The organism is Bacillus sp. RB3 (assembly GCF_030164735.1).
Taxonomy (GTDB): Bacteria; Bacillota; Bacilli; order Bacillales; family Bacillaceae_G; genus Bacillus_A; species Bacillus_A cereus.
In genome coordinates, this window is sequence record NZ_JASNGE010000021.1 from 1 (window position 1) to 57,671 (window position 57,671).

The following is a 57,671-nucleotide window of genomic DNA, read 5'->3' on the forward strand; positions in this document are numbered from 1 at the left end:
TAATTTTCCCCATAAAAAATCCCCTCCATAATAAACAGTAAAGTAACTTTCTTTCAACTGTCTACTATAAGGGGATCATATCAGGATACAGAAATCATCTTCTTGATGTTGCCTAACTTTTTTCAAAATGTCCTTTACAAAGGGTACAGATTAACCCGCGTCCTCTTTTTTATTGGTGATTTTGTTGAAATTGACTCAATAAAATAATACCAAATATTATTTTACTTTTAAATAGCGTTATATTAAAATTTAAAAATAAAATACATTCGTCTTATTCTTTTAATATATTTTTTACAAATATCCATATAGTATTGAAAAAACAGAGAAGGGGAAACTTCTCTGTTTACTTTTGTATGTTTTTTTCGACTTGTTCTCGAACTGTTTGAATGTAATTCATTTTATGATCCCAGCACTCTTGGCTTAAATCGACAGGGTATTCTTCAGGATTTAAAGTTCGCATATATTCTTCCCAAAATAGAGAGAGACTCTGTTCATTATATTTTTGAATATCTAATATACTTGGTAGTTCATATGTTCTTTCACCGTTAACGAAAATATCTTTATGCAGTTCACGGGCTTCAAAGTTTGTTACGAATTTACTTATATATGTGTGAACTGGATGGAACATTTTTAAGCGCTCTTCTTTTCCAGGTTCTTCAGAATCTAATGCAATATAATCGCCTTCTGCATGATCGTTTACCCGATTGATAATACGATAAATTCGTTTCAGTCCTGGAGTGGTAATTTTTTCAGGGTTAGATGAAATTTTAATCGTATCATTTAATTTTCCGTCAGTATCTTCAATCGCAACTAGTTTGTAAACAGCCCCCAATGCAGGTTGCTCAAAGGACGTAATTAATTTTGTCCCAACGCCCCATACGTCAATTTTTGCTCCTTGAGATTTAAGGTGCATAATTGTATATTCATCTAAATCGCTAGAAGCGATAATTTTTGTATTTGTAAACCCTGCTTCATCTAATAGTTTTCGTGCCTTTTTCGATAAATAAGCCATATCACCACTATCAAGACGTATGCCATAGAAATCAATACGATCCCCAAATTCTTTTGCAACACGAATCGCATTTGGAACACCAGATTTCAATGTGTCATATGTATCAACGAGAAAGACGCACTTTTTATGAGTTTCAGCGTATTTTTTAAACGCGACGTATTCATCGCGATATGCTTGAACGAAAGAGTGAGCGTGTGTGCCAGCTACAGGAATCCCAAAGCGTTTCCCAGCACGAACGTTGCTTGTAGAGGAGAAACCACCAATAAAGGCAGCACGCGTCCCCCAAAGGGCAGCATCGAACTCATGGGCACGTCTTGTGCCGAACTCTAAAAGCTCATCATTACTTGCAGCATGTTTCATACGTGCTGCTTTTGTGGCAATTAATGTTTGGTAATTCACAATATTTAAGAGGGCAGTCTCAATAATTTGTGCTTCACCAAGTGGTGCATCAACACGTAATAAAGGTTCGTTATTAAATACAACTTCGCCTTCTTGCATACTGCGAATCGTCCCAGTGAATTTCATATTTTGTAAATAATGAAGGAATTCTTCTTCAAATTGTAATTCTGCTAAATAAGCGATATCGCTTTCAGTAAAACTGAAATTTTCTATGTACTCTACAATTTTCTCAAGGCCAGCAAAAACAGCGTAGCCGTTCTCAAATGGAAGCTTTCGAAAATATAAATCAAAAACAGAACGGCGATTATGAATACCATCTTTCCAATATGTATAAGCCATGTTGATTTGATATAGGTCTGTATGTAAGGCATAACTATCGTCTTTATAATGAGTCATCGCGAGAACACCTCCATAATTTGGTTATAGTATACCAATTTTTCACCATTCGTAGCAAAGAAGAGATATTGATGTGAAGTCAAGAGAGAAAAAAATGAAATTATGCATATTTTTTAGAAAATTTATATTTATCAATTTATATTTCTCCAGATTTTATGTATTATTAGAGTAATGGGGGTAATGAGAATGGAGGAGGACAATGCAACAAACATTAGAAAAAATAGGCAAACAAGTCTTTTATAAACGGCTACAGCAAAAAATGACACAAGAAGAATTATGTCAGGGCATTTGTTCTGTCTCATACTTAAGTAAGATTGAAAATGGAAAGATTGAAGCATCAGAAGAAATTCTACAATTGCTCTGCGCAAGATTAGAAATTGCCGTGACGGATTTGAGGGATGTAGAAGAAGATGTGAAGGGGAAGCTGGATGAATGGTTGAATGCACTAGTTCATTTAGACAAGCAACAAGTAGAACGTATATATGAAGAGTTGCAAGGTGAAATGAAGCATGTGTTGGATTTTGAAATTATAAATTATTATAAACTGCTGTATACACGTTATTTAATTATGAAAAGGGATATTTCTGCACTCGAAGAAGAATTAGATAAGTTGAAGAAGGTATATAAAAAATATTCTCCATTTCAGAAGTTGTTATATATGTACAGTAGAGGATTATTGTGCTGTTTACAGTATAGATGGAAGGATGGGCTAGATTACTTATTAAAAACAGAAGTAATGGCCAAAGAACAAGGGTATCATGAAACAGGCTTGTATTATAATATAGCGCTTGCATATACTCATTTAGATATTCATCATCTTGCAATTCATTTTGTAAATATGGCATTAGAAGGATTTCGTAGTGAATATAAGTTTAGAAACATAATTAATTGCCAAATCCTTATTGCGGTAAGTTATACAGAAAAAGGTCAGTATGAAGAAGCTTTAAAAATGTATGAGAGTATATTGAGAGAGGCCACATCTTTTGCTGATAAGGATGTACTATTAGCTATTACTTTAAGTAATATGGGAAGTATCTATTATAAAAAAGGCAAATATCAGCAAGCGAAAAAATATTATTTAGATAGTCTACAACTTCAAAAACAAATAGATTTAAACTATTTAGATACAATATACGAAATGGCATTAGTATGCATTAAATTAGAAGAGTTGGAAGAGGCAAGAACATTAATTGATAAGGGAATTGATGCAGCAAAACAGGAAGAGAGATTTAATGCAAAATTATATTTGCTTTTAATGCTTAGATATAAATATTTTGAAGAAGCAAAAGATTATAAAGCATTTTTGGAAAATGAGGCTATCCCGTTGTATAAATCCGCAGGAAATAAAATAGAATTAAAGAAAGTATACGTTGAACTAGCAGAACATTTTTCCAGTTTATCGAGATTTGAAGAAAGTAATCGATACTATAGGTTAGTTATTGATTTAATGAATGATAATAAGGAGGAATAAAAATGAAAAAGATGGTATTTGGAGTATTGGCGTTTATAGTGACTCTTACAGTTGTTGGAGGAATACATCAATATAGCAGTAAACCTGATATTGTTGGTCAACAAGCTAAAACTGTTGAACAAGTTAATTTATAATCTCCCCCCCTTTCCAACAGGAAAGGGGTTTTTCAATATTTGTTCCTCAAAATTCTACAAAACTTGAGAAAAAAATTATTTGAATTTTTAGTATATTAATAGTGGAAACATAATGCTAATATGAAACTACTCTTTTTCAAAAAAATTTTTATTAGGGGGAAGGTTCATGAAAAAGAAAAGTTTAGCGTTAGTGTTAGCGACAGGAATGGCAGTTACAACGTTTGGAGGGACAGGCTCTGCATTTGCGGATTCTAAAAATGTGCTCTCTACGAAGAAGTACAATGAGACGGTGCAGTCACCTGAGTTTATTTCTGGTGATCTAACTGAAGCAACTGGCAAGAAAGCAGAATCTGTTGTGTTTGATTACTTAAACGCAGCAAAAGGTGATTACAAGCTAGGGGAAAAGAGTGCACAAGATTCTTTCAAAGTGAAACAAGTGAAGAAAGATGCTGTAACTGATTCAACAGTAGTACGTATGCAACAAGTTTACGAAGGAGTGCCTGTATGGGGTTCTACTCAAGTAGCTCACGTAAGTAAAGACGGTTCTTTAAAAGTATTGTCTGGAACAGTTGCACCTGATTTAGACAAAAAGGAAAAGTTGAAAAATAAAAATAAGATTGAAGGCGCAAAAGCAATTGAAATCGCGCAGCAAGATTTAGGGGTAACACCGAAATATGAAGTAGAACCAAAAGCGGACTTATATGTATATCAAAACGGTGAGGAAACAACATATGCATATGTTGTAAATCTAAACTTCTTAGATCCAAGCCCAGGAAACTACTACTATTTCATTGAGGCAGACAGCGGTAAAGTATTAAATAAGTTTAATACAATTGATCATGTGACGAATGATGATAAGTCACCAGTTAAGCAAGAGGCTCCTAAACAGGATGCGAAAGCTGTTGTAAAGCCTGTAACAGGAACGAATAAAGTAGGAACTGGTAAAGGTGTATTAGGAGATACGAAGTCGCTTAATACAACGTTATCTGGATCATCTTACTACTTACAAGATAATACACGCGGGGCAACGATTTTCACATATGATGCGAAAAACCGTTCAACATTACCAGGAACATTATGGGCAGATGCAGATAATGTTTTCAATGCAGCGTATGATGCAGCAGCAGTAGATGCTCATTACTATGCAGGTAAAACATATGATTACTATAAAGCTACGTTTAATAGAAATTCTATTAATGATGCAGGAGCACCGTTAAAATCGACAGTTCATTACGGAAGTAATTATAACAATGCATTCTGGAACGGATCACAGATGGTATACGGAGATGGTGATGGTGTAACGTTTACTTCATTATCTGGTGGAATTGATGTAATTGGTCACGAGTTAACGCATGCTGTTACGGAAAATAGTTCAAATCTAATTTATCAAAATGAATCTGGGGCTTTAAATGAAGCGATTTCTGATATCTTTGGTACTTTAGTAGAATTCTATGATAACCGTAACCCGGATTGGGAGATTGGTGAAGATATTTACACACCTGGTAAAGCAGGAGACGCACTTCGCTCTATGAGTGATCCTACGAAGTATGGTGATCCAGACCATTATTCTAAGCGTTACACTGGTTCAAGTGATAACGGTGGTGTTCATACAAACAGCGGCATTATTAATAAACAAGCTTATTTATTAGCAAATGGTGGTACGCATTATGGTGTAACTGTAACTGGTATCGGTAAAGATAAATTAGGTGCGATTTACTACCGTGCAAATACACAGTATTTCACGCAATCTACTACATTTAGTCAAGCTCGTGCTGGTGCAGTACAAGCTGCTGCAGACTTATATGGTGCAAATTCTGCTGAAGTAGCAGCAGTTAAGCAATCATTTAGTGCTGTTGGTGTAAACTAAGGCTTTAAGGAAGAGCTAGTAATAAAATACCTCAAAAATAAAGAAGGAGCATAGGCTCCTTCTTTATTTTTTTCTCCATTTTTTCCACAAATAAAACAATCCAATAACGCCTGCGATTGTTACAACCCACTTCGCTTCATTTGTTCCGTTCATGACTTGGTATGCCGAATATACTTCAATCAATAAGGCCGGTATTTTACCTATTGTACTGGCAATACTGAAGGAGAGTAATGACATTTTCCCTAGAGCTGCAAATAAAGTCACGATACTTGATGGGATGAAAGGTATCAATCGAAACGATAGAACGAGTAGAAAGGCCTCTCTACCTTCTACATAAAGAAGACGCTCTACCTTTGGGTACTTATTTACTTTATCGTGAGTGAACTTTTGAAGGCCCAGGCGGTAAATATAAAACGAGATAATAGCCCCTAAGGCCTCACCTGCGATCGAAATGATTGTGCCATTTGTTACACCGAAGAGCTGTATATTAATGGCGGTTAAAAAGATGCTAGGAATAACACCTAAAAGACTAATGATGATGTTAATTAAGATACTAAGTGGAATTGCGATTGAATAGTATTCTGTTAAGAAATTTTGAATCGTTTCAGCCATTGTTTAAAATCCTTTATCTTTTTTTGCATTACACCATATTTCGATTGTATAGGCAAGGGAAAATTTACATAATGTAGAAAAACGTTGATAAGAAGGGGTCCTGATACCTTATATAGGTATTAGGTATATAAAAATAGGGGTATTTTAAATTGTTTTGAAAAATAGTATAAAACCCTTTTTATAAAAGGGTTTTATAATTATATTATTGGTGATTTTATTTGGGAAATAATTATAAAATATAGGGGGTATATATTATAAAAGGCGAAAAATAGAGGGTTGATGAAATTGCGCAGGTAAATATGGAAAAATAGATGAAAAAAATGAAAACTGATAGATTTTTTCGTTGTGAAATTGACTTTTAGTGAAGTTGCGATAATAATCATGGAAGAGGTGATATGATGAAACGAATAAGTAGTCTTTTCTTCAGTAGTTTATTGGCATTAATGCTGATCTTAAGTGGATGTGCAGGAAAAGAACAAAAAACAGAGAAACAGACAGGTAATCAAGCTACATCGGTAGAAAAAATTAGTGATAATATTTTAGATGAAATGGAAGGACCACCTAAAAATGGTCATACGATTGAAAGACATGTAGGCAAGTCAGAAGAGGATTTGAAGAATCGCTTGAAGACAGATAAAGTGTCAGCCGCAAGTACATACTATGATAAAGAAACAGCGACGAAAGCTGTAAAAGATAGCTTGAAGCAACATGACAAGGAAATTCAAGATTGGTTAAAAAATTCTAAAGAGGCTCGTCTCGTAGTAAATACAACTCATTCATTCCCTGTTGGAAAAACGGTAATAAAGAAAAATATGAGTGTAAAAGACAAGTTGGTAAAAACTGTTACTGTTTTAGCAAGAGATAAGTCAGGGGAATTAGGGTTTAAGATTATTACTTCTTATCCATCTGATAAATAAGAAGGGGGAGTACATTATGTATATGACATTACAATACTTTCTTAAATCGTACTGTACGTTAAGTATTCATGAGGATGAAATAGTAAGCGTGATGGAAGAGTTTATTGAACAAGAAGACGAAGAAATTGTTTTGAAATTACGTGATGAATTAATAAATATGAAGAAAAAGAACGCGTGGGAAGAGGCGTGTGTATTAGCTGCGAAGCAAGGAAATCGTATGTGGTCTTTAGAAGAAACGAAAGACCATCTTGAAACTTTTTTACTATTACTGCAAAAGAAAAAGGCGTGATTTAATCACGCCTTTTTCTTTATGTTATTCGGTTGATATTATCTATTCTTTTGGGGCGCTTTTATATACACTTTTTGAAATTTGTCCATTTGATATTACTTCCCCGTTTTGTGTTACTTTTTTATACGTAACCGCTGTGATTTTATCACTAGTCCTACTAATTACTTGAGAAGAAACTTCAACATTTTTACCAGTATTTGTACCGAAAATGCGTGTAGTAATACTACCTCCATTTGAAAATGCTTGAATATAAATATGATTGCCTGTATTATTTTTAAATTTTAAATCTGGACCATAATCTGCTACTGCTGCATCTTGCCCAAGTGGTAAATAATTTACTGGCATAGAATGATTGCTTCGAGAAACAATTCCTAAATCAGCCCTTAAAGCTGCGCTGTATAAAGTACTACTGACTTGGCAAACTCCTCCGCCTGCACTTTGTATTACTTTACCTTGTGAATATACTGCTGCAGATTTGTAACCATGTGCAGCATCAGTTACACCAACGCGGCCGTTAAAACTAAATGTTTCATCAGGTGCGACAATAACCCCACTTAAAGTATTAGCTGACTTATTTACGTTAAATGATTGATTTCCGTTACGGCCAGCCATTGGAGTAGAATATTCAGCAATGACTTCTTTAATACCCATTTTCTGTATATCTTCTGTAGAACGTTCTGGTTTTATGAATGTAACTGGTAATGTAACATCTGATTTACCAGTAGTAATAGCTTCGTTTGTTAAACCGCTTAGTTTCCCTTTATCAATTTTTTCTCCGTTTTGGCTTTGACTAACATTTACTGTTGAGCCTTCAATACTTAATTCTGCGTTAACAGGATTTTTTAATGTTTCATTATATTTATCTTTTATAAAGGTTTCATAAGCTGTTGCATTTAATTGTGGTGTTAATTTATAGTCACGTTTTAATTCACCGTTTTCAGCTTGCTTACGCATTTTGTAACGATTCATTACGTTTCCTTCTTGTTCTTTGAAGAGTTTGTCAATAATATCTTTCTCTTTATAATTTACCCCTAAATCTTTCCATGTGTAAGTTTGTTTATCGTTTTGGAATATGTAGGTAAGGGATTTTTGATCTAATTCAGTTACCCTTTGATTAATAATTGCTTGAATATCTTTCTTATTTTTTCCATCGAGAGAAATACCTTCAAATGTAGTATTTGGTAATGCAGTAGTATCTAATTGATTATTTAATTTGGATACATATTGATATCCCCCAACACCGCCTACACAAAGTAATATGCCCCCAGCAATTGCAGAACCAATCAGTATTTTACTTAGCTTCATTTATTTCCCCCCAGAAATTTATGTATAAATATATGTATTACATTTTTTGTATAAAAATGATGAAAATAACATTATGTACGTACTAGTATACTATTATTTTCACTGTGTGTGTAATGTTTTCATAAAAAATGTTACATCGCTGTAATAATTGTCACTTCTTGTCACAATGTGTATGAAAAATATGTTGAAAAATATAATAAAAAGGCTGTCTAGAATGATCTAGCAGCCTTTTTATTATAATTTTTTATGTTCATTTTTATTCGTAACACCGAGATGTTTTTGAAGGGTAGTTGAAATAGTATCGACGCTTTTTTCATTTGGCACGTAATAATAAATACCACCTATATATTTATCTGTACCTTCTACTTGCATTTTTTCCATCTTTAAATTTGAATCCATTGAATTTTTAGTAATTGTCATCATATCATCAAAAGTTAAATTGGTTTTTAAGTCTTTATCGACAGCGTCTAGTAGGCCACCGATTTTATTAATGGAATTAAGAGATAGTGCCTTTTCAGCAATGGCCTCTAATACAAGCTGTTGTCGTTGGCCACGCATATAATCACTATCGATGTGACGAGTTCTAGCTAGTGCCAGTGCCTCTTCTCCATTTAAATGTTGACGTCCTTTTTTTAGATGAATTGCATCTGCTTCATCTTTACTATTTTGCTCTGTGAATTCAACTGGAACGTCCACAGTAATGCCACCAAGAGAATCAACAATTTTAATAAAGGATTTAAAATTGAATTTTACATAATAATCAACTGGAACATCTAAAAAGTTCTCTACCGTATCAATTGTGCTGTCTACACCACCGAATACGTGCGCATGTGTGATTTTATCGTATTTATCACGTGATTTAATGTAGACGCGTGAGTCACGTGGAATGCTTACAAGTTTAACGGATTTATCGTTTTTATTAATTGTTGCAAGTAATAACGCATCTGTTCGAGTTGCTTTTCCATAATCTTTTTCCCTAATATCACTTTCATCAACACCCATAATTAGTACGGAAATGTTGTCGGTCATAGGTTTAACAGCTTTTTCACGTTTACTGGACTTTTCTCCTCGACCTAGTTCAGCATAAGCATTATTTAAGACGGACTTTGCTTTACTGTATATATGGAAGGAGTAGCCTCCTGCTCCAAGTGCTACAATTAGTAATGGAATAAGAAGGAACCAAAGTAGGCGTTTTTTCTTTGAGCGTCCTTTTTTGGCTCGCGTATCGTTGTTCGTGTCGGATTTCATCATTTTTTCTCCTTTAAAACTATCAAAGTGTATACATTTAGAAGTGTATTCAAACACATAAAAAATATTTTACGCTAAATAAAAGCGATTGTACATGTATAAAAAATAGATGTCTTGATTATTTATCCGGTATTAACGAGCAGTAAAACGCCCACCTCAAAGTCCAGTGAATACAATGAAGTTAGGTGGGAGATAACTGCCCGTAAATACCCGATTGATGAAGGATAATAATCAGAGTGGGGATAGCCCCACTCTGATTAAAGTTTCACTTTATAAGACACCTATTCGTTATTGTATACAAAAGATAGGGATAAGAAAATGATAAAATTTTACCTAATTACAACATAATGCTTACGATAATTGCAGATAAAATACTAACGAGAGTAGCTCCATATAGTAATTTAAGGCCAAACCTCGCAACAACGTTTCCTTGTTCTTCGTTTAGTCCTTTTACCGCACCTGAAATAATACCAATGGAAGAAAAATTGGCAAAAGATACAAGGAAAACGGAAATAATACCAACTGTACGGGGAGAAAGGCTATTAGAAATTTTACTAAGGTCCATCATTGCGACAAATTCATTCGTTACAAGCTTCGTTGCCATAATGCTACCAGCTGCTACAATTTCAGAGCTTGGTACACCGATAAGGAATGCGATAGGTGCAAATACGTAGCCAATTAATTGTTGGAACGTAATACCGAATATAATGAGGAACAAGTCATTAATACAACTAATTAATGCGACAAATCCGATGAGCATAGCGCCGACAACAATGGCTACACGAAAACCATCAAGAATATATTCTCCAAGCATTTCAAAAAAGCTTTGTTTTTCACCTTTGATTTCTAAAATATCTTCGTCATCTTTAACGTCGTAAGGGTTAATGATAAGTACGATAATAAAACCGCTAAATAAATTGAGAACGAGTGCAGTTACTACATACTTAGGTTCAATCATTGTCATATAGGCACCTACGATAGACATAGATACGGTTGACATAGCGGAGGCACAAAGTGTATAAAGACGGTGTTTTGGAATTTGAGCTAATTGCTTTTTCACTGTAATAAAAACTTCTGATTGGCCGACAATGGCAGAAGCGATAGCGTTGTAAGATTCTAATTTCCCAAGACCATTTATTTTACTAAGAAAGTACCCAATCCAACGAATGAAAAATGGTAGTATTTTGAAATGTTGTAATATACCAATTAAAACAGAAATAAAGACGATTGGTAATAATACAGTAAGGAAAAATGGCATTTCACCTTTATTTGCAAGACCACCAAATACGAAATTTATTCCATTAGCAGCATACTCGAGTAGCTTTGTAAACAAACTGGAAATGATTCTAATAAGTATGAGGCCGATTTCTGTATTTAATAGTAAATAGGTTAAAATTAACTGTATAATAAGCATGATAAAAATTGGTTTAAATTTAATATGCTTCTTATTATTGCTAGCAATATAAGCGAGCAAGAAAACAACAATTAATCCGACGAAAAAAGTAATGAATTTCATGGTAAGCCCCCTAAAAGAGATATTCTGCTATATATGTTTTTCATTTCAAGGGAGAATATGCATCTTTGGTAAAGAAAGGAATAGAGAGAGTATGAATATATGTAGAGTGCATCACGTTGCAATTATTTGTTCGAATTATGAGACGTCAAAGTATTTTTATACTAGAATATTAGGGTTTAAAGAAATGAATGAAGTATATAGAAAGGAACGAGATTCTTATAAATTAGATTTATGTGTAGGAGAAGAGTATCAAATAGAATTATTTTCATTTCCAAATCCGCCTGAGCGCAAAAGTTTTCCAGAAGCAGCCGGTCTTAGACATTTAGCATTTGCTGTTACAAATATAGAAGAAGCTGTGAAGCGTTTAAATCAATGTGGTGTTGAGATCGAACCGATCCGTATTGATGAAATAACGGGGAAGAAATTCGTCTTTTTCCAAGACCCTGATGGTTTACCTTTAGAATTGTATGAGGTTTGAAAATTGGTGGATTTTATATAGAGTTGCTTTCCAATAATTGAAGAAACTAAAGTGAAACTTCTTTTTAAAAGGAGGTGTAACTTTAGCTAAGAAAGCTAAAGAGCATATGTGGATATTTTAAAATTATTGATGGTAGTCATTCTTATTGGGTTAACAGCATTTTTTGTGGCTGTTGAATTTGCAATTATTAAGGTACGTAGCAGTCGTATTGATCAACTCGTTAGCGAAAAAAGACGAGGTGCACTGGCCGCTAAAAAGGTAACTACAAATTTAGATGAATATTTATCGGCCTGTCAGCTAGGTATTACAATTACTGCTTTAGGGCTCGGGTGGTTAGGGGAACCAACCATTAAACATTTACTCGAGCCGTTGTTTTTAAAATTGCAATTCTCACCTGCAATTTCCAGTACAGTTTCATTTATTATTGCCTTTGCAGTAATTACATTTTTACATGTTGTCATTGGGGAACTTGCTCCAAAGACATTTGCTATACAAAAAGCAGAACAAGTTAGCTTATTGTTATCGAAACCACTTATTTATTTTTACCGAGTTATGTATCCGTTTATTTGGGCTTTGAATGGTTCAGCGAGGGTTGTAACTGGTTTATTCGGATTACATCCAGCTTCTGAACATGAAGTAGCTCATTCAGAAGAAGAATTAAGGTTAATCTTATCTGAGAGCTATGAGAGCGGAGAGATTAACCAAAGGGAATTTAAATATGTAAATAATATTTTTGAATTTGATAATAGAGTAGCAAAAGAAATTATGGTACCTCGTACGGAAGTTGTAGGCTTATATGAGGACGAACCATTTGAAACACATATTAAAGTAATCGCGCAAGAAAAGTACACGAGATATCCTGTATTTGGTGAAGATAAAGATGAAATTATTGGGATGGTTAATGTAAAAGATTTATTTATTCGTTATATGGATGGTAATCGGGACGAGGAGTGCTCGATTATGCCATATACAAGGCCAGTTATTGAAGTGCTAGAAAATATTCCAATTCATGATTTACTATTACAAATGCAAAGAAAACACATTCCATTAGCTGTATTGTATGATGAATATGGTGGTACAGCAGGGATTGTTACACTAGAAGATATTTTAGAAGAAATTGTTGGAGAAATTCGAGATGAATACGATGAAGATGAGAATCCACCTATAGAGCATGTAAGTGAAGGCTATAAAATCGTAGAGGGAAAAGTGCTTATTAGTGAAGTAAATGATTTGCTTGGCATACATTTAATTGCTGATGATGTAGATACAATTGGTGGCTGGATTATGGTACAAAAACAAATCGTTGCTGAAGGAGATATTATTGAGAAACACGGTTTTTATTTTAAAGTCCTTGAAAAGGATATGCATCAAATTAAACGAGTGGAAATAAGGAAAGTAGGAGAATGATTTTCTATAAACTTTAATAAAAAGGATATACAGAAAAATAAATGTTTGCGCTTTCAAAAAAGGTACTATATAGTGAAGGTGGATACTGAAAAATTCTTCTGAATGATACTCGTGTTTTTCGAGGGCGGATTTTTTGGATAAGGATTTAGAATGAAAAAGTATAGGTGATAAAAATGATAGCAACGAAGGATATACGTATAGAAAAAGATTTTTTAGGTGAAAAAGAAGTACCAAGTGCAGCTTATTATGGTGTACAAACATTACGTGCCGTAGAAAACTTCCCAATTACAGGATATCGCATTCATCCATCACTCATTACAGCAATGGCAATTGTGAAAAAAGCGGCGGCGCTTGCGAATATAGATACTGGTTACTTAGCTAAAGACATTGGACATGAAATTGCAGAAGCAGCGCAAGAAATTGTTGATGGAAAGTTTCATGATCAATTTATCGTAGACCCTATTCAAGGCGGAGCCGGAACTTCTATTAATATGAATACAAATGAAGTAATTGCGAATAGAGCGTTAGAACGTATGGGATATGAAAAAGGGGCGTATGCGAAAATTAGCCCAAACACTCATGTGAACATGGCCCAATCAACGAACGATGCGTTTCCGACAGGAATTCATATTGCAACTCTTATGATGTTAGAAAAGCTTCTTATTACAATGGAAGAACTTCATTCTGCTTTTCGTAAAAAAGCAAAAGAGTTTGATCACGTTATTAAAATGGGACGCACACATTTACAAGATGCAGTTCCAATTCGCCTTGGACAAGAATTTGAAGCGTATAGCCGAGTGCTTGCGCGTGATATAAAAAGAATTAAACAGTCTCGTCAACATTTATATGAAGTGAATATGGGGGCGACAGCTGTTGGTACAGGATTAAATGCAAATCCTACGTATATTGAACAAGTAGTAAAACATTTAAGAACGTTTAGTGGATTCCCACTTGTTGGTGCAGAGCATTTAGTTGATGCAACGCAAAATACAGATGCATACACAGAAGTATCTGCAGCACTTAAAGTATGTATGATGAACATGTCTAAAATTGCAAACGATCTTCGTATTATGGCGTCTGGGCCACGTGTTGGGTTAGCTGAAATTCAATTGCCAGCACGTCAGCCGGGTTCATCAATTATGCCAGGTAAAGTAAATCCAGTTATGGCAGAAGTGATTAACCAAGTCGCATTCCAAGTAATCGGAAACGATCATACAATTTGCTTAGCATCAGAAGCAGGACAATTAGAGTTAAACGTAATGGAGCCTGTGCTTGTATTTAATTTAATTCAATCTATAAGTATTATGAATAATGGATTCCGTGTATTCCGTGAATATTGTATTGAAGGAATTACAGCAAATGAAGAATTGCTGAAGCAATATGTTGAGAAAAGTGTTGGAATTATTACAGCAGTTAATCCTCATATTGGTTATGAAGCAGCATCTCGTATTGCACGTGAAGCGATTGAAACAGGAAAATCTGTTAGGGAGTTATGTTTAGAGCATGGTGTACTGACAGAAGAGGAATTGGATATTATTTTAGATCCATTCGAAATGACTCACCCTGAAATTGCTGGAGCTTCTTTATTAAAAAATAAAGAAATGTAATGTGAAAAACACCGATCCATTTGGATCGGTGTTTTATTTTTAAAAGATATTAAATACAGCGTTTAATTGAAGTAAGCTAATAACAGCTAAGAAGATTAAACTGTATTTCATTGCTGTTTTAAATAGAGCAGATTCTTTACCAACTAGTCCAACTGCGGCACAAGCAACTGCTACAGATTGTGGTGAAACCATTTTTGCCATTGTACCACCTACTACGTTTAAGGCAACGAGTGTAGAAGGAACGATGTTTAACTGGTCTGCTGTTACTGCTTGAAGTGGTGCGAATAAAGAACCACTTGAAACTACTGAACCTGTAATGAATACGCCAATCCATCCTAAGATTGGAGAAAGAATTGGGAATGCATTACCAGTAGAAGAGAATGCAAGTCCAAGTGTAGATGACATACCAGAGTAGTTCTCTACGTAAGCTAATGCGATAACGCTACAAATTGTATATACTGGAGCTTTTAATTCTTTCATTGTTTCAATCATTAATTCTTTAACCATTTTACCTTTTACGCGGTAAACGATAAGTGAAACGATAATTGCTAGTACAATCGCAGTAGTTGTAGAAGAGAATACATCAAATTTGAAAACAGCTGCGAAAGGTGTATCAGCTTTTGTAATTGGTGTAGTTTTCATAACAGCATTATGAAGACCAGGGAACTGAATGTTAAATACTAAGTTTGCTAACGCACCATCTGGAGCAAATAAAGCTTTAATCGGTTTTAAGTTAAAGATTGTTACAAATGCAGTTAAGAATACGAATGGAGACCAAGCATATAAAATTTGATTGAATGTATGTGATACTTTAGTTTCTTGTTTTTCTTCTTTAGTAGAAGATTTTGGTTGCCAAACACGTAAGAATAATGCAAGAGAGATCATACTTACAACGGCTGCGAAAATATTAGTAAGTTCTGCGCCTAAGAAGTAAGTTACAGCGAATTGAGTAATAGCGAAAGAAACACCACTTACAAGAATACCTTGCCAAGTTTCTTTAATACCTTTAATTCCATCGACCATTGAAACAAGTAAGAAAGGTAAGATAACACTAATGAAAGGTAAAATAAGAACAGTTTGACGACCAATAGTTAATGCGTCAAGTTGAGTTAATTGTGCTGGTACTGTAACTGGAATACCCATAGCACCCATAGCACCACCAGCAATATTAGCTACTAAACAAATACCTGCTGCTTTTAATGGATTAAAGCCCATACCTACAAGTAGTGCAGCTGTAATAGCAACTGGAACTCCTAGACCAGCTGCGCCTTCTAAGAAAGCACCGAAAGAATAAGCGATTAATAATACTTGTAAACGTTGATCATTTGTAATGCTTGAAATACTATCGCGAATAATATTGAATTGCTCTGTTTTAACAGTTAATTTGTAAAGGAAAATTGCGGCGATAACGATAGTACAAATTGGATAAAATCCAGATAAAACACCGAATCCGGCAGATGCTACAGCTACTGTTGCTGGCATTTTATAAACAAATATTGCAAGGATAATAGCGACAATCACACTATAAAGACCAGCCATGTAACTTTTCATTTTGAATCCCATTAAACAAATGATGAAACAAAAGATTGGAAGTGCTGCGATTAGTGCAGATAACCAAATATTGTTTAATGGGTCATAAATTTGCGTCCAAGTACTCATAATAATGACAACTCCTATCTATTATATGTGAAGAAATTCACATTATTTGTGAAACTATTCACAATCAACTTACATGCTTAGTATATTCTCCTTCAACACTATTGTCAACGTAAAAAAGTATAATTATTCCATAATAGTGTTAAAAGAAAAGCTTTGTTCATAAAGTAGACAAAAAACACACTCAAATGAATTTAAGTGTGCTGTATAAACTATGTGCATATTATTTTGCTTATTCAGATGGCATGTTCCTTATAGGCGTATATTAGATGAAGTCTTTTATATTAAGTATAAAGTTTGATATATGCAATTATCTGTCCTGTTTGATCTAGTGGGGGGAACGGTGAGTGGATTTAATAGGAAGTTTTGCACAACAATCCAACCGCTTGCAATACGAATAAAAAATAAGAAACAAATTTTTAATATCACATCATCTCTTTTTACTGAAAATTCCTTTTAGCGTAACAAAGAGGTTAATTATAGTTCAACTACATTACGATAGGTTATCAATTATAGACGGTATTTTACAATACCGTTACTGTGCATTTCAATGAGGTGAAAATATAACAAAAAGCCTGATAAAACAACGTTTGCAAGCAAAGTATTCGTAGGCCATTATTTTGCTTTTTCGTTATATCATATAGTATAATATTCAAAATCAGCAAGGATTTTTTCCTGAATTTTTGCTGATGAAGATGGAAAAATTTTTCGGCTTTATAGGTTGATAAAGTTATGTCGTAACAGGAAATATAAGAACAGATATATAAATAAATAAAAAGAACATAAAAACGCAAATAAAAACGAAAATGAGGGGAACTTTATGAGCCAAAATCAATTCGAATGTCGTATTTCAGAAGAAGATGTACAAATGTTAAGAGCGTTAGCTCACCCACTTCGTCTACGTCTAGTAATGGAACTTATGCAAAGAGGAACATGTAATGTAACACAGCTACAGGAAGTATTAGAAATTCCACAATCAACTGTTTCACAACATTTAACGAAGTTAAAGCAAAATAAAGTAGTACGCTTTGAAAGACGAGGATTAGAAGTGTATTATCAAATCCATAATGATAAAGTAAGTGCGGTAGTAAAAACATTATTTTCTTAAAATTTGAATATTATGGAAAAAGACGTGTAGAATATACGTCTTTTTTTATTTGTCAGAAAGGTAGCGAGAGAGTAAATATTAGCATGTTAGGAAGAAATGACTATCAATCAACATGCTGCCTTACGGAATATATTCTAAAAGGAAAAGAAAAAATAAAAAGGAGTGTAGTAAGCAAAAGGAGGGATAGTAGTATGGATGTGAAACGTGTGAAACAAATCTTATCTTCTTCAAGTAGAATTGACGTTACATATGAGGGCGTACCAGTATGGATTGAGAGCTGTGATGAGCAGAAGGGGAGTGCTCAAGTGTATGATGTATCTAATCCTGGTGAGAGCGTTCATGTGGACGTGACAGCTTTAGAGGAGAAGTAATAAAAAAGACGCTTCTAATTTTAGAAGCGTCTTTTTGTTATTCCATCATATGTGCAATTTTCTTAGAGAACATAAGAAGTACTAATCCCAGTACAATTACGATAATACCGATGCTTGCGAATACTTCTAAATATCCTAAAGATTGAGTGAAAGCGGCTAATTGTCCTGCTAATAAGTTTGCGAAGCCAGTACCAGCTAACCATACACCCATTAATAATGATGCTAATTTAACAGGAGCGATTGCACTTACCATAGATAATCCGATTGGTGATAAGAATAACTCACCGATTGTGTGGAACATGTAAGTGAATACAATGAATAGTAAGTTTGCTTTCATTGTAATGTTACCTTCATCGCTACCAGTTTTTAAAACAGCTAAAGTTAGAACTAAATATCCAATCCCTAGTAAAATCATACCTAATGCCATTTTTGTTGGGATTTTCAAATCGCCATTTTTTGTTTTTGAAAGCTTAATCCATAACGCAGAAACAGGTAATGCTAGTAAGATAATGAATAGTGGGTTTACAGATTGGAACCAAGGTGTTGGAATTGTAAATCCACCAATTGTACGATCTACGAACTTATCTGTGTAAAGTGTTAAAGAACTACCAGCTTGCTCAAATCCTGCCCAGAAGAATACAACGAAACAAGTTAAAATTAAAATTGCAGCAGTACGTTTTTTCTCTTGTGTTGTTAAAGGTTTTTTCTCAATTGCTTTTGCATTTTTTTCTTTAGATTTTTTTCCTACAACAGTTGTTCCGATAGACCCTAAGTAACGAGGTGCTAAGAAATTAAAGGCAAGCTGCCCAATAATCATACCGATACAAGCTGTTAAGAAACCGTATCTATAATCTGCGAAGTAACCGCAAATGAATGGAGCGATAAGAGCTCCTAAGTTAATCCCCATGTAGAAGATAGTGAAGGCACTATCACGACGAGAATCGTTTTCGCTATATAATTGACCTAATAAAGTCGAAATATTTGGTTTGAAGAATCCGTTACCAATAACTAATAATCCTAATCCTAAGAAAAGTCCAGTTTTTGTGTTCATTGAGAATAATACAAAGTTACCAATTGCCATGATGATACCACCAATAGTAATGGCATGTCGCTTCGTAATGAAATGGTCAGTTAACCAACCACCAATAATAGGTGTGAAGTATACTAACATTGTGAAAATACCGTAAATTTGAACTGCAACTGCTTTATCAAATCCTAAACCGCCGCTTACTAAGCTCGTTGTTAAATAAAGAACTAATAAGCCACGCATTCCGTAATAACTAAATCTTTCCCACGCCTCTGTAAAGAACAACAAGTATAACCCTGGTGGATGTTTTTTTGGTGATTGTTGCTCTCCAGCTTTGTCTAATTTTAAAGCTGCATCCATTTTTGTTTCCCCCTAATCCTGTATAACGGATATTTATGTAATCATTTTAATTTACAAAATATTTAGAAGTCAATAGAATTATATGGAAATAGAAAGAAAATTTCTAAAAAAGTTCTATTTTTCTTCGACCGTTACTGTATTTTGCCCTGAAAACGAGATGATAAGCGTTTTCAAATGTAATAATTGAATTCTAAAAGAAAATAAAATAGTGATTAATCAGAAAATTTAGATTAAAACATTTATTCTGATATAAAGAAAATATATTCTATTTACTTTCTCAATATAACATATTGGGAATAAAAATACAAAACGAAATAATGTGACATTTAAGTGAATTGAAAAATAACCAGCTCCACAGAAGGGAGCTGGTTAAGGAAATATTATTTAACAAAGCGTTTTTCGATGTCATCTAATAGTAGGTTAGCGGCCATTACGCCACCAGCTGTATTCCAAATAACGTCATCAACTTTGTATGCTTTACCATTTTTTACTGCATTTAAATTTTTAAATAGAGGATCGTTTATATACTCTTTTTCTAGTTCAGATCCTTTTTTCTCATTGCCTTTATCGAATGTGAAGTAGAATAATACGTCACCATCCATAGCAGAAATACGCTCTTTAGATACGTTACGCTCTGCAAAATCATCTTTATTTTGATCTCCAGGACGTTTAAATCCAAGTTCTTTTAAAATAACACCAGAGAATGTATCGCCATGATAAATACGAACATCACCAGGCATGAAACGAACCATAGAGATTTCTTGGTTTACTTTATCGCCAAGTTTGCCTTTTAAATCTTTTATACGTGATTCGTAATCAGCTGCAACTTTTTGACCTTCTTTTTCTTTATTTAATGCTTTTGCATAAAATTTGAAGTTATCTTTCCATTCACCACGTAATGTTTCTGAGAACACAGTAGGTGCAATTGCTTTTAGTTGTTCGTACACTTTTTCGTGGCGCATTTTATTACCGATAATTAAGTCTGGTTTTAAAGAAGCAATTGTTTCAACGTTAACTTGTCCTTCATCACCAACAACTTTTACATCTTTCATTTTATCCTTAATATGTGGATACCATGGGTCACCAGTCCAAGACTTTACAGCACCAACTGGTTTCACACCTAATTCAAGTAAAGCTTCAGTTCCTTCATTTGTTAAGATAACTACACGTTTTGGATTAGCAGGAACTTCTGTTTTACCCATTGCATGTTCTACAGTAACCACTTCTTTTTTATTATCTTCTTTTGTAGATTCTTCTTTGTTATTTGATTTTCCACAAGCGCTTAAAAGCATTGAAAATGCTAGTAAAAATACAAATACTGTAAACGATTTCTTCCGCATGAAATTCATTATGTACCCCCTACATGTTGAGAATATTTTTCAATAGCAAGCATGATATTAAGCCTTTATCTTTTGATTGTCAATACATATGGGTGAAAATAATTCTCATTTCCGTTGACAATGAGAATTAAGTTGAAATACACTAACAACGTATCATTATACATTGAAGGGGAAACGCTGCATGTTATTAAAAACAAATCGAGCAAAATGGATTGGATTATTTGTTGGAATCATTGCAGTCGTTATTTGTATTTGGGGAAGTATTATTTTCGGGTATACAAATACGAGTTGGAAACTAGCATTGGATGCTTTTTTCCATTTTAACGGTTCCAATGAACATATTATTATTCAAAATGTACGTCTGCCTAGGGCGTTAATTGCAGCTAGTGTTGGTGCTAGTTTAGCCATTGCTGGTTGTCTTATGCAAACTCTAACTAAGAATCCACTTGCTTCTCCAGATTTTATTGGATTAAATTCAGGTGCTGCGTTCTTCATAGTTGTAGCAATTGTAATCTTTTCAGTAACATCATTATCAGCTTTCACATGGATTGCCTTTTTAGGAGCGGCGGTTGCAGCTGTACTTGTATTTGCTTCTAGTTCTTTAGGAAAAGAAGGAACTACTCCTCTTAAGTTAACGTTAGCAGGGGTCGCAATTAGTGCGTTATTTTCATCATTAACACAAGGATTACTTGTGTTAAATGAAAAAGCACTTGAAGAGGTATTATTTTGGCTTGCTGGATCTGTGCAAGGGAGAAAGTTAGAAATTTTACAATCTGTATTCCCATATTTATTAATAGGATGGATTGCATCTCTTATGATGGCAGGGAAAGTAAATACATTGATGATGGGAGAAGACGTCGCGAAAGGACTTGGACAACGAACAATTTTAATGAAATCATTCGTGTTACTTATTATTGTACTGTTGTCTGGTGGTTCGGTTGCGGTTGCTGGCCCAATTGGATTTATTGGAATTATTACTCCGCATTTTGCGAGATTTCTTGTTGGAGTTGACCACAGATGGAGAGTGCCTTATAGCGGATTGTTAGGTGCAATACTACTAATATTGGCTGATATAGCAGCAAGATATGTCATTATGCCACAAGAAGTACCAGTAGGAGTTATGACAGCATTTATTGGAGCTCCATTCTTTATTTATATTGCACGTAAGAGAGGGCTTAGCAAATGAAGAAATATATTCCGTTTCGTATAGGAAAAGGTGAGCTCTCGTTTTTAATGTATAAACGAGCTTGTCTCGTCTTGTTAAGTTTACTAGTTGTTTTAATAGGATTATTCTTTGCGAGCGCAGGTATGGGAGACATGAAAATTGCTCCTTATGACGTATGGCAAGCAATTACTGGAAATGGCGATGCGATGTCAAATATGGTTGTGAATAAGTTTCGTATGCCACGTATTTTAATTGCTATCCTCGTAGGAATTGCGCTTGCTGTAGCAGGATGTATTTTACAAGGTCTCGTTCGAAATCCACTTGCTTCTCCGGATATCATCGGGATTACGGGCGGGGCAAGTGTTGCAGTTGTATTGTTTTTAGCTATATTTAGTGATAAAAATAATGCGCTAACTGTAAGCATTCATTATATGCCGTTAGCAGCCTTTGTTGGGGCAACGATTGTGGCGCTTTTTGTATATTTATTTGCATGGAGAAATGACGGGTTATCGCCGATTAGTCTTGTTTTAATTGGTGTGGGGTTTTGGGCATTAACGAAAGCGGCAACGACTTTGTTTATGTTGTTAGCACCAATTTATCAAGCGAGTCAAGCGAATGTATGGATTACAGGTACTGTTTATGGTTCTTCATGGCAAAACGTTATGGTGCTTGCACCGTGGGTTCTCATTTTAACGGTAATATCATTTATAGCTGCTAGACATTTAAATGCGCAAGAGCTAGGGGATGATATTGCGGTAGGACTTGGTGTTCCTTTAACGAAGTCACGCGTATTCATGTTATTACTTAGTACGGCTTTAATTGGGGGAGCAGTTGCCTTCGCCGGAGGAATTGGATTTGTCGGTTTAATGGCACCTCATATTTCACGAAGGCTAGTTGGTTCTTTATACGGTGCATTACTCCCAGTTGCAGCTATTGTTGGTGCAATTTTAGTACTTGCTGCAGATTTAATTGGGCGTACAGTTTTCACACCACTTGAAATTCCAGCAGGGGTATTTACATCAGCAATTGGTGCACCTTATTTTATTTATTTACTTTATAAAAGTCGGAATTCATAAAGGGAGATGAATATGCAAAAAGCATTGGAGACGAAACGTTTGACGTTGTCTTATGGTGAAACAATTATTATCGATGAGTTGAATTTAGAAATTCCAAAAGGTGAAATTACAATCTTTATCGGTTCCAACGGTTGCGGGAAATCAACTTTATTACGTTCACTAGCTAGATTATTAAAGCCAACAACTGGTGACATTTTGTTAGATAATCAAACTATTCAAAGTATGCAAACGAAGCAAATTGCTCGTCAAATGGCAATTTTACCGCAAGGACCGCAAGCACCTGAAGGGCTTACAGTATTGCAACTTGTAAAACAAGGACGCTATCCATATCAAACATGGCTGAAACAGTGGTCAGAAAAAGATGAGGAAATGGTACAGAAGGCACTTGCAGCAACAGGTATGACAGAATTTGCTGAGCGTGATGTGCATGCTCTTTCAGGTGGACAACGACAACGTGCTTGGATTGCAATGACGCTTGCACAAGATACAGATATTATTTTACTGGATGAGCCTACTACATATTTAGATATGACTCACCAAATTGAAGTGCTAGATTTATTATTCGAATTAAATGAAACAGAACAAAGAACAATTGTTATGGTATTACACGATTTAAATTTAGCATGTCGCTATGCAGATAACATTGTAGCCATTCAAGATAAACAAATATATGCACAAGGTAAACCTGAAGAAGTGGTAGATGAGAAACTAGTACGTGATGTATTCCGAATGGAGTGTCAAATTAGTACGGATCCGTTGTTTGGAACACCGCTTTGTATACCTCACGGAAGAGGAAGACGTGTAGTTAAAGAAGTTGCTCAGGTAATGAGATAAAAAAACGATGAGTGATTCATCGTTTTTTTTATTTGGTACAAGAAAATAAGAGGAAGAGAGGAATACGTAAGCGACGTTTATACTCTTCTTCATTTTGAAAATAGGTTGGATTTGGTGTAGCTTCTTTTAATGATGTAATGGTAAATCCGGCTTGCTGTAATAATGTGAAATAATCTTCCGTTGTACGATGATATTTAATAACTTCTTGGTCAATCCATGGTTCAACCCGTTTGCCTAGTTTAAAGTAATCATCGACGAGCCAACTCGTTCTTTTACCACTTGTTTGTAAGCTTTCAAACGAAGAAGTAATAACGGGATGTTGAACGCTAAAGGTAAAGGTGCCATTTGTTTTTAAAGTTTGAAACACATTTTGAAAAATGGCATCAAGATGTTCAATATAATGTAAGGCGAGTCTAGATGTTACTAAATCAAAAGTGGAAGAGGGGTAGGTATAATCTTTGAGGTTTAAAAAATGAACAGATCCATTTTTATTTTCTAGTTGTTTTTTAGCTTTTTCATACATAAGTTCGGAGCCTTCAATGCCGGTGTAAGAGTAGCATCCCTTTTCTAATAATTCCGCGCCAAACTTAGCATCACCACAGCCTAAATCGAGAATTTGTTTTCCTCGTACATGACCAATGAGCTGAAAGAATACTGGTTTTTCAATGGATTCATTTGGGCTATTTTCTCGGTATCTTCGTTTCATATATTGTTCGAAAAATGCTGTGTTATTGTATACATCAGATTCTGTAAATGCCATGTTTGAAACCTCCTGAAATATTTTTTTAATTCTATCAAATATGAAAAGTAAATAATAGATTTATTGTAATGAATCATATATAATCTAAAATTGTAAGCGGTTACTTTAAACTATTTTTCTATAATAAATTCTGAAAACGTGTTAAGCTAGTAGAGGGATTATTAGAACTATTAAGACAATAATCCGCTTACATGAACGATGGGAGGCTTCACGATGTCTAGTAAAACACTTGCGAAATTTTTAGAAGAAAATTTAGAGGATTTAAAATCAAAGGGGCTTTATAACGTAATTGATCCGCTTGAGAGTTCAAATGGACCGATCATTACAATTGGCGGAAAAGAATATATTAACTTATCTTCAAACAACTATCTTGGATTAGCAACAGATAGCCGTTTGCAAGAAGCAGCAATTGGTGCTATTCATAAGTACGGTGTTGGAGCAGGGGCTGTTCGTACAATTAACGGTACTTTAGATTTGCATATTAAGTTAGAAGAAACAATTGCAAAGTTTAAACATACAGAAGCAGCAATTGCTTATCAATCAGGATTTAACTGTAATATGGCAGCGATTTCAGCTGTTATGGATAAAAATGATGCAATTCTTTCAGACGAATTAAACCATGCTTCTATTATTGATGGTAGTCGTCTATCAAAAGCAAAAATTATTGTTTATAAACATTCGGATATGGAAGATTTACGCCAAAAAGCAATTGCGGCGAAAGAATCAGGTCTTTACAATAAATTAATGGTAATTACAGACGGTGTCTTTTCAATGGATGGAGATGTTGCAAAACTACCAGAAATTGTTGAGATTGCAGAAGAGTTAGATTTAATGACATACGTAGATGATGCACACGGTTCAGGTGTACTTGGAAAAGGTGCAGGAACTGTAAAGCACTTCGGTCTTTCTGATAAAGTTGATTTCCAAATTGGTACATTATCAAAAGCAATTGGGGTAATTGGTGGATATGTAGCAGGGAAACAAAACTTAATTGACTGGTTAAAAGTTCGTTCACGTCCATTCTTATTCTCTACAGCATTAACACCAGCTGATGCAGCAGCTTGCATGAGATCAATTGAAATCTTAATGGAAAGCACAGAGTTACACGATCGCTTATGGGAAAATGGCCGCTACTTGAAACAAGGATTAAAAGAACTTGGCTTTAACATTGGAGAAAGTGAAACGCCAATTACACCTTGTATCATTGGGGACGAAGTATTAACACAAGAATTTAGTAAACGTCTAAATGAAGAAGGGGTATACGCAAAATCTATCGTGTTCCCAACTGTAGCAAAAGGAACAGGGCGCGTTCGTAATATGCCTACAGCAGCTCATACGAAAGAAATGTTAGATGAAGCAATTCTTAAGTATGAAAAAGTAGGAAAAGAAATGGGCATCATTTAAGTAACGACATCTTTTGAATAGCTTGCAAATGAGGAGTGGGGAAAATGAAAAAAATTCTAGTAACCGGTTCTTTAGGGCAAATTGGTTCTGAACTAGTAATGAAACTTCGTGATGTATACGGCGCATCAAATGTTATTGCAACAGATATTCGTGAAACAGATAGTGAAGTAGTAACGTCTGGTCCATTTGAAACGTTAGATGTAACAGATGGACAAAAACTACATGATATCGCAAAGCGTAATGAAGTAGATACAATTATTCATTTAGCAGCTTTACTTTCAGCAACAGCAGAAAAAAATCCGTTATTCGCATGGAACTTAAATATGGGCGGACTTGTAAATGCATTAGAAGCAGCTCGTGAATTAAACTGTAAGTTCTTCACGCCAAGTTCTATCGGTGCATTCGGTCCATCGACGCCAAAAGATAATACACCGCAAGATACAATTCAGCGTCCTACTACGATGTATGGGGTAAACAAAGTGGCAGGAGAATTACTATGTGATTATTATCATCAAAAATTTGGCGTAGATACGCGCGGTGTCCGTTTCCCAGGTTTAATTTCTTACGTAGCTCCTCCAGGAGGCGGAACGACTGATTATGCAGTTGAAATTTATTATGAGGCGATTAAAAAAGGTGCATACACCTCATACATTGCTGAAGGAACGTACATGGACATGATGTATATGCCTGATGCTTTACAAGCGATCATTTCATTAATGGAAGCTGATCCAAGTAAGCTAGTGCATAGAAATGCATTTAACATTACAGCAATGAGCTTCGAGCCAGAGCAAATTGCAGCGTCAATTCGTAAACACATTCCGACGTTTACAATGGATTATGCAGTAGATTCAGCTCGTCAAACAATCGCTGATAGCTGGCCAAACTCTATTGACGCAACTGCAGCAATGAAAGAGTGGGGCTTTAAAGCAGAATACGATTTAGACAAAATGACAACTGACATGCTGGCTAAGTTAAAAAAAAAGCTCACAGCTGAGTTAGTGATGAATTAATAGGAAGAGTCGATTCTTAGGAATCGGCTCTTCATTATTTTTGGGAGGAGAGAAGTCTTATGCAAAGAGTTGATGTCGTATACGCACTAATACATGACGAAGAAACAGATAAAATATTAATGGTACATAATACAGAACAAAACGTTTGGTCATTGCCAGGTGGGGCTGTGGAGAAAGGTGAAATATTAGAGGAAGCACTAATAAGAGAAGTGAAAGAAGAGACAGGTTTAACTGCTACGTTAAGTGGGCTTGTTGCGATCAATGAAAAATTCTTTGAAGAATCAGGGAATCATGCACTGTTTTTTACATTCCGAGCGAATGTAGTAAAAGGGGAACTTATTGCGGAAGATGAAGGTGAAATTTCTACAATAGAGTGGGTAGATCGAACAATTGCGAATGAGCGCTTCCCATACTATGACGGAGGATTTGAATCTTTATTAGAAATAGCCATTCCATACAAGTTTCAACCAGAAACAAAGTAATTGAACGAAAAAACAGGAGCCACAAGGCTCCTGTTTTCTATTCAATCGTCTTCAGTAATAGTTTTTTCAGCAATGGTTTAATCTTCAATCGTAAATCTTCAGCATGATTTGCAACTAAGAAGTGATGGTTATAAATATTTTTCATCAATTGATAAGTTGCTTCTTTCGCTTCGCCTTCTTCGATGAAGATACCGATTACTTCCATACCACTTTTACGCGCAAGTTTAACAGCTTCATGCGTATCTAAAATTCCGTCTTGTTGATAGTCTAGCGCAGAAGGCTCACCGTCTGTGAAGACTAGTAAGAATTTATGTTTCTCAGGTCTTTTGGCAAGTTTTTCAGAAACGATACGAATAATATATCCGTCGCGGTTATCTTCTTCTTCACGAAGTTGCATAATTTCTGGACCAACGTTTGGCAACGTTGAGTTTTTATAATTTACAACTTCATGAATAACGTTCGGCTTATCTTCAGGTTTAGCGCTAGAGGCATCTTCCCAAAATCCGCTAATAGCGTGCGGGATTTTTAAAGACTTTAAAGCTTCATGGAATAGTACAACACTCTTCTTCGTTTCTTCCATTTTGTTATACATAGAACCAGAACAGTCAACTAACAGTTGGAATGCAACATCCAGTTCTTGTGACTCTTGTCCTTTTTTATAAAACATACGCGGTTGTTTTTCGGTATAAATACGAAGGAATTTCTTACGAAGTCTTCCGTAATATTTATCACTATTCGCATTCGTTTTATTTTCAATGGTTTTTTCGATAATTTTCTTTAATTCTTTTACATCTTTATTGACGACTGATTTGATAGCTTGGTAATCTTTTTTCTCATCTGAGTTTGGTTTGCGAGCTTCTTTAAATGTATGAGAAGCACCTACATTATACTTACCGTATGCACCGTCGTGCTGGCTAGAAGCGTGTGAAGCCCTTGCTTCTTCTGTATCAGCGCCATCAAAGTTGGATTGTGTACTTTTTTGTGAAGTACCTTGTACAGAACCAAGTGCTTGGTCGCCATCTTCTGATTCACGGGCAGTATCACCCATCATATTAGTTTTTGTTCCGCTTTCTAATTCAAAGCGTAAAAAGTTCTCGTTTTCGTTATTTTTATTTTCACGATGCCATGTGGAGAAACTTTCATCCATTTTGTTTTTATTTTCATCGTCATCTATAAGCTGCGTATCATCATTTGCTAAATCTTCGACGCGACAGTTCTTTTCGTCTGCAAGGACAGATAAGTAAAGTGGAGCATGTCCGAAATAGTTGTTAAGCATATCGCTTTCAAGAAGCGCCTCTAAGCGATAGCGAATTTTCTCAACGATATACATAATATCTTCTGTATTACGTGCTTGGAATGTTTCATGTAAAATCGCTTCAATTTGCTCAAAATATTCATTATTAAACATTTCGTATTTATCGCTAGTTAATGAAAGATAGCATAGGCAAAATAGACGATCACCGTGATAATTACGAACACGGTTTATTTCATTTTGAGAGCCGAAATAATTGCGGTACATTTCTTTTCGACGTTTAAAAACATGCTTCGTGCCAGGACGTAAGTTCTTTACGATTTCCTCAACGCGTAAATCTTCTAATAGAACAAATAATTGTGTTAAAAACTTTTTTAGGGGCGATTCTTGCAATTCAATCGCATAAGAACGAATTAAAGTCATGTCCGAGTAATGTTTATTACCAAGTGCTTTTAAGAACACTTCGCTTTTTAATCCGATTACTGTATCTTCTTCTTTTCGATCATCCCAAAAGTGACTAATGACAACTTTCTTTTCAATTTCGTCGTAGTATGCTTTATAGCCATATTCAAGATAGGCATCGTCTTCTTTTAGAAGGGCATACATTAAGTTTTCCATTTGTAGAAACAGCGACGCATCAATTTTTTTGTCACTAAAAATTTGTCTCATAAATTATCCCTCAAAGAAATAACTTTCTGCTAATTCACGGACAGTCATTTGTTCTGTTTCATCATTAAGTTTTGCAATTATGCTTCGTTCAATCGCTCGCATAACAGGAATATATACACCTAAATCACATGCGTCGATAATACCACGAATACTTGCTGCTTCTTCACTTACACGTCCATCGCGAGCTAAAGGCATAAGGTCGCTTGCAAATGCAACAAACTTTTCAATTGTTGCAACATCATTTAATTTTGATTCTGCTAATAATAGTTCTTTTAATGTATCACCTTGAATGTAAGGAACTTCAATAATAACGAAACGGTTTTTTAACGCTTCATTTAGTTCACTTGTTCCAACGTAACCTTCGTTAATCGCAGCAATTACACGGTATTCGTCATCACCGTATACAACCTCTTGTGTAAATGGGTTTGTAATCATTTTACGGTAATCTAATGCGCCGTGAAGAAGTGGTAACGTTTCAGGTTTTGCCATATTGATTTCGTCAATATATAGGAAGTGACCGTTCTTCATTGCTTTCATAAGAGGACCGTTAACGAATGAAACTTCAGATGCACCATCTTTCGTTTGTAGTGTATTGTATCCTAAAATACCCTCTACATCTAAGTCGACAGAGCAGTTAATGCTATGCATTGGTTTTTGGAATAAAGAAGAAAGAGTTTCCGCTAGTACTGTTTTACCACTACCAGTCGGTCCTTTTAATAGAATGTTCTTGCCAAGAAGAAGTGCTGTAATCGCATCTTCAATAATGCTATTATCAGACGCTTTATATATTTTCGTTCCGATTAAATGTGCATTTTCACCAGCTTCTTGTTTATTCTTTTCATGAATCGTAGAAAGCTGTTGTTTTAAATCAGCATGTATATGAAATTGTTCTAACATGTATTTCCCACCTAACATTATTTTCATAAAGTAATACATCTTATGATAACTTGTTTTAATATGGTATGCAAAGAAAAGGAAGGAGGATAAAGGGAAAAGAAAAAGCAATCAAGATGAAGTTGATTGCCTACAGTAAAGGAGAAATGAGCCTCATGAAAGACTCCAATATGCGTTTTTTTATACTTCTTTTTTGGAAAGAGTTCCATTTAATTTCAGTTGAATGTTTAAAATCTTCTTCAAAATCACGTTTAATGTCGTGAACTGTTTTTGATTCATAAAGCACGCTAATAATTTCGTAATTCAATTCAAAGCTACGTACATCCATGTTCGCTGTTCCAATAGTTGCAATTGTATCATCAACGAGTACAATTTTTGCATGCATAAAACCATCTTTATAACTGTAAATAGAAGCACCAGCTTTTAAAAGCGGAGTGAAATAGGATTGAGATGCTTGATCACTAATGATGCTATCACTTTTACCTGGATATAAAATCCGTACATCTATTCCGGCAATTGCACTTAAGCGTAATAATGTTAAAGTTTCTTGATCTGGAATAAAGTAGGGTGTAGCGATCCAAATGGATTTTTTTGCAGAGCCCATAACAGCTAATAATGTATTACGAATACTTTTATCATCGGAGCTTGGTCCGCTTGCTACGATTTGAACAGCACCTTCTGCATTTGAAATCTCTTTACCTGGGAAGTATTGTCTATTCATGAATTGATCCCAGGAATAAGTATTTAAACCACTAGAGGCATAGAGCCAGTCTTCTAGAAAGATTGCTTGTAATTTATATAATGCTTTTCCTTCTATTTTTAAATGACTATCACGCCAAACAGGAAATTTCTTGGAACGGCCAAGATATTCATCACCGACATTGAGTCCTCCGGTAAAACCAATTTTTCCATCTACAATAACAATTTTTCGATGGTTACGATAATTGACAGTTTCAAGTAACCAAGCTGAAAAAATAGGGTCAAATTCTACAATTTCAATCCCAGCTTCTTTCATAGGTTGCAAAAATCGTCGTCGTAACGTATTACTTCCAAGGCCATCATAAAGGAAGCGTACAATAACACCATCTTTTGCTTTTTGTATTAAAGCATCTCGAACTTTTGTACCAATTTCATCAGATTTATAAATGTAGTATTGAATATGTATATGATGCTTTGCCTGCTCTATAGCTCGCAAAATTTCTGAAAATGTTTGATCTCCGTTTGTTAAAAGTTTTGTAGTTGTTTTATCTGCGGCAGGACCACCTCCAAATTTTTGTATGACTTCTGTTAAATGTATGGAACGTTCATTTAGTGGGACTGTGAGTAATAACTCTAGTCTTCTTCCTTCTAATATTTCACGGAATAATTTTCTTTGTTCTTCTGAACGATGGAGATGTTTTTTTCTTCTCCAGCGGCTGCGTCCGAAAATAGCGTATAAAAGCACACCTATAATAGGAAGAAGTGCTAATACTAAAAACCATGCTAACGTACTTTGTGGAGATCTATTTTCTATAAAAATAACGAATGAAATTCCGACAATTGTGATGGACCATAGAGCACCGACAAATGTATATAACGAAATATACGATGTATTTAATAGGAACAGAACGATAGATACAATTGTAAATATTAATAGTAATTGAACGATAGGCTTCTTCATTTCTATATAATTCCCCTAATCTTTTTTCAATATAGACTTCTTAAATAGAAGATGTAATATGACATCTTTATTATAAGGTGTTTTGCTTTTTTTACAAAATATAGACATTTCACCTATACTTTCCGCATTTGTCCTACATACAGTGTACTATCCCATTTTTTATCCCACTCTTAACGCATATGAAAATGAAAAAATCAAAAAGGAGCGGAGAAACATGAATTATATAGAAAATAATGGATTGTACTATCGAAATCATCATCATGGAGGACACAATCATGGTGGACATCATCACCATGGAGGACACAATCACTATGATCACCATCATCATCACGGAGGCGGATGGGGCTGGGGTGGTGGTAGTTCATGGGGAGGCGGATTTTTCCCTGGAAGCTTTGCAGGAGGAGTGTTAGGCGGACTGACAGCTGGTGCATTAACAGGTGCAACAAGTGGAGGATATTATCCGGCTACATATCCAGTAGCTTATCCATCACCATACCCTGTAACGTATCCAATGCCATACCCAGGTTATCAGCAAATACCATATTCGTATTAAACTAAAAAAGAGGCTATCCTCTTTTTTAGTTTAATACAGTATTTATTTATAAAATAATTCCAAAGTTAAGGTGGAAATATGTTAATATTTTGTTATTGTAATTCAAAAACATGCACATTAATGTAGATTTTCATATTATTATTTGTGAATAGTTATGTAGTATGATCTAATTTCTATTTCGTTATTAAAAACAAAGAGATCAGATATGAGTGGTATTAGTTGGAAACAAGGCTTGCATAGAGCTACTTAAAAGGATTGCGGTATAATAAGGCGCGAAGTAATTAGAGATATGGGAAGCTACCAGTTATAATTGAAACGGTATAATATTGCTTTTTATTACAAATAATATTATGTTATTTTAATCGGTTTATTTAAAAAGATAATTTATGTAAAGGGCTAGTATTAGAAAATGAAATATCTCTATTTCTATGAAGAGAAACAGGTTGTGTTTTAGTCAGATAGAAGCAAGGAGAGATGCGCATGCTAGAACAGAGAGGTCATGCATTATATGACTCTTCGTTGCGAGATTTAAAGTTAGCATTAGATGAGTCTTCAATTGTTGCAATTACAGATCGAAAAGGTCTTATTACATATGTAAATGATAAATTTTGTGAAATCTCTAAATACAAAAGAGAAGAATTAATTGGAAAAGATCACCGTATTTTAAATTCAGGTCATCATCCGAAAACCTTTTTTCAAAACTTATGGAAACGTATTTTGAATGGGAAAGTATGGACAGGTGAGATTCGGAATCGAGCAAAAGATGGTACATATTATTGGGTCAAAACAACAATTGTTCCATTTTTAAATGAAAAAGGAGAGCCTTACCAGTTTATCGCAATACGAAATGATATTAGTAGTAGAAAAGAAGCGGAACAGAGGTTGCGGCTAAGTGAAAGTCGTTATAGGGAACTTGCCTATCATGATGCTTTAACGAGTTTGCCGAACCGTTTGCAATTAATAACGACCGTTAATAAATTGATTGCAGATAAAAAAGAATTTGGTATGATTTACTTTGATTTGGACCGTTTTAAATTAGTAAATGATACGTTAGGTCATATGATAGGGGACTTACTTTTAAGCGAAGTCGCTTCAAGGTTGCATTATGTACTAGGAGAGAAAGATGTTCTGGCTAGGCTAGGTGGCGACGAATTTGTGCTGTTAACAAAAAATCATAGACAAGATGATATGAGGCAGTTAGCGACATCTGTGTTGTCATGTTTCCAGGCACCATTTATTCTTGAAGGCCATGAAGTATATATTTCAGCTAGTCTAGGACTTTGTTCTTATCCACAAGACGGACAAGACGTGGAAACATTATTGAAAAACTCCGACTTAGCTATGTATAGTGCAAAAGAACAGGGGAGAAATGCTGCATGTTTCTTTACAGATGAGCTACGCGCGAAAATAAATCGTAGAATGAAAGTTGAGTTTGCTTTGCAAAAGGCAATTCGTGATGAAGAGTTAGATGTAGTATTGCAGCCTATTATTGATTTGAAAACGAAGAGATATTCTGGTATAGAAGCTCTAGTACGCTGTATGACAGAAGACGGACCTATTTCACCAAACGAATTTATCCCGGTAGCTGAAGAGTCTGGACTTATTATAAAGCTAGGAGACTGGGTATTAGAAAAATCGTGCCGATTGTTTAAAACATTGCCCAATTATCAAGAAGGACTAAAGTTATCAGTGAATTTATCTATACAACAATTAATGCAGAAACGTTTTATTTTCTCTGTACGTAGCATTTTAAAGAGAACTGGTTTTCCTCCGAACCGTTTAATATTAGAAATAACGGAAAGCATAGCAGTCCGCCATTTTGATTATATTATTGCTACATTACAAGAATTAAGAAATATGGGTGTTTTAATTGCTTTGGATGATTTCGGAACTGGCTATTCTTCCTTATATTATTTAAAACAACTACCACTGGATATTGTAAAAATTGATCGTAATTTTATTCGTGAATTTCATTATGATCACGCACAACCAGAACGAACGATTGTAAAATCCGTTATTGAAATTGCTCATAGTTTAAATTTAGCAGTAGTTGCTGAAGGAGTAGAAACAGTAGAGCAAGAGAGTTTGTTACAATCAATGAGCTGTGATTATGTACAGGGATTTTATTATGCGAAACCTTTATCTGTAGGAGAGCTAAAAGAAAAGTTAATTACAGATTTTTAATAAAAAAGAGAAGCCAGCAGCTTCTCTTTATTTAATCCGTTTTTTGTGAGTCTTTCATTAGTACTGGATAAAGAATAAGACCTAATACGAACAATCCAATTCCTAAGAAGAATGTTTTTAAATCAGCAGTTCCCGTTTTGATAACCCAAATAGAGTATACCAACGCTAATGTCGTAATGATTCCATCTTTTACTCGAGATCCGGGCAGTATATCATACGTTTCTCCTGTAATAACTAATTTTAATTGGTACAAGGTAGAAACAAGGTATGGAATTAAATAGGCTAATGTTGCTACGACGATAGCGAAACTATACGCCTCTGAAACAGTACCAGAAATCGTTGAAAATAAGAAAATTTGCGTCATTATATTTGTAATCAATAGTGATTTTGAAGGACTACCTTTTTTATTTGTTTTCCCGAAAAACTTAGGGAAAAGTCCATTTTTTGCTGCCTGGTAAGGTACTTCTGAACTAACAACAATCCAGCCAACTGTAGATCCAAATAAAGATATAAGAGCGAGTAAGGCCATTATATACGCGCCTTTATTTCCAATTGCTAAATTTAATGCATCTACTAACGGTTTTTGAGACTCCTTTAAAGCATCTTGTGGAAGAGCTCCCATTGTAAGTAAAGTAATTGACATGTAAATAAGAAGAGCGATAATTAATCCGAAAATCGTAGCTTTTTTTACATCGCGCTGTGATTTTGCACGATTAGAAAGCATAACTGCTGATTCAATACCGATAAATGCCCAGAGTGTTGCAATAGCAGCTGAATTGATTTGTCCACCTAATGAGATTGATTGTCCTGCTTCATTCATAAAGGTTTGACCATCTCCGAAATTAGAGGCGTTGAAAATGAATAATGTAATTACAATAAACATTGTAAATCCGATAATTTTTGCAATGGTAGCAAGTAGATTCATGTTTCCAGCTCGATCAATATTTTGAGAAAGAATATATTGAATTCCCCACAGCATAAGGCTACATACGAGGAAAGTTAACCCTTTTCCGAGTTCCAGTGAAAATCCATTTATTGAAAAAAGAATTTGCTTACTTTGTAAAACTGGAAAGAATGTTGATAAATATCCAGCAAAGGAAATAATAACAGATGCTGTGGCAGCCCAGTTAGCAGCCCAATATCCCCATGCCATACTATATCCTGCAACTTTACCAGCTTTTTTTGAAGGAAACATCGCTTGAGCATAGCTTTGTGGTCCAGCTTTTAATTCTGGTTTCCGAATCGCTAAATTTCCAAATACAAGTGCAATCATAAATACTCCAAGGCCTGTAATACTCCATGCGAGTGTAGAACCCATTGGACCTGATACTTGTGCTAAATTTGCTGGAAGCATAAATACGCCACCGCCAACCATATTCCCGATAACAAATGCTGTTAAAACCCATAATCCCCACTTTTTCGTTTCCATTTTTGTTAACTCCTTTGTAGTAAGTTTTGCTTAAACATCATTTTTACTAGCTTTTTGACAATAAAAAAAGAGCCATGTAGATAAAAAAATACCTACATGGCTCTTTTGCCAAAGCGTAGGTACAACGGGAATAACCCTTGTACCTACGCGTAATTTTTCCGCTAGGTTTCAAGGGTTACGTATGATGATGATGTTTTTGTGCAAATGTAACTACAGTTGTTGTATAAGTAAGCATAGTTCTTTGCTCCCTTTCTCCTCTGATTTTGAAGTTAGTATACTACATGTTTTTTTGAATGAAAAGAAAAATATAAAAATTTTTATAAAAATACGTTTTAAAGATTAAATATTTACCTATATTTTTCTTGTAATGGAAAATAAGTGAGAGATTGGCAGAAGAGTGAAGCATGTTATAATACATATAGAATTAGAAGGTGACAAGGGGCTATTGTAGATGATGAGTAAGTATGAACAAATTTATACAGAAATCAGTAAATCTATTGATAATAAACAATTAAAAGAGGGATGCAAAATCCCATCAGAAACAGAATTAATGAAGCAGTATGAGGCAAGCCGAGGAACGGTAAGAAAAGCGGTAGATTTACTGCAAGAGCGTGGATATGTGCAAAAAATTCATGGAAAAGGTGTTTTTGTTTTAAAGCGAAAAAATATTGAATTTAATTTTGGCGGTATTGTAAGTTTCCAAGAAGAAAATGAACGTTTAGGACGTCATTGTATTACAGAGGTTGTGGAAATGGGCAAAGAAAAAGCCACAAAAGAAATTGCGAAATTATTAAATGTAAAAGAAAAAACAGAGATTGACCATATTAAACGTGTACGAAATATTGATGGAGAAAAAGTAATTTTAGATATAAATCATTTTGTATCTGAGTTTATTCCAGGATTAACGAAAGAAATTGCAACAGCATCGATTTATAAATACATCGAGAAAGAGCTTGGGCTACATATTAGTTATTCGCAGAGGGTAATTGAAGTACAGCCATGTACAGAGGATGACAGAAAGTATTTAGATTTAAATGGAACAGACTATGTTGTCGTTGTGAAAAACTTTACACATTTGTATGATGGAAGTCAGTTTGAATATACAGAATCACGCCACCGTTTAGATATTTTTCACTTTTCGGATGTGGCACGCAGGAAGTAAAGAGGTGGAACAAAATATTGTTTCATCTCTTTTTTTTATAAAAAAAAACACAAACTCGTATATACGAGTGTTGACTAACTTATATATACGAGTTAATATGTAATTGTAAACGGTATCAAAAAAAGAAAAGAGGGACGAGAATATGGGGAAAGACTATCGTAAAACAGCAGAGGAAGTGTTGCAGTATATTGGTGGGAAAGACAATATTGAACAAGCTGCACACTGTGTAACGAGGCTCCGTATCGCTTTAAAAGATGAAAGTAAAATAGATAATGATAAATTACAGTCTGTTTCATTAGTGAAAGGAGCGTTTCATAACGCTGGTATATTTCAAGTTGTAATTGGTCCAGGGGATGTAGATCGTGTTTACGCTGAATTGATAACGCTTGCAGGTATGAAAGAATCGACTGTAGCTGACGTAAAAGACTCTGGAAATCAGAAGTTAAATCCAGCTCAAAAGTTTGTGAAAATATTTTCGGATGTATTTATGCCGATATTACCAGCGATCGTAACAGCTGGTTTACTAATGGGTATTAACAATCTATTAGGGGCAAAGGACTTATTTTTTGATGGGAAAAATTTATTAGATGTTTATCCGAACTTAGGCGGGCTTTGGGATTTAATTAATATGATGGCCAATACAGCATTCGTATTCTTACCAGCACTTGTCGGGTGGTCAGCAACGAAGCGTTTTGGTGGTAGTCCAATACTAGGGATTGTTATGGGATTAATGCTTGTGCACCCGGCCTTATTAAACGCTTGGGACTATGGAAAAGCAGCGACTGGTTTAGAGGGTCAAAAGATTGAGTACTTCAATATTTTAGGACTGTTCCAAATTGAGAAGGTAGGATATCAAGGACAAATTTTACCTGTTTTAGTAGCAGCATTTGTATTAAGTAAAGTGGAAATTTTCTTAAAGAAACATGTACCAAATGCAATTCAATTATTAGTTGTACCAATTACAACAATCGTTGTGACAGGTGTGTTAGCATTAGGAATTATCGGTCCGGTTACACGTCATATTGGAGATTTATTAACAGTAGGATTAGTAGGTGTATATGAAACAGTACCAGTAGTTGGAGCAGTATTATTTGGAGCGTTATATGCACCGCTTGTAATTACAGGTATGCATCATATGTTTATTGCAATTGATTTACAATTGATTGCACAACATGGCGGTACATTTATTTGGCCGATGATCGCTCTTTCTAACATTGCGCAAGGTAGTGCGGCACTTGCGATGTTCTGGATTTCTAAAAATCAAAATGATAAAAGTATGGCATCAACATCAGCCATTTCAGCATACTTCGGTATTACAGAACCAGCGATGTTTGGTGTGAATTTACGAAATAAGTTCCCGTTCTATGCAGCGATTATAGGGTCTGCTGTGGCAGCGATATTCATTACATTAAATGGTGTATTAGCACCTGCTATCGGAATTGGCGGATTGCCAGCATTTATTTCTATCATTCCGAAATCGATTCCAATGTTTATTGTAGGAATGATTATTGCAGTTGTAATCCCATTTACTTTAACATGGTTATTTGCAAAAAGAGTCAAACAGAAGTAGGAGGAAGTTAAACATGAAGGATTGGCATAAAAGTGTAGTCTATCAAATTTATCCGAAGAGCTTTAATAGTTATTACAATAGAGAAACTGGTGATATAAAAGGGGTTACAGAGAAACTAGATTATTTAAAAGAACTCGGAGTGGATTATATATGGTTAACACCGATATACCAATCACCACAAAATGATAATGGATATGATGTAAGTGATTACTACAGCATTGATCCATCTTACGGAACGATGGAAGAGTTTGAAGAACTTTTAGCAGAAGCGAAACTACGTAACATTGAGATTATGCTTGATATTGTTGTAAATCATAGTTCGACTGAACATAAGTGGTTTAAAGAAGCGAAGGAAGATAAAAATAGTCCATATCGTAATTACTATATTTGGCGTGATGAAAAAAATAATTGGCAGTCTAAGTTTGGTGGATCTGCTTGGAAATATGATGAGAAGACGGAGCAATATTATTTACATTTATTTGATGAAACACAAGCTGATTTAAATTGGGAAAATGAAAAACTTCGTGAAGAAGTATATGATATGATGCGTTTTTGGCTGGATAAAGGGGTAACAGGATTCCGATTAGATGTCATTAACTTAATTTCAAAAGACCAATGTTTCTTAAACGATGAAGGCAGTACTGCGACAAGTGATGGACGCAAGTATTATACAGATGGTCCGCGTATTCATGAATATTTACAAGAGATGAACCGAAATGTTTTTGCAGGAAAAGATGTAATTACAGTTGGAGAAATGTCATCTACGACAATTGATAATTGTATTAAATATTCTAATCCTGAGCGTAATGAATTAAGCATGACGTTTAGTTTCCATCATTTAAAAGTAGATTATCCGAATGGTGATAAGTGGACGAAAGCAGAGTTTGATTTTATTAAATTAAAAGAGATTATGTCTAACTGGCAAATTGAAATGCAAAAGGGCGGAGGATGGAATGCGTTATTTTGGTGTAATCATGACCAGCCTCGCATCGTGTCACGCTTTGGTGATGATGGAAAGTACCGAAACAAATCTGCAAAAATGTTAGCGACAGCCATGCACATGCTGCAAGGAACGCCTTATATTTACCAAGGGGAAGAAATCGGTATGACGAATCCTAAATTTGAGTCCATCGAGCAATATCGTGATGTAGAATCGTTAAATATATACGATATAAAGCTAAAAGAAGGGCTATCAAAAGAAGAGATTATAGGGATTTTAAAGCAAAAATCTCGTGACAACTCTCGCACTCCGATGCAGTGGAATGAAGAGAGGAACAGTGGTTTTACAACAAGTACACCTTGGATTTCAGCGGCTGAAAATTTTAAAGAAATAAACGTAGAGAAAGCATTAGAAGATAAAGAGTCCGTATTTTATCATTATAAAAAGTTAATAGAGCTTAGAAAAACGTATGATGTAATTACAGAAGGAGAATATGCTATTTTGGATAAAAATGATCCTAAAATTTGGGCATATACTCGTACTACAGAAAGTGAAGTACTACTTGTTATAAATAACTTCTATGGAGAAGAAATAACGTATTCAGTACCAGCGCACGTTCAGTTAGATGGAATGAAACAAGAAGTACTACTGTCGAATTATAAAGATGCCAGCAAGGATATTGCAAAACTTAACTTAAGACCATATGAATCAATTGTGTATCGATATACGAAATAAAAAGGTTGTATGCCCGAGCGGCATACAACCTTTTATTTTAGGACACCACTGTACAAAATGTTTACCTCTACCTCAGGTTTGAATTTTACTTTTGCATAATCTTTATTCCAATTTTTCTTCTTCCATAAGTCAGGGTGATAGGCGATAAGGTGTCTGCCGATACCGAAAGCATCACAGTTTGCTTTTTGTAACTTTTTCGTTATCTTTTTAGCTTCTTTCGTAAGTTGTGTAGACAATTCTTTATTTAGTTTTTTTCTTTCATCCATTTTGTAAAGATTATCTCTCGGAGCTTCAAGCGCTATAACTTTTAGTTGGAGCTTAATGTGAGCATAAACATTTCCTTTTTTATCTGTTGTTATTTTTAAGTCGCGTTTTAACTTTCGATTGCTAATTTCCATTGTTAAATAATCAGATGTTTTCTCTGATTCATCGCTAGTAAGCTTTTGGGTTATACGGGCACTTGTTCCCATTTTTCCGGTTAATAATACGAATAAAACAGATTGTTTCAAAGGTAAATGCCCAGTTAATTTATCATTATTAAATAAAGCTAGACCGTTTGTAATCACTTCTTTTCCTTTTATTTTTATAGAAGGGAGGGTAAAGTCTTTACCGGGATCTAACATTTTTGTAGCAGCTGTTTCTAAAGTTTCTTTTGGAAACACACTCATATCTTCTAAACTTTTCACTTTTTTCTTTAGAAAATCTCCAATTAGTAAATTTCCTACTTTCTTTTTTTCTAGTATCTCGGATGTTTCACCATCTACTGCAATAAGTTTTACTAAAGCAGTTGGGTTTGTTGGGTCCCGAAAGCTGACATCTAAATAAGGTAATATACCTTTTTTTAGGATTTTGGTTCCGAGTAATTGAACGCCATATTTAAAATAGCGAATATTCCCAGTCACATTTTTTTTTAAGGAATCGCTTGTATCCCTTATGTTATGCCCGTTTGCTGAATGTATTTCATTCTCGAATGAAGATTGCTCGCCGCTTGAACTTTTTACGAGTTCAAGCGTTTGCTGAAGTTTATTCTCTTCCGTAATATCATAACCAATGCTATAAGCTAATCTGGCTTCTCTTAATGGCTCTTGATCCCAACAGCCAGAAAGGAGGGAACTAGTACATAATATAAAAAGTAATTTAACTCTTTTTTGGAACATACTGTTCTCCTTTCTTATTTCTTATTTCTTATTTCTTATTACTGAATAAAGTAGAAATAAAAGAGGGAGGACAACGATGAAAATATACGTGAACTTATCAGTGAAAGTTGAAATTACTTTTAATTCTTCAGGTGTATCTATAAATAAGGCTACACTAAAAGCAATAATACCGACGATTGGAACAGCTTTTTTATGATTAGCAAGATTGAATATATGCCCAACTCCGATTGAAGCAGCGCAATAATAACTAGCAATAGAAGCCACAACTGTTATCATCCATATTGGTATAAATAGTAAATCAGTCCGGTCTATAATCCCGATATGCAAGGAGCGTAATAAGTAAGCAACTGGTTCTGGAATAAGCTCGATTTGTTTTGGGCTAAATACGATATAGCAAATCCAAACAGTAAAAGTATAAAAAAGAGTTACAAATCCGTTAGCGATAGAAATTGCCTTTAGTTTTGCCACAGAACTCCCGTTTACTTTTGGGAAAGCGATAAGAATAATTTCAAAACCATACATAGCTGTAATTGTTTCTTTGGATGCTTGAATAATATTCCACCATCCAGCTTCTGTAATTGGAAAAATATAAGAAAAGTCAGCCCGTGAGAGCCCAAGTCCAATTAAAAGTGCCATTGGGAAAATAAGAATAGAAGCCATGACATAAAATCGTACAATTACTTTAAATGTATTATAGGCTACATAGCAACAAGCTATTGTAAATAGGATGAGAATGGCAGACCAAGGAGTGGCTTGTAATATCCAAACTTTAATGACGTTACAAGCATTCAACATAACCGTCATACCGATAAGGGTAAAATAAAAAACATAAGAAAAACCTAATAGTTTTCCAAACTTATTACCAAATAGCATACAAACACTTTCATACATATCTGCATCAGGAAATCTTTTTAAGAAAAACCACATAAGTAAAATGATAAGTTGAATCGCAAGCCCAGCGATGAGAGCAGAAATCCATCCGCCACCTTTTGCTATCGGATGAAGACGGTTAGGTAGAGATAGTATACCGACCCCAATTTGGCATTGAATAACGAAAAAGGTAAATTGAACAAGTGAAATTTTACTTTGCGTGTTTGTCACCGTCCTCATCCTCTCTCGTTACATGTTGGCGTTGCATTTTTTTCGGTTTTGGATCATGTGGCCGTTCCCAAAATGACCAAATTGGTAGTCTTACAAAAGAATCTTTCATATCTTTGATCCGCATTGGAGCAACAGGAGAAAGATATGGTGTATGAAACGAATGAAGCTGACATAAGTGAACGAAAGTTATAATGAGACCGAATGATATTCCTACATATCCGAATATGGCAGCAAGAATCATTAATGGAAAACGAAGAATCCGAACTGCTGAACTCATATCGTTTGATGGAACGAGAAAAGATGAGATTGCAGTTAAAGCTACAACGATAATCATTGTGTAAGAAACAAGTCCAGCCTTTACAATCGCATCACCAATTACTAAACCACCTACAATGCCGATTGTTTGTCCAACTCTGCTCGGCAAGCGAATACCAGCTTCCCGTAATAACTCGAAAATTAGCTCCATTAAGAGAGCTTCAAAAATAGGAGGAAGTGGTACTTTCTCTAATGAGGCTTTAATTGTATACACAAGTTCAAGCGGCAATACATCAGGATGAAAGGCTACGGTTGCGATATATATAGCTGGTAAGAGAAAAGCAATCAAGAAACTCACTAAGCGAATCATTCGGACGAAAGAACCGACAATCCAGCGGTTATTATAATCATCTGGTGATTGATAGAAAGCAAATAACGTAACAGGAACGATAAGCGCTGTTGGATCTCCATCAGATAAAATAGCAACTCGTCCTTCCATTAAATTTGCTGCGACTCTATCTGGACGCTCTGTATTTAATTGCTGCGGAAATGGGGAGAAAGACGTATCCTCTATAAATTCTTGTATATATCCTGGAGGCATAAGTGCATCTGTCTTAATCGTTTGTAACCTTCTTTTTACTTCTGTAACTAAATTGTCATTAGCTATGTTTTGCATATAAGCAATTGCCACTTTCGTGTGCATTTCTTCGCCAAGTGTGAAATATTTAACGACGACATTTGGACTTTTTATGAGCTTACGAATGGAAGCTAAATTGGTTGCTAAATCTTCTACAAAACCAGTATGTGGTCCACGGACAATACCTTCATTATCTGGCTCTGTTATATCTCTCTTTAAAGATAAAGCCGTTTCGAAAATACAAAAACTGTCGACGTGTTCATGAAAATATAAGGATTTTCCTTGTAATAAAAGTTGTATCCCATAATTTAAATTCGTTTCTTTTTTCATATTTAATGTGGAAAAAGCTTTATCTAAAGCTAAGTCTGATCGTGTCAATAAAGGCTCAAGGGCTAACTGATGAATTAGATTTGGATCTGCTAAAGATTCAATATATAAGATTGTTCCTTTTCCGTTTTGAAAAGGGAAATCTAATTTTTTTATATCATCAGAATGAGAAAGTTTATTTTCAATGTAATTAATGTTCTCCGGAAGTGATGGAAACATATGCTTTTGTTTTTTACTCTCTTGTTGTTCTTTTTTCTCTGTCATACTTTCCACCTCTTTTAAAGTGCAATTGTTTCTGTTAATTTTTGTCGTTTGTGAGAAATTTATGCTTGAATTATTTTAAAAAAAGAGGATTGAAGGTTACGTTACATTGTCTTTTGTGCATTATTCAATTTCATAGCAGTACTTCTAACATTTGTGTCGAATTAAGAAGATATATAGGAGGGATATATATGGAAATAGCTGTAGAACGTGTTTTTACGAAAGAGATTTTAAAAAGAGCAGCGAATTTGTTTCATGTAACAGTGGAAGAAAAGCCACTTGGAGATTTTGAGAATTATATTTTTAAGGCGAAGGGTGATAATGATGAAGATTACGTATTACGTTTAACACATTCTTCTCATCGTTCTAAACAAGAGGTAGAGGCTGAACTAGATTTTTTACGATATGTTGCGGAGAATGGGGCAAAGGTAGCAGGACCTCTTTATTCAACGTCTCGAAATCTCGTAGAAGAAATCGTAGCAGAGGATGGAACGTTCTTTTTCGCTTCTTTATTTACATATGCAAAAGGTGAGCAAGTAAAAGGAGCAGAATCGCCTTATTGGGGCGAGCCTCTCTTTGAAGCATGGGGAAAAGCGATTGGGCAACTGCATCGCCTTACAATGGAATATCCTAAAACAGACTACCGTGATACGTGGGAAGAAGACGAAAGTGGAATTGTTAATGAATTAGAAGATGGTCAAGTGAAAAAGATTGCAGCGGTACTAATGGATGAAATTAAGGCCCTTCCAGTTGAAAGAGAAACGTTCGGTCTTATGCACGGTGATATCCATCAAGGTAATTTTCATTATGATGGTAAAGAGCTAACAATCTTTGATTTTGATGATGCGGCTTATAATTACTTTATACATGATTTAGCGATGGTTCTATACTACTCTGTTCTATTTACAACGTGGACAGCAGAAGAGAAGACAGATTTTGCTCGTAAACAGTTACAAGTGTTACGAAAAGGATATGAGTATGAGCACAGGCTGGCGGATAGTTGGTATGAATCGTTGCCACTATTTTTGCGTTTACGTGATATAGGTTTATATGGAACGCTTCAGAAGAAGTTTAAAGGGAAAGATATGCCTGATAACTTCTTGAAATTATCAGAAGAGCTATACGAAAGAATTATTAAAAGAGAAGCAATTGTGAATATATAATACATTTAGTTCAAAACAAAGTATATAAAACAAATATATACTTTGTTTTTTTATACAAAAATATGTTTACTTTATTAAAATAATATTGTCCTAGATTCGGTATGCACTTATAATTTTATATATATTCTGAATATTATTTATAAAGAAGGAGGGGGAATGTTGGAAACTTTCGTAAATTGGTTAAATAATATTGTTTGGAGTCCAGCACTTGTTTATTTATGTTTAGGAGTAGGTTTATATTTTTCTATTCGAACGAAGTTTTTACAAGTAAGGCACGTAGGAGAAATGGTGAAGCTGACATTTCAAGGAGAAAAATCAGAGGCTGGTGTTTCTTCATTCCAAGCGTTAGCACTTTCGTTATCAGGACGTGTTGGGACAGGGAATATCGCTGGGGTAGCAACAGCGGTTGCATTCGGTGGACCAGGAGCTGTATTTTGGATGTGGGCAGTAGCCTTTTTAGGGGCAGGATCAGCTTATGTAGAATCAACACTCGCGCAAATATATAAGACGAAACATCAAGGGCAGTTTCGTGGTGGACCTGCTTATTACATCGAAAAAGGTCTAGGAGTTAAATGGTATGCTTTAGTATTCGTTGCAGCGACAATTCTTGCAACAGGACTTTTACTACCAGGCGTACAAGCAAATAGTATTGCTGTAAGTTTAGAAACGGCTTTTGGTATTAATACTACCGCATCAGGGGCTATATTAGTTGTCGTATTAGCTCTTATCATTTTCGGTGGAGTAAAGCGAATTGTTAACGTAGCGCAAGTTGTCGTACCTTTTATGGCAATAGGCTATATTTTAGTAGCTTGCGTCATTGTTGCTATGAATATTGAAAAATTGCCAGAAGCATTTATGTTAATTATAAGAAGTGCATTTGCATTAGAAGCTGCTTTCGGTGGTATTATCGGTTTAGCAATCTCTTGGGGGGTAAAACGTGGTATTTATTCCAATGAAGCAGGACAAGGGACTGGACCACACGCAGCAGCAGCAGCCGAAGTATCACATCCAGCTAAGCAAGGTTTAGTGCAAGCATTTTCCGTTTACATTGATACATTATTTGTTTGTTCAGCAACAGCATTTATGATGATTATTACAGGCATGTATAACGTATTTGATGCAAGCGGAAAAAACTTTATCGTTAATAAACTAAATGGTGCTCAGCCAGGACCAGGATATACACAGGCGGCGGTAGAATCTGTTTTCCCTGGATTTGGAAACGGTTTCGTTGCAATCTCGTTATTATTCTTCGCGTTTACAACAATTATGGCGTATTACTACATTGCAGAAACGAATATTGCGTACTTAAATCGTGATAAAGACCGTCCTTGGATGTCTATGGTACTAAAGTTTGTATTTTTAGGAGCTGTATTCTATGGATGTATAAAAACAGCAGCAACGGCTTGGGCTTTAGGCGACATTGGGGTAGGAATTATGGCATGGGTAAATATCATTGCGATTTTACTATTACAAAAACCTGCATTAGTCGCATTAAAGGATTATGAAAAACAGAAAAAAGAAGGAAAAGATCCAGTATTCGATCCAGGGCCATTAGGAATTAAAAATGCTGATTTTTGGGAGCATGAATACGGGAAAGATAAGAAAGAAGAAGTATCTTAACAGAATAGAAATGAAGAAGCAAAGGGGAAACTCTTTGCTTTTTTTTATGGACAAATTGAAGCTAAAAGTTATTTTTGGGACTATTTTTGAATATAAAAAGAATGTACATGCATTGTTAGGGGAAGGGGGAGTATGTTGATAGAATTTCGTAATGTAAATAAATATTATGGTAACTTTCAAGTTTTGAAAAATATTAATGTGCAAGTGAAAAAAGGCGAAGTGGTAGTAGTTGTCGGGCCTTCAGGATCAGGAAAAAGTACATTGCTTCGATGTATAAATCAATTAGAGGCAATTACAGATGGAGAATTAATTGTACAAAATACAGAGGTACACAATAAAAAAACGGACATGAATGAATTGCGGCGAAATATTGGGATGGTCTTTCAACATTTTTATTTATATCCACATAAAACGGTTCTTCAAAATATTACATTAGCACCGATTAAAGTAAATAAAGTTTCCAAAGAAGAAGCAGAGAAAACAGCAATGTTTTATTTAGAGAAAGTAGGAATCCCGGAGAAGGCTAACGTATATCCACATCAATTATCCGGAGGACAACAGCAACGGGTGGCAATTGCTAGAGGACTTGCAATGCAGCCGGAAATTATGCTATTCGATGAGCCTACGTCTGCTCTTGATCCAGAGATGATTGGAGAGGTACTTGATGTTATGAAAGCACTGGCTAAAGAAGGGATGACAATGGTCGTTGTCACGCATGAAATGGGATTTGCTAGAGAGGTAGCAGATAGGATCTTATTTATGGATGATGGTCAAATTATTGAAGATACAACACCGGCGCACTTTTTTGCAAACCCTGAACAAGAAAGAGCTCGTTTATTTTTAAGTCGGGTGCTAAATCATTAGAGGAGGAATTTCATGCTTAAAATGAAAAAATTATTTACTTTAATCGTATTTTCATGTTTATTTGTGCTTGTTGTTGCTGGTTGCGGAAGTAAGAAAGATGAGGCAAAGGAAACAAATACGAAGCAAGGCGGGGCTGTTGAGCAAATTAAGAAACGAGGGAAATTAGTAGTTGGGGTGAAGAATGATACGAATTTATTTGGATTAAAAAATCCTTCAACAGGGCAGGTAGAAGGATTCGATGTTGATGTCGCGAAGGCACTTGCGAAAAAGATTCTTGGAGATGAAAAGAAGCTAGAGCTGAAAGAAGTAACGTCTAAAACACGTATTCCAATGCTGAAAAATGGTGATATTGATGCAATTATTGCAACAATGACAATTACGGAAGAACGCAAAAAAGAAGTGGATTTTTCAGATGTATATTTTAAAGCAGGACAATCGTTACTTGTGAAAAAAGGAAGCAATATTAAGAGTGTCGATGATATAAAACAAGGCGTTAAAGTATTAGCTGTAAAAGGGTCAACATCTACAAATAACATTCGTCAAAAGTCACCAGAAGCGACTGTATTAGAGTTTGAAAATTATAGTGAGGCATTTACAGCGTTAAAGGCAGGTAAAGGTGATGTGTTAACGACAGATAATGCGATCCTTTACGGAATGGCAAAACAAGATTCTAATTATGAAGTAGTAGGAAAAATTTTCACAGATGAACCGTATGGAATTGCAGTGCAAAAAGGGGCAGATGATTTAACGAAAGAGATTAATACTTTAATTAAAGACATGAAAGCAAGCGGAGAGTATGACAAATTATATGAGAAATGGATTGGACAAAAACCAGAAAAGTAGATAGTAAAAGTGAGAGGATGAGAGTACTCATCCTCTTCTTGTAAAGAAAGAGGGGAGAATATGTGCCTGATTTTTCTATATTAACGAATAACATTGATATGTATTTAGAAGGATTTAAATATACAGTTATGTCTAGTGTAATTGCATTGATAGGTAGTTTTATTTTAGGAGTAATTTTGGCAGTAATGCGTATTGCACCTATTCGTATTTTAAATTGGATAGGATCAGCTTTTGTGGAGTTTGTAAGAAATATTCCACTCGTATTAATTGCATTTATATTCTATTTTGCTTTACCTGTAATAGGAATTACTTTAAATGGTTTTGTAGCAGGAACAGTTACGCTTACGGTATATACGGCAGCTTTTATTGCAGAAGTAATTCGCGCTGGTATTTTATCAGTTGCGAAAGGGCAGATGGAAGCTGCTCGCTCTTCAGGGCTAACGTATGTGCAGGCGATGTATTATGTTGTCTTACCCCAAGCAGTGAAAATTGTAATTCCCCCTTTAGGAAACCAGTTTCTCAATTTAGTTAAAAACTCCTCAATACTTGGAATTATTGCTGGTGCTGATTTAATGTATCAAGGAGATTTAATTTCAACGAAGACGTTTGTTACGTTTGATGTTTATATATTTGTCGGGATGTTTTATTTAATATTAACAATTCCGCTCAGTATGCTAGTGCGTTATTTAGAAAAACGCTTAGCAAAGGAGGCGGTGTAAATGGATTTCAAGGGAGCAATTACAGGAGATCATATTCTATTTTTATTAAAAGGATTACTTATAACATTAGAGGTAGCGCTCATAGCAATTGTACTTAGTTTTATTATTGGAAGTGTAATCGGTATATTGCGCTACACGAAAATACCTGTCGTCTCACAAATATTAGGAGTTATAGTTGAAGTGATTCGAAACTTACCACTACTGTTAATTATATTTTTCACGTATTTTGCACTTCCAGAAGCAGGCTTGAAATTAGAAATTATAACAGCTGCAATTGTTGCTTTAACAATATTTGAGGCAGCAATGATATCTGAAATTGTTAGAAGTGGTTTATTGTCTATTGAAAAAGGGCAGGTTGAAGCCGCAAGATCTTCGGGATTAACTTACGTGCAAGCGCTTTGGCATATTATTTTGCCACAAGCATTAAGGAGAATGGTTCCGCCGCTTGTCAGTCAATTTATTTCATTGCTGAAGGATACGTCGCTAGCGGTTGTTATATCACTCCCTGAGCTTATGCATAATGCTCAAATTATTAGCGGGCAAAATGTGAATTACATGATTCCAACATTTATATTAGTAGCTTGTATGTACTTTATCGTAAATTATAGTTTATCAATTTTATCGAGAAGATTAGAACTTCGTTGACTCTTACAATATATGTAAGGGTTTTTTCCTTGTTTCTCCTTATTTTCCTCTAAATAGAATCTGAATCTTGCAATAATTCGATTTTTATATTATTTTATCAGAAAAGTTTTAATTTTATATAGAAAATGTAATCGCTTTCGTGTATATTTTTATTATCAGAAAATTTTAACAAGATATAGGGGTATTGGTAGGGGGAGGATTTAGATGCAGCAACCAACGAATGAGAAATTACATCGTACGATGAAGAGTAGACATTTATTTATGATCGCACTTGGTGGTGTAATCGGAACTGGTTTCTTCTTAGGTTCAGGTTACACCATTAATCAGGCTGGACCAGGGGGAGCCATCCTTTCATATTTAGTAGGCGGATTTATTATGTATTTAACAATGCTTTGTCTTGGAGAGTTAACGGTAGCAATGCCAGTTTCAGGTTCTTTCCAAAAGTATGCGACGAAGTTTATTGGACCAGGAACGGGTTTTATGATCGGCTGGCTATATTGGCTTGGCTGGGCAGTAACAGTAGGACTAGAATTAACGTCAATCGGTTTAATGATGAAAAGATGGTTTCCAAATGTTGATGTTTGGGTATGGTGCCTTGTATTCGGCGTTATTTTATATGCTTCAAACGCAATTTCGGCGAAAAGTTATGCCGAATTAGAATTTTGGTTCTCTAGTATTAAAGTAATTACAATTCTTGCATTTGTCGTTCTTGGTGGGAGTGCATTATTAGGGTTTATATCATATGACGGAAAAGAAGCAGCACCTCTTTTCTCTAACTTTGTAAGCGATGGTGGATTATTCCCGAATGGACTAGCTGCCGTATTACTTACAATGATTACAGTTAACTTCTCGTTCCAGGGAACAGAGTTAATCGGGATTGCAGCGGGAGAAAGTGAAAATCCAGAAAAAACAATTCCACGTGCGATCCGTAATACAGTATGGCGCATTATGTTATTCTTCATTTTAACAATGACGATTTTAGTAGGATTAATTTCTTGGAAAGAAGCAGGCGTAATTGAAAGTCCATTCGTAGTCGTATTTGATAAAATTGGTATTCCATACGCAGCTGATATTATGAATTTCGTTATTATTACTGCGTTATTATCTGTAGCGAACTCTGGATTATATGCAGCGACGCGTATACTATGGTCACTTGCAAATGAGGGAATGGCACCAACTTCCTTCCAGAAAGTAAATAAGCGTGGTATTCCAATTACAGCGCTAGTCGTAACGATTGCGGTAGCTGGATTATCTCTATTCACAAGTTTCCTTGCAGAAGATACAGTATACATGTATTTATTATCGATAGCTGGTTTATCGGCTGTTTCAAGTTGGATCATTATTGCTCTATCGCAACTTCGCTTTAGAAGTCAGTATATAAAGGGCGGAGGAAAGTTAGAGGACTTAAAGTATAGAACACCACTATACCCGATTGTTCCAATTTTAGCTTTAATTACAAATAGCATCGTTGTTATTAGTTTAGCGTTTATTCCTGAACAAAGAATGGCGTTATACTGTGGTATTCCATTTATCATTTTCTGCTATATATATTATTATATTAGTAAGAAACGGCAGAAACGGATGAAAGTGGAGATGGAAAAAACAAATGAAACTAACAATCAAACACGATGATATAGAAGCAGATTTATCGTATGGTCAATTAGCGATTGGAAAAGAAAACGGGTATTCACCGTTACAATTACTCATTTCTTCTATCGCAGGATGTAGTGCAATTGTCTTTCGAACAATTTTAGAAAAGAAACGTATTCCATACGATACGTTTACAATCGAAACTGAAGTTGGTAGAAGTGAAGCTTTATCGAAGCCAGTTGAAAGTGTTCATTTGCACTATAAAATTAAAGCACAAAATGTTACAGAAGAGCAGCTGGACAAGGCGCTGCAACTTGCAGTGAAAAATTGTACGATTGTTCAATCTGTAAAAGATAGTATAAAGGTTACGGAAACAATTGAACTAATAAAATGAAACATAAAAACGTGAGAATACGGCTCTCACGTTTTTATGTTTTTAATAAAGGGGGAAATATGATGGAATGTTTAGGGTGTAAATTAGCAGGCGGAGAGGAAATTATATATAAAATATATGAAGATGATTATGTAACTTGCTTTTTAGATCATGCGCCTTTCTACCCAGGACATACTTTAATTGTGCCAAAGCAACATGTTGTAGAAGTAGACGAATTAGATGATGTTGTAGCAAAATCCGTTATGGATGCTTCTAAGCTTATTGCAAAAGCGATTAAGATAGTATATAAACCTGACGGAGTTACAGTTTGTCAAAATGGTGGAGTATTTAACGAGTTAACACATTATCATATGCATGTCGTACCAAGATATAAAGAGCGTTCGTTTGCTGAGTTTTATATGGTACAACCGGGAGAAAAGAAGAATCATAACTTGGAAGAGACAAAGAATTTGTTAAAAGAAGCGATAGAGCATATGCTGCTTACTGAAAAGGCGTAGCGGTCAGGAAAATTCTAATATTAAAAAGCCCAATTTCTCAGTTAAAATAGAGAAATTGGGCTTTTGTTTATTCTATTATTAAATTTTATACATAAAAAGATTTTGCAGTGTCACAAAGTATAGCGCTTATTCGTTATATAGAGTGAGAGGAGGAATTATATGAAAGTTACAAACAACGATTATGAAAAGATGGAAGAGCTATATGAGTTGTATGAACAAAAGATTTATTATGTAGCGTATTCTATTTTAAATAATATTCAACAGGCTGAAGATGCGGTTCAAGAGACGTTTATTACTCTTTATAAGAACTTGGAAAAGCTCCATAGCTTGGCTACTCAAGAGCTTAAACGCTACATTTTGAGGGTCGCGAAAAACAAGGCGATTGATAGTTACCGGAAAAACAAACGACATGAAACATTTTTAGAAGAATATGAAAGAGAATCAACAGAAGCAGTAGATGAAAATATTGAAGAGTGGGAAAAACGTAAAATGTCTGAGGTTCAAATTGATGCATTGTTAAAAGAGTTAAATGAGTCTAATAGACAGGTGTTTAAGTACAAAGTCTTCTATAACTTAACGTATCAAGAAATTTCAAGTGTCATGGGGATAACGGAGGCAAATGTCCGCAAGAAGTTTGAACGCGCTCGAAAACGAGTCCAAAATATGATAGGAGGTATACAACATGACGAATTCAAAGAACTCCAAAGAAATATATGAACTTGCTGAAAAAATTGCTTTAGATGATTTTGATAAACTTGAAGAACAACATGAATTTTCACATACATATACGCGCAAAAAGAAATTGTTTATGGAGGAAATGAAGCTGCAAGATGGACAACCGCTGAAAAAGCGTAAAAGACATCGTATGTTAATCGCTGCTGCTTGCTTATTAATCGGCATGCCGACAACCGTTTTTGGAGCAGTAAAAGTCTATAATATGATCGTTCAAAAACAAAATTATGAAGTAAATATTTCAGTAACAAATAAGGACTCGAAAAAGGCTGATAAGTGGTATAAGCTGAAAATCGATAAATTACCAGAAAATATGGAAGCAATTGATGACTCTGCTATGAAATATTCCTTTAAAGATAACTACGCAATGGGTGGATTTTCATTCGTTCTTTGGAGAGTAGGAGGGAATTCAGATTTTCCAACTCTGTACTCGAAAAATTATGAAGAAAAAGAGATAAATGGTAAGAAGGCAGTAATTGTCCATAGAGAAAATGGTAATAAAGATTTAATGTTTAATAGAGTAATTTTTCTCTATTTTGAGGAAGAAGGAATTATGTTACAAAGTTATATTGGAAATGATATAAACGAAGAACAAATGATAGATGTGCTAGGGAGCATTTCACTTGAGCCCACGTCAAAAGAAAAGTCATCATATATAAGCGATTATGATAAAAAGTATTTTAGCCAAGAAAGTAAAACAACTAAGGTAATTCCTTTGAAGAAGGATAGCAAACGACTATTTCATATAGGGCAAAAGGCTCCAGTAACGATATCTATGGATAACAGTCAAATTGAATATGTGATAGAAAAAGTTGAAGCCTTTGATTCAATCAAAGATTTTAAACAAGAGAACTTTAATGAACTTGGCCTAGAGATATTAAGCAAGAATAAGGCTTTAGATCAGACGGGAAAATTACTATCATACAGACGAGATGAATATAAATTAGGGAATGGTAAAGATTCAATTGATACATTAGTAGATTCGAAATTAGTTAATGTTAAATTTGTCTACTTAACAACAACAGTGAAAAATATTGGCAAAAAGTCGACAGAAGAAATCTATATGCATCCATCCATAAAACAGCTTAAATTTGAAGGGAATGCATGGAAATACGCTAAAGAAGAGGGAATGGACGCAACGCGTATTATGACAGGTGAAGTTGATTATTTAGAACCTCACGGAGATGGAAAAAGTTTTTACAATATTGGCAGTATCACACCAGGAGAAACGGTAAAAGTTAATTTAGGTTATTTTGTAGATGAAGATAAACTAGACTCAATCTTCCTTGATGCTTTCAATTACAGAGGGAATGGTGGCACTGAAAATATGAATGCGGAATATCGTTGGTGGATTGATATTCGTCAATAGTAACAAAGAGACTAAAAAGCTGCTTATATTTAGCAGCTTTTTTCGTCTCCATACATATGTAAAATTTCTTTCGCACGTATACGTAAAACATCTATCAATTCTGTCGGTTCTAACACTTGTGCATCTTTTCCAAGTCTATAAAATAAAGGGGTAATAAAGTTAATTTCACCTTTATCAATTGTTGAATGTATATATCCTGAACCGTCTTCGTTTACTACTACGAATTCTTCAAGGTAAGGAACGCTTTTACATTGGCGTACACCTTCTGTCGTTAATAAAACATGTAATTGGATAGGAATGTTTATGACGTTAGAGTTAGAGTCGAACCATTCTTCTAAATTCATGAACGTATCTTTATTTTCTTCTGTTGATAATAAAGAAAGAATACGATCAACGCGATACAGTAATACTTTTTTTCTACTGAAGTCATAGGATGGTAAGTACCATAGCCCGTCATGAGCGTATACACCGATAGGATGAACGTGTTTTGTTTTTATCCCCGATTTAGATTCGTATTGAAAGTGTAAATTTTTATTTTCAATAGCCGCAGTTAATACTTCGTTTAAAAGAGGTGTATCAATCGTTCTCTTTGGATTCCAAAAAGCAATATAAGAGCGTATTTTATCAACTTTCGTTTTTGCATCATGTTGTAGAGAGCTATACAGTTTATGCGTAACGGAATTAATTTCTGTGTTAAAAGGTAAGTTTCTGTAGTAGCTTAAAGATTGAAATGCAAAAAAGATGGAGACTGCTTCTTCTTCTGTAAATAAAATAGGCGGAATGATTCTATTTGTTAATACTTTATATCCTCCGTTACGCCCCTGTTCTGCATAAATAGGTAAACCCATATCACTTAAATCTACAATGTATCTATGGACAGTACGAACGGAAATATTAAATTCATCAGCTATTTCTTGAGCTGTAAATGTCTTTTTGGCAGAAGCAAATATAAGAATATCTAATAAGCGTTTAGCTTTTGACAAATGTATCACCTTTTTCTTTTTAACATGACATAAAGTGTCATGTTTTATTGTTAGTATATTGTTTACATCATAATGTTATCAAGATGAAACACAAGGAGGAAAAGAGATGTCACGTGAAATTGTTTTATTTATAGCCGCTAGTTTGGATGGATATATTGCGAAAGAAAATGATGATTTAGAGTGGTTAATGGAAACTGAAGGAGAGGGAGATAACGGTTATACAGAAATGTATGAAACGATTGATACAATAATTATGGGAAAAAGAACGTACGATTATGTAGTAGAGCATACAGAAACATTCCCGTACTTAGATAAAAAATGTTATGTTTTTTCTAATTCAGAAAAAGGTTCAAACGGAAACGTGGAGTTTGTAAATGAAGATGTAGTAGAGTTTACAAAAAGGTTAAAATCGCAAGAAGGATCTAAAATATGGATGGTCGGTGGAGGGAATCTACTGAGAGAATTCTTTAAGAATAATCTAATTGATGAATATGTTGTCACGATTACCCCTCACATATTAGGTTCTGGAGTTCCGTTATTTCAAGATAAGAATCCGGAAATTAATTTAACTTTAACGGATACGAAACGTTTTGGGCAATTTGTAAATTTATATTATAAAGTAAAATGATAAAGAAACACGACTACTGATGGTAGTCGTGTTTCTTTATAGATGGCAATGAAATGATAAAGCAAGACCCGTAATCGACTTCGCTCGTTACAGTAATATTTCCGTCGTGTAGTTCTACAATTTCTTTTACGATAGATAGCCCTAAACCAGTTCCGCCTGTAGATCGTGTTCTTGCTTTATCGACACGGTAAAAGCGGTCAAAAATGTGAGGGAGGTCTTCAGGTGGAATACCTTCGCCTTCATCTTCAATTGTAATGGAGATACGTTTATGTTCTTCTGTAATAGAAATGTTTATATGAGAATGTTCTTTTGAATGTCTATAAGCGTTATTTAAAATGTTTACTATAACTTGTTCAAATCGCTGTTCATCTAAGTTTACTAGCAGTGTAGGAGGACAAGAGAAAGAAACCTTAATATATCTTTCTTTATACATGGCGTTTACTTTTTCAGCTATGCGAGTAAAGAAGGTGTGTAAATGCACTTCCTTTACTTGAATAGAAAAGTTATGTTGTTCCATTTGTGCAAGTGAAAATAAATCTTGAACTAAGTTTGTAATGTAATCAGACTCATCTTTTATAATAGATAAATATCGTAAACGTTGCTCAGGAGAGGTGCTTTCTTTTAATGCAATGTCTGCATAACCTCTTACGTATGTTAACGGTGTTCGTAATTCGTGAGCAACACTTGCTAGAAATTCACTTCGCTCTGTTTTCATATAATGTAGATCATTTGCGAGCGTCTGGATAGATGATGCTAGTTCACCAATTTCATCATTTCGAGTAGTTGTTAATGAAACGGACAAATCACCTTTACTCATTTTTTCAGTGGCATGTTTCATGTGTAACAATGGTTTTGTTAATAATCGAGATAATAGAAAAATGGTGATGACTGTTAGTAGAAATGTGATGATACCGGCAATAATGAATTGTTTCGTTAACCCATTAACCAGCTCTTCAATTGATTCTGTTCCAAGAAACATGTACACATAGCCTTCATGTTTTCCATCTACTACAATGGGGCTAACTGTACATATATAATTAGATGTTTTCCAGTGATTTTCTATAATCGCTCCGTTATGGTCTGTTCGAGTTTGCATTTTACTAATATGATCGTTTATAGTCGTGTTTATTTCGTTAGATTTAGCTAGTATTTCTTTATTTGCATTTGTAATAACGACAGTTGTTTCAGCTTCAGATTCCATTAATGCTACGTGAGAGATGGTTTGCTCATCGTAATATTTTTCAAGTACATCTCGATGACTATTTCCTCGCTTTAATAAAGCTGTCATTTCTTCATTTACTCTAGTGTTTACAAGACTATAATAGAGCAAAATAAAGAGAACACTTTCAATTAAAAGTGTAACAATTAAAAAATAAAATCCGAATTGAATTGAAATTCGTTTCATCGTTTTGCCCCTTACTGTTCAGTATCAATCCATCGATAACCTACTCCATACACGGTTTTTAAATGATGATCAATAGGGAAATTTGCTTTTCGCAATTTATCACGTAAATTACGAATATGTGAATCGACTGTGCGATCTTCTGTATTTGTGTTTAACCCCCAAATTCGTTCGATGAGCTGATC

At 34.8% G+C, this 57,671-nt stretch carries 51 protein-coding genes and 1 pseudogene (1 of these 52 running past the window's edge); 33 read left to right on the top strand and 19 right to left on the bottom strand.

All coding sequences use genetic code 11. The annotated features are described in order from the left end of the window. Positions 1-343 precede the first annotated feature (343 nt). On the bottom strand, positions 344-1,807 hold the full coding sequence (locus QO049_RS21780) for a nicotinate phosphoribosyltransferase (protein WP_000150184.1): 1,464 nt from the start codon (positions 1,805-1,807) through the stop codon (positions 344-346). 199 nt (positions 1,808-2,006) lie between these two features. Between QO049_RS21780 and QO049_RS21785 the strand changes: the two genes are divergently transcribed. The 3 genes from QO049_RS21785 to QO049_RS21795 all read left to right on the top strand — a co-directional run bounded on the left by QO049_RS21785 (position 2,007) and on the right by QO049_RS21795 (position 5,279). Then, a complete protein-coding gene (locus QO049_RS21785; RefSeq protein ID WP_001187938.1) occupies positions 2,007-3,278 on the top strand; it encodes a helix-turn-helix transcriptional regulator in 1,272 nt (423 codons plus the stop codon). A gap of 2 nt (positions 3,279-3,280) precedes the next feature. After that, entirely contained in the window at positions 3,281-3,412 is a 132-nt protein-coding gene (gene nprX / locus QO049_RS21790; protein ID WP_000738913.1) for a quorum-signaling peptide NprX, read from the top strand. 166 nt (positions 3,413-3,578) lie between these two features. Then, positions 3,579-5,279 carry a M4 family metallopeptidase gene (locus QO049_RS21795; protein WP_000730369.1) on the top strand — a complete coding sequence of 567 codons (1,701 nt, stop codon included), beginning with the start codon at positions 3,579-3,581 and terminating at the stop codon, positions 5,277-5,279. A gap of 63 nt (positions 5,280-5,342) precedes the next feature. Here the strand turns inward: QO049_RS21795 and QO049_RS21800 are convergent, their stop codons facing one another. Next, on the bottom strand, positions 5,343-5,891 hold the full coding sequence (locus tag QO049_RS21800) for a TVP38/TMEM64 family protein (RefSeq protein WP_000852232.1): 549 nt from the start codon (positions 5,889-5,891) through the stop codon (positions 5,343-5,345). A gap of 398 nt (positions 5,892-6,289) precedes the next feature. Here QO049_RS21800 and QO049_RS21805 point away from each other — a divergent pair, with 398 nt between their 5' ends. Together QO049_RS21805 and QO049_RS21810 are read left to right on the top strand one after the other, a co-directional pair. Further along, the gene (locus tag QO049_RS21805; protein ID WP_000822695.1) at positions 6,290-6,808 is read left to right on the top strand and encodes an RNase A-like domain-containing lipoprotein; all 519 of its coding nucleotides are present in this window, start codon (positions 6,290-6,292) and stop codon (positions 6,806-6,808) included. 16 nt (positions 6,809-6,824) lie between these two features. Then, positions 6,825-7,097: a hypothetical protein gene (locus QO049_RS21810; protein ID WP_000282019.1), complete on the top strand. Its 273-nt coding sequence runs from the start codon at positions 6,825-6,827 to the stop codon at positions 7,095-7,097. Positions 7,098-7,139: 42 nt separating this feature from the next. On the opposite strand, the gene QO049_RS21815 is transcribed toward QO049_RS21810, so the two are convergent. From QO049_RS21815 to QO049_RS21825, 3 genes are all read right to left on the bottom strand, one after another. Then, positions 7,140-8,402, bottom strand: a complete 1,263-nt coding sequence (locus QO049_RS21815; protein WP_284489445.1) for a VanW family protein — start codon at positions 8,400-8,402, stop codon at positions 7,140-7,142. Between the two features lie 234 nt (positions 8,403-8,636). Further along, a complete protein-coding gene (locus tag QO049_RS21820; protein WP_001986019.1) occupies positions 8,637-9,653 on the bottom strand; it encodes an LCP family protein in 1,017 nt (338 codons plus the stop codon). Positions 9,654-9,987: 334 nt separating this feature from the next. Further along, positions 9,988-11,166: a NupC/NupG family nucleoside CNT transporter gene (locus QO049_RS21825; RefSeq protein WP_000668870.1), complete on the bottom strand. Its 1,179-nt coding sequence runs from the start codon at positions 11,164-11,166 to the stop codon at positions 9,988-9,990. A 91-nt stretch (positions 11,167-11,257) separates the two neighbouring features. Here QO049_RS21825 and gloA2 point away from each other — a divergent pair, with 91 nt between their 5' ends. The 3 genes from gloA2 (at position 11,258) to aspA (ending at position 14,658) form a co-directional block, all read left to right on the top strand. Continuing rightward, complete coding sequence (gloA2, locus tag QO049_RS21830) at positions 11,258-11,644, top strand: SMU1112c/YaeR family gloxylase I-like metalloprotein (protein WP_098596033.1); 387 nt, start codon at positions 11,258-11,260, stop codon at positions 11,642-11,644. Between the two features lie 108 nt (positions 11,645-11,752). Then, complete coding sequence (locus QO049_RS21835; protein ID WP_053514411.1) at positions 11,753-13,051, top strand: hemolysin family protein; 1,299 nt, start codon at positions 11,753-11,755, stop codon at positions 13,049-13,051. A 173-nt stretch (positions 13,052-13,224) separates the two neighbouring features. Next, entirely contained in the window at positions 13,225-14,658 is a 1,434-nt protein-coding gene (aspA, locus tag QO049_RS21840) for an aspartate ammonia-lyase (protein ID WP_000562129.1), read from the top strand. A gap of 39 nt (positions 14,659-14,697) precedes the next feature. Here aspA and QO049_RS21845 read toward each other — a convergent pair whose 3' ends face one another. Next, the gene (locus tag QO049_RS21845; protein WP_000109103.1) at positions 14,698-16,317 is read right to left on the bottom strand and encodes an L-lactate permease; all 1,620 of its coding nucleotides are present in this window, start codon (positions 16,315-16,317) and stop codon (positions 14,698-14,700) included. Positions 16,318-17,134: 817 nt separating this feature from the next. On the opposite strand from QO049_RS21845, the gene QO049_RS21850 reads away from it, so the two are divergent. Continuing rightward, positions 17,135-17,422: an ArsR/SmtB family transcription factor gene (locus QO049_RS21850; RefSeq protein ID WP_000081428.1), complete on the top strand. Its 288-nt coding sequence runs from the start codon at positions 17,135-17,137 to the stop codon at positions 17,420-17,422. A gap of 191 nt (positions 17,423-17,613) precedes the next feature. Next, positions 17,614-17,793, top strand: coding sequence for an acid-soluble spore protein H (locus QO049_RS21855; RefSeq protein ID WP_000382679.1), 180 nt, complete (start codon positions 17,614-17,616; stop codon positions 17,791-17,793). Between the two features lie 37 nt (positions 17,794-17,830). On the opposite strand, the gene QO049_RS21860 is transcribed toward QO049_RS21855, so the two are convergent. Next, positions 17,831-19,180 carry a peptide MFS transporter gene (locus QO049_RS21860; RefSeq protein ID WP_000338311.1) on the bottom strand — a complete coding sequence of 450 codons (1,350 nt, stop codon included), beginning with the start codon at positions 19,178-19,180 and terminating at the stop codon, positions 17,831-17,833. Between the two features lie 380 nt (positions 19,181-19,560). Further along, positions 19,561-20,529, bottom strand: coding sequence for an ABC transporter substrate-binding protein (locus QO049_RS21865; protein ID WP_284489446.1), 969 nt, complete (start codon positions 20,527-20,529; stop codon positions 19,561-19,563). A 172-nt stretch (positions 20,530-20,701) separates the two neighbouring features. On the opposite strand from QO049_RS21865, the gene QO049_RS21870 reads away from it, so the two are divergent. From QO049_RS21870 to QO049_RS21880, 3 genes are read left to right on the top strand one after another with little or no spacing between them, the layout of a single operon-like run. Continuing rightward, positions 20,702-21,706, top strand: a complete 1,005-nt coding sequence (locus QO049_RS21870; RefSeq protein ID WP_000925232.1) for a FecCD family ABC transporter permease — start codon at positions 20,702-20,704, stop codon at positions 21,704-21,706. After that, entirely contained in the window at positions 21,703-22,761 is a 1,059-nt protein-coding gene (locus tag QO049_RS21875; RefSeq protein WP_000760054.1) for a FecCD family ABC transporter permease, read from the top strand. The genes QO049_RS21870 and QO049_RS21875 overlap by 4 nt, the downstream gene beginning before the upstream one ends. A 12-nt stretch (positions 22,762-22,773) precedes the next feature. Further along, the gene (locus tag QO049_RS21880) at positions 22,774-23,595 is read left to right on the top strand and encodes an ABC transporter ATP-binding protein (RefSeq protein WP_284489447.1); all 822 of its coding nucleotides are present in this window, start codon (positions 22,774-22,776) and stop codon (positions 23,593-23,595) included. 28 nt (positions 23,596-23,623) lie between these two features. Here QO049_RS21880 and QO049_RS21885 read toward each other — a convergent pair whose 3' ends face one another. Beyond that, on the bottom strand, positions 23,624-24,355 hold the full coding sequence (locus QO049_RS21885) for a class I SAM-dependent DNA methyltransferase (RefSeq protein WP_061655586.1): 732 nt from the start codon (positions 24,353-24,355) through the stop codon (positions 23,624-23,626). A 213-nt stretch (positions 24,356-24,568) separates the two neighbouring features. On the opposite strand from QO049_RS21885, the gene QO049_RS21890 reads away from it, so the two are divergent. Genes QO049_RS21890 through QO049_RS21900 form a run of 3 tightly spaced genes read left to right on the top strand, consistent with a single transcriptional unit; the run spans position 24,569 to position 27,251 of the window. Continuing rightward, complete coding sequence (locus QO049_RS21890) at positions 24,569-25,759, top strand: glycine C-acetyltransferase (protein ID WP_000095905.1); 1,191 nt, start codon at positions 24,569-24,571, stop codon at positions 25,757-25,759. A 44-nt stretch (positions 25,760-25,803) separates the two neighbouring features. Beyond that, positions 25,804-26,769: an L-threonine 3-dehydrogenase gene (locus QO049_RS21895; protein ID WP_000723129.1), complete on the top strand. Its 966-nt coding sequence runs from the start codon at positions 25,804-25,806 to the stop codon at positions 26,767-26,769. 59 nt (positions 26,770-26,828) lie between these two features. After that, complete coding sequence (locus tag QO049_RS21900; protein WP_284489448.1) at positions 26,829-27,251, top strand: NUDIX hydrolase; 423 nt, start codon at positions 26,829-26,831, stop codon at positions 27,249-27,251. Between the two features lie 37 nt (positions 27,252-27,288). Here the strand turns inward: QO049_RS21900 and QO049_RS21905 are convergent, their stop codons facing one another. From QO049_RS21905 to QO049_RS21915, 3 genes are all read right to left on the bottom strand, one after another. Next, complete coding sequence (locus QO049_RS21905) at positions 27,289-29,172, bottom strand: vWA domain-containing protein (RefSeq protein WP_001248851.1); 1,884 nt, start codon at positions 29,170-29,172, stop codon at positions 27,289-27,291. Between the two features lie 3 nt (positions 29,173-29,175). Beyond that, positions 29,176-30,069 carry an ATP-binding protein gene (locus tag QO049_RS21910; RefSeq protein WP_000892973.1) on the bottom strand — a complete coding sequence of 298 codons (894 nt, stop codon included), beginning with the start codon at positions 30,067-30,069 and terminating at the stop codon, positions 29,176-29,178. Between the two features lie 127 nt (positions 30,070-30,196). Then, entirely contained in the window at positions 30,197-31,726 is a 1,530-nt protein-coding gene (locus tag QO049_RS21915) for a cardiolipin synthase (RefSeq protein ID WP_000743031.1), read from the bottom strand. A gap of 214 nt (positions 31,727-31,940) precedes the next feature. Between QO049_RS21915 and QO049_RS21920 the strand changes: the two genes are divergently transcribed. Continuing rightward, entirely contained in the window at positions 31,941-32,279 is a 339-nt protein-coding gene (locus QO049_RS21920) for a cobalt transporter (protein WP_284489449.1), read from the top strand. 480 nt (positions 32,280-32,759) lie between these two features. Further along, on the top strand, positions 32,760-34,463 hold the full coding sequence (locus QO049_RS21925; protein ID WP_000893350.1) for a putative bifunctional diguanylate cyclase/phosphodiesterase: 1,704 nt from the start codon (positions 32,760-32,762) through the stop codon (positions 34,461-34,463). Between the two features lie 31 nt (positions 34,464-34,494). Here the strand turns inward: QO049_RS21925 and QO049_RS21930 are convergent, their stop codons facing one another. Continuing rightward, positions 34,495-35,892 carry an amino acid permease gene (locus tag QO049_RS21930; RefSeq protein WP_000448444.1) on the bottom strand — a complete coding sequence of 466 codons (1,398 nt, stop codon included), beginning with the start codon at positions 35,890-35,892 and terminating at the stop codon, positions 34,495-34,497. 451 nt (positions 35,893-36,343) lie between these two features. Here QO049_RS21930 and treR point away from each other — a divergent pair, with 451 nt between their 5' ends. The 3 genes from treR to treC all read left to right on the top strand — a co-directional run bounded on the left by treR (position 36,344) and on the right by treC (position 40,299). Next, positions 36,344-37,054 (top strand): trehalose operon repressor, encoded by a 711-nt coding sequence (treR, locus tag QO049_RS21935; protein WP_053565260.1) that lies wholly within the window; start codon positions 36,344-36,346, stop codon positions 37,052-37,054. Positions 37,055-37,196: 142 nt separating this feature from the next. Next, complete coding sequence (treP, locus tag QO049_RS21940) at positions 37,197-38,624, top strand: PTS system trehalose-specific EIIBC component (protein ID WP_000513942.1); 1,428 nt, start codon at positions 37,197-37,199, stop codon at positions 38,622-38,624. Between the two features lie 13 nt (positions 38,625-38,637). Then, positions 38,638-40,299 (top strand): alpha,alpha-phosphotrehalase, encoded by a 1,662-nt coding sequence (gene treC / locus QO049_RS21945; RefSeq protein ID WP_284489450.1) that lies wholly within the window; start codon positions 38,638-38,640, stop codon positions 40,297-40,299. Positions 40,300-40,331: 32 nt separating this feature from the next. Here the strand turns inward: treC and gerKC are convergent, their stop codons facing one another. The 3 genes and pseudogenes from gerKC to gerKA all read right to left on the bottom strand — a co-directional run bounded on the left by gerKC (position 40,332) and on the right by gerKA (position 44,040). Continuing rightward, positions 40,332-41,456, bottom strand: coding sequence for a spore germination protein GerKC (gene gerKC / locus QO049_RS21950; protein ID WP_098567656.1), 1,125 nt, complete (start codon positions 41,454-41,456; stop codon positions 40,332-40,334). Next, a pseudogene (locus QO049_RS21955) lies at positions 41,437-42,557 on the bottom strand (GerAB/ArcD/ProY family transporter). Before QO049_RS21955 ends, gerKC begins: the two are co-directional and overlap by 20 nt. Beyond that, complete coding sequence (gerKA, locus tag QO049_RS21960) at positions 42,538-44,040, bottom strand: spore germination protein GerKA (RefSeq protein ID WP_284489451.1); 1,503 nt, start codon at positions 44,038-44,040, stop codon at positions 42,538-42,540. Before gerKA ends, QO049_RS21955 begins: the two are co-directional and overlap by 20 nt. 188 nt (positions 44,041-44,228) lie before the next feature. Here gerKA and QO049_RS21965 point away from each other — a divergent pair, with 188 nt between their 5' ends. From QO049_RS21965 to QO049_RS22015, 11 genes are all read left to right on the top strand, one after another. Continuing rightward, positions 44,229-45,200 (top strand): phosphotransferase enzyme family protein, encoded by a 972-nt coding sequence (locus QO049_RS21965; protein WP_097797268.1) that lies wholly within the window; start codon positions 44,229-44,231, stop codon positions 45,198-45,200. Positions 45,201-45,359: 159 nt separating this feature from the next. Then, on the top strand, positions 45,360-46,820 hold the full coding sequence (locus QO049_RS21970; protein WP_000447396.1) for an alanine/glycine:cation symporter family protein: 1,461 nt from the start codon (positions 45,360-45,362) through the stop codon (positions 46,818-46,820). 132 nt (positions 46,821-46,952) lie between these two features. Next, on the top strand, positions 46,953-47,684 hold the full coding sequence (locus QO049_RS21975) for an amino acid ABC transporter ATP-binding protein (RefSeq protein ID WP_050552230.1): 732 nt from the start codon (positions 46,953-46,955) through the stop codon (positions 47,682-47,684). A 12-nt stretch (positions 47,685-47,696) separates the two neighbouring features. Beyond that, positions 47,697-48,527 (top strand): glutamine ABC transporter substrate-binding protein GlnH, encoded by an 831-nt coding sequence (gene glnH / locus QO049_RS21980; protein ID WP_000916491.1) that lies wholly within the window; start codon positions 47,697-47,699, stop codon positions 48,525-48,527. Between the two features lie 62 nt (positions 48,528-48,589). After that, on the top strand, positions 48,590-49,246 hold the full coding sequence (locus QO049_RS21985) for an amino acid ABC transporter permease (RefSeq protein WP_001112667.1): 657 nt from the start codon (positions 48,590-48,592) through the stop codon (positions 49,244-49,246). Continuing rightward, positions 49,247-49,891, top strand: coding sequence for an amino acid ABC transporter permease (locus QO049_RS21990; protein ID WP_000345955.1), 645 nt, complete (start codon positions 49,247-49,249; stop codon positions 49,889-49,891). A gap of 204 nt (positions 49,892-50,095) precedes the next feature. Then, a complete protein-coding gene (locus QO049_RS21995) occupies positions 50,096-51,523 on the top strand; it encodes an amino acid permease (RefSeq protein ID WP_098219690.1) in 1,428 nt (475 codons plus the stop codon). Then, a complete protein-coding gene (locus tag QO049_RS22000; protein WP_000778830.1) occupies positions 51,498-51,875 on the top strand; it encodes an OsmC family protein in 378 nt (125 codons plus the stop codon). The genes QO049_RS21995 and QO049_RS22000 overlap by 26 nt, the downstream gene beginning before the upstream one ends. Continuing rightward, entirely contained in the window at positions 51,872-52,372 is a 501-nt protein-coding gene (locus QO049_RS22005; protein ID WP_114160371.1) for an HIT family protein, read from the top strand. The genes QO049_RS22000 and QO049_RS22005 overlap by 4 nt, the downstream gene beginning before the upstream one ends. 159 nt (positions 52,373-52,531) lie before the next feature. Then, complete coding sequence (locus tag QO049_RS22010) at positions 52,532-53,089, top strand: RNA polymerase sigma factor (protein WP_284489452.1); 558 nt, start codon at positions 52,532-52,534, stop codon at positions 53,087-53,089. Next, the gene (locus QO049_RS22015; RefSeq protein WP_284489453.1) at positions 53,055-54,473 is read left to right on the top strand and encodes an anti-sigma factor; all 1,419 of its coding nucleotides are present in this window, start codon (positions 53,055-53,057) and stop codon (positions 54,471-54,473) included. The genes QO049_RS22010 and QO049_RS22015 overlap by 35 nt, the downstream gene beginning before the upstream one ends. 29 nt (positions 54,474-54,502) lie before the next feature. Here the strand turns inward: QO049_RS22015 and QO049_RS22020 are convergent, their stop codons facing one another. Continuing rightward, positions 54,503-55,456 (bottom strand): helix-turn-helix transcriptional regulator, encoded by a 954-nt coding sequence (locus tag QO049_RS22020; RefSeq protein WP_481748635.1) that lies wholly within the window; start codon positions 55,454-55,456, stop codon positions 54,503-54,505. A gap of 106 nt (positions 55,457-55,562) precedes the next feature. Between QO049_RS22020 and QO049_RS22025 the strand changes: the two genes are divergently transcribed. Beyond that, positions 55,563-56,084 (top strand): dihydrofolate reductase family protein, encoded by a 522-nt coding sequence (locus tag QO049_RS22025; RefSeq protein ID WP_284489454.1) that lies wholly within the window; start codon positions 55,563-55,565, stop codon positions 56,082-56,084. A gap of 13 nt (positions 56,085-56,097) precedes the next feature. On the opposite strand, the gene QO049_RS22030 is transcribed toward QO049_RS22025, so the two are convergent. Next, on the bottom strand, positions 56,098-57,489 hold the full coding sequence (locus QO049_RS22030) for a sensor histidine kinase (RefSeq protein WP_000822522.1): 1,392 nt from the start codon (positions 57,487-57,489) through the stop codon (positions 56,098-56,100). Positions 57,490-57,500: 11 nt separating this feature from the next. After that, positions 57,501-57,671 carry the 3' end of a response regulator transcription factor gene (locus QO049_RS22035; protein ID WP_284489455.1) on the bottom strand. 507 nt of this gene lie beyond the right edge of the window, so 171 of the gene's 678 nt are visible here — the last part of the coding sequence; its start codon lies beyond the right edge, outside the window; the stop codon is at positions 57,501-57,503.

What these genes read in the sequence shown, in the direction of transcription:
- QO049_RS21870 (WP_000925232.1), top strand. Translation starts at nt 20,702, where the DNA reads ATGTTATTAAAAACAAATCGAGCAAAATGGATTGGATTATTTGTTGGA.
- QO049_RS21875 (WP_000760054.1), top strand. Translation starts at nt 21,703, where the DNA reads ATGAAGAAATATATTCCGTTTCGTATAGGAAAAGGTGAGCTCTCGTTT.
- QO049_RS21890 (WP_000095905.1), top strand. Translation starts at nt 24,569, where the DNA reads ATGTCTAGTAAAACACTTGCGAAATTTTTAGAAGAAAATTTAGAGGAT.
- QO049_RS21860 (WP_000338311.1), bottom strand. Translation starts at nt 19,180, where the DNA reads ATGGATGCAGCTTTAAAATTAGACAAAGCTGGAGAGCAACAATCACCA.
- QO049_RS21825 (WP_000668870.1), bottom strand. Translation starts at nt 11,166, where the DNA reads ATGAAATTCATTACTTTTTTCGTCGGATTAATTGTTGTTTTCTTGCTC.
- gerKC (WP_098567656.1), bottom strand. Translation starts at nt 41,456, where the DNA reads ATGTTCCAAAAAAGAGTTAAATTACTTTTTATATTATGTACTAGTTCC.
- glnH (WP_000916491.1), top strand. Translation starts at nt 47,697, where the DNA reads ATGCTTAAAATGAAAAAATTATTTACTTTAATCGTATTTTCATGTTTA.
- QO049_RS22025 (WP_284489454.1), top strand. Translation starts at nt 55,563, where the DNA reads ATGTCACGTGAAATTGTTTTATTTATAGCCGCTAGTTTGGATGGATAT.
- QO049_RS21915 (WP_000743031.1), bottom strand. Translation starts at nt 31,726, where the DNA reads ATGAAGAAGCCTATCGTTCAATTACTATTAATATTTACAATTGTATCT.
- QO049_RS21965 (WP_097797268.1), top strand. Translation starts at nt 44,229, where the DNA reads ATGGAAATAGCTGTAGAACGTGTTTTTACGAAAGAGATTTTAAAAAGA.
- QO049_RS21910 (WP_000892973.1), bottom strand. Translation starts at nt 30,069, where the DNA reads ATGTTAGAACAATTTCATATACATGCTGATTTAAAACAACAGCTTTCT.
- QO049_RS22000 (WP_000778830.1), top strand. Translation starts at nt 51,498, where the DNA reads ATGAAACTAACAATCAAACACGATGATATAGAAGCAGATTTATCGTAT.
- QO049_RS21990 (WP_000345955.1), top strand. Translation starts at nt 49,247, where the DNA reads ATGGATTTCAAGGGAGCAATTACAGGAGATCATATTCTATTTTTATTA.
- QO049_RS21920 (WP_284489449.1), top strand. Translation starts at nt 31,941, where the DNA reads ATGAATTATATAGAAAATAATGGATTGTACTATCGAAATCATCATCAT.
- QO049_RS21900 (WP_284489448.1), top strand. Translation starts at nt 26,829, where the DNA reads ATGCAAAGAGTTGATGTCGTATACGCACTAATACATGACGAAGAAACA.
- QO049_RS22030 (WP_000822522.1), bottom strand. Translation starts at nt 57,489, where the DNA reads ATGAAACGAATTTCAATTCAATTCGGATTTTATTTTTTAATTGTTACA.
- gerKA (WP_284489451.1), bottom strand. Translation starts at nt 44,040, where the DNA reads ATGACAGAGAAAAAAGAACAACAAGAGAGTAAAAAACAAAAGCATATG.
- QO049_RS21850 (WP_000081428.1), top strand. Translation starts at nt 17,135, where the DNA reads ATGAGCCAAAATCAATTCGAATGTCGTATTTCAGAAGAAGATGTACAA.
- treC (WP_284489450.1), top strand. Translation starts at nt 38,638, where the DNA reads ATGAAGGATTGGCATAAAAGTGTAGTCTATCAAATTTATCCGAAGAGC.
- QO049_RS21800 (WP_000852232.1), bottom strand. Translation starts at nt 5,891, where the DNA reads ATGGCTGAAACGATTCAAAATTTCTTAACAGAATACTATTCAATCGCA.
- QO049_RS22010 (WP_284489452.1), top strand. Translation starts at nt 52,532, where the DNA reads ATGAAAGTTACAAACAACGATTATGAAAAGATGGAAGAGCTATATGAG.
- QO049_RS21820 (WP_001986019.1), bottom strand. Translation starts at nt 9,653, where the DNA reads ATGATGAAATCCGACACGAACAACGATACGCGAGCCAAAAAAGGACGC.
- QO049_RS21925 (WP_000893350.1), top strand. Translation starts at nt 32,760, where the DNA reads ATGCTAGAACAGAGAGGTCATGCATTATATGACTCTTCGTTGCGAGAT.
- treP (WP_000513942.1), top strand. Translation starts at nt 37,197, where the DNA reads ATGGGGAAAGACTATCGTAAAACAGCAGAGGAAGTGTTGCAGTATATT.
- aspA (WP_000562129.1), top strand. Translation starts at nt 13,225, where the DNA reads ATGATAGCAACGAAGGATATACGTATAGAAAAAGATTTTTTAGGTGAA.
- QO049_RS21815 (WP_284489445.1), bottom strand. Translation starts at nt 8,402, where the DNA reads ATGAAGCTAAGTAAAATACTGATTGGTTCTGCAATTGCTGGGGGCATA.
- treR (WP_053565260.1), top strand. Translation starts at nt 36,344, where the DNA reads ATGATGAGTAAGTATGAACAAATTTATACAGAAATCAGTAAATCTATT.
- QO049_RS21780 (WP_000150184.1), bottom strand. Translation starts at nt 1,807, where the DNA reads ATGACTCATTATAAAGACGATAGTTATGCCTTACATACAGACCTATAT.
- QO049_RS22005 (WP_114160371.1), top strand. Translation starts at nt 51,872, where the DNA reads ATGAAACATAAAAACGTGAGAATACGGCTCTCACGTTTTTATGTTTTT.
- QO049_RS21885 (WP_061655586.1), bottom strand. Translation starts at nt 24,355, where the DNA reads ATGGCATTTACAGAATCTGATGTATACAATAACACAGCATTTTTCGAA.
- QO049_RS21930 (WP_000448444.1), bottom strand. Translation starts at nt 35,892, where the DNA reads ATGGAAACGAAAAAGTGGGGATTATGGGTTTTAACAGCATTTGTTATC.
- QO049_RS21995 (WP_098219690.1), top strand. Translation starts at nt 50,096, where the DNA reads ATGCAGCAACCAACGAATGAGAAATTACATCGTACGATGAAGAGTAGA.
- QO049_RS21805 (WP_000822695.1), top strand. Translation starts at nt 6,290, where the DNA reads ATGAAACGAATAAGTAGTCTTTTCTTCAGTAGTTTATTGGCATTAATG.
- QO049_RS21795 (WP_000730369.1), top strand. Translation starts at nt 3,579, where the DNA reads ATGAAAAAGAAAAGTTTAGCGTTAGTGTTAGCGACAGGAATGGCAGTT.
- nprX (WP_000738913.1), top strand. Translation starts at nt 3,281, where the DNA reads ATGAAAAAGATGGTATTTGGAGTATTGGCGTTTATAGTGACTCTTACA.
- QO049_RS21785 (WP_001187938.1), top strand. Translation starts at nt 2,007, where the DNA reads ATGCAACAAACATTAGAAAAAATAGGCAAACAAGTCTTTTATAAACGG.
- QO049_RS21855 (WP_000382679.1), top strand. Translation starts at nt 17,614, where the DNA reads ATGGATGTGAAACGTGTGAAACAAATCTTATCTTCTTCAAGTAGAATT.
- QO049_RS21905 (WP_001248851.1), bottom strand. Translation starts at nt 29,172, where the DNA reads ATGAGACAAATTTTTAGTGACAAAAAAATTGATGCGTCGCTGTTTCTA.
- QO049_RS21810 (WP_000282019.1), top strand. Translation starts at nt 6,825, where the DNA reads ATGTATATGACATTACAATACTTTCTTAAATCGTACTGTACGTTAAGT.
- QO049_RS21975 (WP_050552230.1), top strand. Translation starts at nt 46,953, where the DNA reads ATGTTGATAGAATTTCGTAATGTAAATAAATATTATGGTAACTTTCAA.
- QO049_RS22015 (WP_284489453.1), top strand. Translation starts at nt 53,055, where the DNA reads ATGACGAATTCAAAGAACTCCAAAGAAATATATGAACTTGCTGAAAAA.
- QO049_RS21880 (WP_284489447.1), top strand. Translation starts at nt 22,774, where the DNA reads ATGCAAAAAGCATTGGAGACGAAACGTTTGACGTTGTCTTATGGTGAA.
- gloA2 (WP_098596033.1), top strand. Translation starts at nt 11,258, where the DNA reads ATGAATATATGTAGAGTGCATCACGTTGCAATTATTTGTTCGAATTAT.
- QO049_RS21865 (WP_284489446.1), bottom strand. Translation starts at nt 20,529, where the DNA reads ATGAATTTCATGCGGAAGAAATCGTTTACAGTATTTGTATTTTTACTA.
- QO049_RS21845 (WP_000109103.1), bottom strand. Translation starts at nt 16,317, where the DNA reads ATGAGTACTTGGACGCAAATTTATGACCCATTAAACAATATTTGGTTA.
- QO049_RS21895 (WP_000723129.1), top strand. Translation starts at nt 25,804, where the DNA reads ATGAAAAAAATTCTAGTAACCGGTTCTTTAGGGCAAATTGGTTCTGAA.